The following is a 57,671-nucleotide window of genomic DNA, read 5'->3' as shown; positions in this document are numbered from 1 at the left end:
AATTGCGTGTGCGTAACCGACTGCAGCATTTTAAAAATGCCAAAGCTAAAAACCCAGGTATGGTGGTTGGTGTATTGGGCTGTATGGCCGAACGCCTGAAATCTAAATTTTTAGAAGAAGAAAAACTGGTTGATGTTGTGGTTGGCCCGGATGCTTACCGTGATTTGCCGAATTTGATAGAGCAGGTTGACAGCGGACAAAAAGCGGTTAACGTTTTGCTTTCGCGCGAGGAAACTTATGCGGATATTAATCCCGTAAGGTTAAACACCAACGGCATTAACGCCTTTGTTTCAATTATGCGTGGCTGCGATAACATGTGCTCATTTTGCGTAGTGCCGTTTACACGCGGCCGCGAGCGTAGCCGTGATGCGCACTCGATCATAAAAGAATGCCAGGACTTGTTTGATCAGGGCTACCGCGAAGTGACCTTACTAGGCCAGAATGTTGATTCTTACAAGTGGACAAACGAGGAAACGACGGAACATGTTAATTTTGCCCGCCTGTTAGAATTGACCGCTTTGGTTAGCCCCGATCTGCGTGTGCGTTTCTCCACATCGCATCCAAAAGATATTACTGACGAGGTGCTGCACACCATTGCCAAATACGAAAACATTTGTAACTACATCCATTTGCCGGTACAATCGGGCAACAGCCGGATATTGGATATGATGAACCGTACCTATACCCGTGAGTGGTATATAGACAGGATAGATGCCATCCGCCGTATAATTCCCGGTTGCGCAATATCTACCGATGTGATAACAGGCTTCTGCACCGAAACCGACGAGGAACACCAGGATACCGTAAGCATGATGGATTATGTACAATATGATTATGCCTACATGTTCATGTACTCGGAGCGCCCGGGAACGCTGGCAGCAAAACGCTATGCGGATGATATTCCCGAAGAGGTAAAGAAAGCGCGTTTACAAGAGATAGTGGCCAAACAACAGCAATACTCACTTGTTCGCCTGCAAACGCAATTGGGCAAGGTGCAAAAGGTGTTGATTGAGGGAACATCCAAAAAATCGGAAAACGATTTCTGCGGTAGGAACGACCAGAACGCAATGGTGGTGTTCCCGAAAAGCGATAAATATAAGCCGGGACAATATGCGTATGTAATGGCTGAAAGCTGTACAACAGCTACTATTATTGGGAAATTAGTTGATGCCCCCCCAACCCCCTGAAGGGGGAGCTATGGCGGGTAAGTAATAATAAAATTATAAGCTATTATTCCCCCTTTAGGGGGTTAGGGGGCTATGGAGATACAAGAAATAAAACAACGCTTTGGCATTATCGGCAATTCGCCATTATTGAACAGGGCCATAAATATTGCCAACCAGGTTGCGCCGACAGATATTTCGGTGCTGATAACCGGGGAGAGTGGCAGTGGTAAAGAGGTTTTTTCGCACATCATTCACCAAATGAGCCCGCGCAAGCACGGGCCGTTCATAGCGGTAAACTGCGGTGCCATCCCGGAAGGTACAATTGATTCAGAACTGTTCGGTCACGAAAAGGGAGCTTATACCGGCGCCGTAGGCGAGCGTAAAGGTTACTTTGAAACCGTTAACGGCGGCACGATATTTTTGGATGAGATAGCCGAAATGCCTTTAGGTACGCAGGCTCGTTTGTTAAGGGTTTTGGAGTCGGGACAATACATTAAGGTTGGTTCATCAAAAGTGGAAAAAACCAATGTGCGCGTTATTGCGGCAACCAATGTTGATGTTTATGATGCCGTGCGCAATGGTAAATTCCGCGAAGACCTTTATTACAGGTTAAATACTGTTCCCTTACGTATCCCACCTTTGCGCGACAGGAAAGAAGATATTTACCTCATCTTTAGAAAATTCACTTCAGATTTTACAGCCAAATACCGCAGTCCGCCTATACAACTGGACGAGGCCGCGCAGCAGGTTTTAATAAACTATACCTGGCCGGGTAACGTGCGGCAGCTTAAAAATATAGCCGAGCAATTAGCTGTGTTGGAGCGCGACCGTACCATTACGGCGCAATCGCTTGCTACTTATATCCCGCTTGAACAAGGTGGCGGTAACAACCGGAATCTTCCCATGAAAATTGAGAACAACGGTAAAGAAGACCTGTCGGAAAGAGATATTCTGTACAAGGTATTGTTTGATATGAAGCGCGATATGGTAGAATTAAAAAAACTGGTAGCCGATATTATTGAGCACGGTGGTGTACCGCACAGCGGCAACCAGCAGGTAATAAACCAGCTGTACCGCGATATTGAACTGCCAAACAACAGCGATCAACAATTTACCATACAGCAACCCGTTCATAGTAACGATGGTAACTTTAACATAACCCACGCGGCCGAAGAGGTTGAAGAATCATTGTCGTTGATAGAAAAGGAATCGGACCTGATACGCAAGGCGCTAAAAAAGCATAAAGGTAAGCGTAAGTTGGCCGCGCATGAGTTAGGCATATCAGAACGGACCTTATATCGTAAAATTAAAGAGCTTAATTTATAAAAGGATAAATGAATAAGAGATTATTGTTACTTGTTTTTCCGTTAATGTTTGCCATGCAGGCATGCCAGATAAGGCTGAGCGGTGCATCCATCCCCCCTGAGATGAAAACCATTAATGTAAAGTTTTTTGAGAACGATGCGCAATTGGTTGTAAGTACCTTAAGCCAATCGTTTACAGAAGCGCTAAAAGACAGGATACGCACACAAACCAAGTTAAGTATTGTAAGGGGAGAGGCTCATGCCATTATGGAAGGCACCATTACCGGGTACACCATAGCCCCGGTAGCCATACAGGCATCGGCAGATGGTAAGGCACCTGTTGCAGGGCAAACCCGCTTAACTATTACAGTTAGCGTTACATACACGGCAACATATCCTAATGCCGATAAGAAGAACGACTTTAGCAATGCGTCTTTCTCGAGGTTTAAAGACTTTACAGGCGATATATCATCGCAAGAGCAAAGTTTAATACAAGACATTAATAAGCAGCTTACCGAAGATATATTTAATAAGGCTTTTGCAAATTGGTAATCAAATCCTTACTTTCAACCACGTGGATAATTTATTAGATAACGATTATAAGGATATCTTTTTCAGCTTACTGGCTGCGCCCGATAAGGCAGGCACAGTACCTGTTGATAAGCTGGAAGAGCTTGTAAAGGTATATCCACAGGTTAGTATATTGCGTGCTATGCTTGCCCGTGCCTATAAAGATACCTACCGCCCGGGCTTTGATAGTAAATTGAAAAGCGCGTCGGTGTACACGCCAGACAGGCCTGTACTTTATAAAGTGATCAATTACCCCGATAAGTTACAGGTAGTTGATGAAAGCCAGGTATTTTTGAAAGGCTCTGTAAAGAAACAGGAGCCGGTACAACAGAAAGAAATAACCGCTTTACCGCAAGAGTCGGAAATTGCTGTATTAGAGGAAGAAGATGATAATAACCCTTATCATTATGAAAATGATGTACAGGAAGCAGAAACGAAAACCTTTGATGAGTTAGACGAAGGTGCAATTTTGGAAGAAGAAGGTTATAGTGTTGAAGAAGAGGATGACGAGGAGTTTGATGAAGATAAATACCTCGCGGCCATGGAAACACAAATACCAAAGTCGCATCACGAGGGAGCTTATCTGCCTGAAGCTGATGAAGAAGGGAACGACGATGAGAATGATTACAATTCGGCTGTTGAAGAAGAAACCGCCACAGGCTTTAATGAACGTGAATTAATTGCTGCGGCCGGCAGGGGCGAAGAAGCTGAATCGGAAATTGACGATGAAATATTTGATGAGATAACCGGGATAGAAGATATAGCGATCAGTTCATCACCTTTTAAGCTCATTGTTGAAGATGGCATCATCCAGCGTGATGCTGATGACACTATTGAGGATGATGAAGAAGATACAGGGTTGGTGCTGCACGAAGCTGTAATTGATGAAGATGAAGAAATTGATGAGCCCGAAGCCCGGCAACATACTCCATATTACGAAGAGCCTCGCCAGGCTTTAAGCAACGATGCCGCGGAAGAAGAAAAACTGATATTAAGCAATATTGCGGGGGCTGATTATTTTGCCTTTAATGACAAATTTCCGGCAGCGGAAGATGGCATGCACGAAACCGTTGCACAGGAAGAGCAAACTGTTCCGGCACCCGTAGCTGTGCAAAACCAGGCCGATATTGCAGATGACGATGGCCGCGTATCAAAATATAACGATGATAAGCTGCCGTATAGCTTTATGTGGTGGTTAGATAAAACCCGCCGCGAATATGCAGGAACGTATCAGCCTTATGCAGCGTATAAACAAACCGGGCGACAAATGCAGCCGGGTGATACCATGGAGCTCCAGCAGCAGTATTACGAAAATATTTTTCATCTTACCACCATCGAAAACCTTGATAAGGCACGTGCCGAGTTTGATAACGGTAAGCACGAAGACCAGATCATTGAGCGCTTTATAAAAGAAGAGCCGCAAATAAAACCACCAAGTAACGATAAGCTGGATAACGAAAATAAGGCTAAAAAGAGTGCCGAAGATCAGGACGACATGGTTTCTGAAACACTGGCGCGTATTTATATTGACCAAATGCTATATCATAAGGCCATAACTACCTACAAAAAATTATTGTTGAAATTTCCGGAAAAAAGCAGTTACTTTGTGGCCCAGATTGAATTACTGGAAAAAAAGATCAACTAAAAAAGTAAAAAATGTATTTTTTAATCATTATCGCCATTATTGTTTGTGTGCTGTTGGGCCTTATCGTTTTAATACAAAACCCTAAAGGCGGTGGCTTATCATCTAATTTTTCAAGCTCATCGCAATTATTGGGTGTACAAAAAACAGGTGATATCCTGGAAAAAGGTACATGGATACTAGCTATCGCCTTAATGGTATTATCATTAACTATCAATGTTATTGGTAAAAGCGGTGTAGCTGCTTCAACCAACCCCGATCAGGATAAGATCATTAAAGAAGCTTCGAAACCAACTGCTCCTGCTGCTACACCATTTAATGGTTTAAAATCAACACCGCCACCTGCTGCGACGGGCAATACAAAGTGATTTCATACCAATAAGATATTTAAAGGGCTTACATGTTAAGCCCTTTTTTGTTTTTTATACTGACATGATGACACGGCAGTATGAACATAATGTTAAGCCTCATTATAACTTAATGCAATTTTGACAAACAACCGTCATCCTGCATTAAAAATGAATGCTTGGCACTATAAGTGTTGAATGCACAGCACAGATAAATTATAAACAAATCAGTACAAATAAATTAGTATAACTATGTCGTTAAACATTAAACCTATTGGAGACAGGGTAGTTGTTCAAGCTGCTGCTGCCGAAGAAAAAACCGCATCTGGTATTTTTATCCCGGATACTGCCAAAGAGAAACCACAACGCGGAACTATAGTTGCTGTTGGCGAAGGTAAAAAAGATGAGCCTTTAACCGTAAAAGTTGGTGATGAGGTATTATACGGTAAATATGCCGGTACCGAAATTACTTACGAAGGCAAAGAGTATTTAATTATGCGCGAATCTGACGTTTACGCGGTTCTGTAATTTGTTGTAAAGTTGGAAGGTTTTAATATTGAAAATGTTTTTCAATATTTAATAACCTCCCACATTCAACTAAAGGCATTAAAACAAATAAGAGGTGTTGTAATATTTTAACCTTACAACATTTCAACTTTAAAACATTCAAACACAAAAAACATGTCAAAACAAGTTAAATACAATGTTGAAGCACGCGACGCCCTGAAACGTGGCGTTGATATTTTAGCAAACGCAGTTAAGGTAACTTTAGGCCCCAAAGGCCGTAACGTGATCATCGATAAAAAATTCGGTTCACCTGCCATAACTAAGGATGGTGTTACAGTTGCTAAAGAGATAGAGTTAAAAGACGCTTTGGAAAACATGGGCGCTCAAATGGTGAAAGAAGTAGCATCAAAAACTGCTGATATTGCCGGTGATGGTACTACTACCGCTACTGTATTAGCACAAGCTATTGTAACTGCAGGCATTAAAAACGTAGCTGCTGGTGCAAACCCAATGGATCTGAAACGCGGTATTGACAAAGCTGTTGAAGCTGTTGTTAAAAATCTGCAGGCACAATCGCAGGCGGTTGGCGAAGACAATAACAAAATTAAACAAGTAGCATCTATCTCTGCTAATAACGATGAGGTTATCGGTTCGTTAATTGCCGAGGCTATGGCTAAGGTTGGTAAAGACGGTGTAATTACCGTTGAAGAAGCAAAAGGTACTGAAACTGAAGTGAAGACTGTAGAAGGTATGCAGTTTGATCGTGGTTACTTATCACCATACTTTGTTACCAATGCTGATAAGATGGAAGTGGAGTTAGAAAATCCTTACATCCTGATCTACGACAAGAAAATTTCTTCGATGAAGGAATTGTTGCCGATACTTGAAAAACAAGTACAAACAGGCAAACCTTTGTTAATTATCGCCGAAGACTTAGATGGCGAAGCATTGGCTACCTTGGTTGTAAACAAAATACGCGGCTCACTGAAAGTTGCTGCAGTTAAAGCACCAGGCTTTGGCGATCGTCGTAAAGCGATGTTAGAAGATATCGCTATCCTTACCGGTGGTACTGTAATATCTGAAGAAAGAGGTTACAAATTAGAAAATGCTGATTTGACTTACTTAGGTACTGCTGAGAAGATCGTTATCGATAAAGACAACACAACTGTTATTAATGGTTCAGGCGAATCTGAATCGATCAAAAACCGTGTTGGTCAGATCAAATCACAGATCGAATCAACTACATCAGATTACGATAAAGAAAAATTACAAGAGCGTTTAGCCAAACTATCAGGCGGTGTTGCTGTACTTTACGTAGGTGCTGCATCAGAAGTTGAAATGAAAGAGAAAAAAGATCGTGTTGACGATGCTTTACATGCAACCCGCGCGGCAGTTGAAGAAGGTATTGTAGCAGGTGGTGGTGTTGCTTTCATCCGTGCAGTTGAGTCGTTAAAAGACTTAAAAGGCGATAACGAAGATGAAAACACAGGTATCCAGATCATCCGTCGCGCTATCGAAGAGCCGCTACGTCAAATTTGCGAGAACGCGGGTATCGAAGGTTCTATCGTTGTACAAAAAGTGAAAGAAGGCACTGCCGACTTTGGTTACAACGCACGTACCGATAAATACGAAAATTTAATTGGTGCAGGTGTTATCGATCCAACTAAAGTAGGCCGTGTTGCTTTACAAAATGCGGCATCAATTGCAGCAATGTTATTGACTACCGAAGTTGTATTAGCCGACGAGCCATCGGAAGAACCGGCACATAGCCACGCTCCAATGGGCGGCGGCATGGGCGGAATGATGTAATTCATCCCGGTAACCGAAATCATACATTTTGTAAAACCCTGTCTGTTATAACAGACAGGGTTTTCTTTTTTGCCCGCAATTGGGGTTTGCATTATTGTAATTTATCGGATACATAATTACCATATCGTTAATAACATAAATAATACATGGGCATATTAAACGTATTTGGCGATTATACGTCTATCAAGTAACAAAAAGGCACAAGCTTTGATATACTGAAGACATGAAAGCGATAAGTGAAAAAACAAAAGATATTACCAGCAGCCTGATGGTTTGGGTGGTGGTAGAAGGCCCACAATTATTTGTAACTCTGTTTAGATAGGGATACATTTGCCTGTATGAATTTGAAAGATTTTTACAGCAATATATCACTATGGGGCCTGCAATATGGAACGCGGTTAATAACCGGCATATTTGTATTGCTCATTGGGCTTTGGATAATCAGGCTTTTAAAAAAGCTGGTACAGGCCAGGATGTCCAAACGGGAGATCCACTCTTCTTTACAACCTTTCTTTCTTAGCTTAACAATTACCGGTTTAAATATCCTGCTGTTTTATATGGTGCTCGATATTGTAGGGATACCGATGACCATCTTCGCTACTGTTTTAGGCACGGCAGGGGTGGCCGTAGGTTTGGCCCTTTCGGGGACATTTCAAAACTTTGCCGGCGGAGTATTGATCTTACTATTAAAACCATTTGCATTGGATGATAATATTGTAGCGCAAGGTGTTGACGGCGTTGTAACATCCATACAAATATTTTATACCGTGGTACTTACCGGCGATAATAAAACGGTGATCATCCCCAATGGTAAATTGTTTAACGAGGTGATCATCAACGTTACCCGCGAGGGTAAACGCCGGGTTGATTTTGAAATTAAGTTGGGCTATGCCGTAAATGTTGATGAAGTAACCGCCATTATAAGGGACGCTATTAAAAAGGTAGATACCATTTTGCCCAAATACGAACCTATTATTGGCGTAAGCGCGATGGAGATAGATGGCGTGAAATTTATTGTTAAAGTATGGAGTAATACCAATGTGTATTCGGCTACCAATTACAAGCTGCAAGAACATATTCTGCGCGATCTAAAAGCTGCAGGGGTTAAATTACCTGGTGTGGTTTAGTGATATCAGGTTCTCATTTCGTATATTTGTTTATGTAGCAAAGCACAGGTGCATAGCATAAGGCGGTAGTTAAATTAATTTGAAAACACCTGCTTTTACCTGTTTTTATTGCAAACATAAACTGATCTTATTAAATGCAAAAAGAGCAAATATCCGTATTCGATATTTTCAAGATAGGTATTGGCCCCTCAAGTTCGCACACGCTTGGGCCATGGCGGGCAGCACAGCAATTTGTGCAGGTTTTGCAGGATAATGATTCCCTTAAAGATGTTCAGCAAGTTAAGATATTACTGTATGGCTCCCTGGCCAAAACAGGAATAGGGCACGGTACCGATATCGCTATTCTACTTGGTCTTAGCGGCGATGACCCGGTTACATTCGATATCAGCCAGATAGGTCCGAAGATAGACGGGATAAAAACCGATCAGCAACTTGTGTTGGGTGGATTATTGCCAACCCGGTTTGTTAAAGATGAAGATCTTATTTTCCTATATAATGAGAGTTTGCCATTCCACCCCAACGCGGTAACTTTTCAGGCATTTTTAAATACCGGGAGAGCGGTATCCGAAACTTATTACTCAACAGGTGGCGGTTTTGTGGTAAAAGAAGATGAACAACCGGGTTCATCAAAAAAAGAAGTGGACCTGCCCTTCCCGATAGATAAAGCCGGCGACCTGCTCCACTGGTGCCGTAAAACAGGCCTCAAAATATGCGATGTGGTAATGGAGAACGAGTTGGCCTGGCGCTCCGAGCAGGAAACCCGCGACGGCGTGCTCAATATATTTCGTGTAATAAATGAGTGTATTTATACAGGCTGCCATACCAAAGGTAATTTACCGGGTGGCTTAAATGTTGCCCGCCGGGCGGCAACGCTCAATAAAAAATTGCTGGGTAATGCGGTGTATCATAGTTATGAAAGTTGGATAAAGGCCATCAGTAATGGGGGCAGCGGCTTTAAATATACATTGGATTGGGTAAGCTGTTTTGCTTTGGCAGTTAACGAACAGAATGCATCGTTTGGCAGGGTTGTTACCGCACCAACAAACGGTGCGGCAGGGGTAGTGCCTGCGGTACTGCAATACTTTATTGTTTTTTGTGATGGGCACAACGATGATAGTACTATTAAATTTATGCTCACCGCATCAGAGATAGGCAGCATCTTTAAAAAGGGAGCCACATTATCGGCTGCTATGGGCGGTTGCCAGGCCGAGATAGGTGTATCATCAGCCATGGCTGCAGCGGCGCTTACAGAGGCTTTAGGAGGCTCACAGCGACAGGTATTAATGGCAGCAGAGATTGCCATGGAACACCACCTAGGTTTAACCTGCGACCCGATAGGCGGCCTGGTACAGGTGCCTTGTATTGAGCGTAATACCATGGGCGCCATTAAAGCCATTACGGCATCGCAACTGGCCCTGCAAACCAACCCTGATAATGCTAAGGTGAGTTTAGATGCTGTTGTAAATACCATGTGGCAAACCGCGTTGGACATGAACTCCAAATACAAAGAAACATCGGATGGTGGATTGGCCATCAATATCCCGCTGAGCCTACCAGAGTGTTAGTAGTTATTTTAGTTGTGGTGTTACCATGAATTGAAGTGTGCTTACCCATAAGCCGTACATTTTAGCCGAAGGATGTAAGCCATCATAAGCTATCAGCGATTGGTCTGTAGCGGCCAAGCGTGATATATCAGTAATATTAAGGTAATTTACACCGGCTTTAGTGCTCTCATCTTTATTAATGGCATTATACTGGTCTATCTCTGTTGCTATTTGTGTTTTGTTATAACCTGTAGCAAATGGGGTAACGCTGTAATCGGGAATGGAGAGTACAAATACCCGCATCTTGTTACCATTGGCAAAACCTATAGCTGTATTTAAAAGCTGGACAAATTGGGTGCGGTAGTCAGCCTGGCTCATGCCCTGGTACTGGTTATTTACACCAATGAGCAAGGTAACAATATCGTATTTTTGAGTAAGATTGGCTTGCTGTATGGCATTAATGAGGTTGGCAGTTGTCCACCCGGTTACCGCTATTATTTTAAGATCAGCTACGCTATAGCCCTTTTGGCCGAGTTGGGCTTTTAGTTGGTACGGGAACGATTCGCTCAGATTAACTGATTGCCCGATGGTATAGGAATCGCCCAAAGCAAGGTATTGATACTTGCCTTTAACAACCACGGTATCAACAGGGGATGCGGGCTCAAAAGTTGGCGCATTACGAGAGCAACCGGCTAAACTTAAAAGGCTAAATAGTGCTAAGAGGAGCGTTTTCATAGATATCCATTTCAAATAATACGGATATATGATGCTTTAAGTTTTTTTGGACCTCATTAATATTAAGTGCATGCCCTAATTCCAGTTGCATTGATGATACTGCTTTGTCGTCTATCCCGCAAGGAACAATGTTTTTAAAGTAATCCAGATCGGTATTTACATTAAAGGCCAGTCCATGCATAGTTACCCAACGGCTGCAACGAACGCCCATAGCGCAAATTTTTCGAGCCCTGGCAGGGTCAGCGGCATCCAGCCAAACACCTGTGTAACCTTCATAACGTTCGCCCTTTAAGCCATAATCGGCCATGGTGAGGATGATTGCTTCTTCCAGCGTGCGCAGGTACAAATGGATATCGGTAAAGAAGTTGTCAAGGTCGAGGATAGGGTAGGATACGATTTGCCCCGGCCCATGATAGGTAATATCGCCGCCACGGTTAATAGGGTAGTAGGTGGCGTGTTTATCTTTAAGGCCTTGTTCATCTAACAGCAAATGTGCAGCCTTGCCACTTTTACCAAGGGTATACACATGCGGGTGCTCGCAAAATACCAGGTAATTGGGTGTAAGTATTTCAATCGGTGCATCAGGGTGCTCCAGGTTATGGTTTCGTATATCTGTCTTTATTTTTACCGTTGCGGCTAATAAAGCTTCCTGCGCGTCCCATGCCTCCTTGTAATCGATAAGGCCCCAATCCAGGTATTGTACTTGTTTGTTTTTCATTATTTCGCTTTCACGTATCCTAACATATAATCGTTAAAGTGCATATAATGCACATCATAGCTTTGGTTAAAGCTGCCTTTTGTAATGCTGGTTTTTATGGTGCCGGCATCGTTCCCCGTAAAGGGTTCCAACAAAATATGATCCCGGAAGGAAACCTCTTTAACGCCGTTGCATTTGTAAACAGCCTCTTTAGCGCACCAGCAGGCATACAAATGTTCCACTTTGCGCTCCGGGTTAACAAAGGCCAGCTCTTGTTTACTCAAAAACCTTTGGGCAATGCGTACCACCTTAGGGCTTATCAGTTCGATATCAATGCCTACGGGTTTGCTTTTGCTTAGCATTACCGCTGCATAATCAAACGAATGGCTCAGCGAAATATGGTAGGGCATATTAACAAGGTATGGTTTGCCGTGTTCATCAACCTGGCAATCTATATATTGGTCAGTATTCAGCATGGTGCGTAACAAAACCCTTGTCCCCAGCCAATGTAAATGCCTTTTATTATGTTTTAACGATTCCACGTAGGCCTTTTCCGTATCGTTAAGCTGTAGTTGATTATACAGGTCGTCTGCTTCCTCTTCTAACTTCCAGAGGGCAAATTCGGTGTCATCATCAACACGCATACTAAAGGCAATGGCCATAAACTTTAATTCAAAATTAAGGTGCAAAATTATATCAAATAATTCTAATTTAGGCTACTTGATATAAGTATATGATTTTATCCGACAAACGTATTTTAGAAGAGATAGATAAGGGCCAGATCATCATTGAACCCTTTCGCCGCGAATGCCTGGGTACCAACTCATACGATGTGCATTTAGGTAAATATTTGGCTTGCTACAAAAGCCGCGTATTGGATGCAAAGTTGCACAATGAGATAGAGCATTTTGAGATACCTAAAGACGGATACGTTTTGCAACCCAACCTGCTATACTTAGGCGTAACCATTGAGTATACCGAAACACATAGCCATGTGCCTTTTTTAGAAGGTAAATCGAGCACGGGGCGCTTGGGTATTGATATCCATGCCACAGCGGGTAAAGGCGATGTTGGCTTTTGCAATACCTGGACGCTGGAAATATCGGCCCAGCAACCGGTACGTATTTATGCCGGGATGCCAATTGGCCAACTCATTTACTTTGTAGTTGAAGGTGAGATAGAAACCATGTACAACACCAAAGGCAACGCTAAATACAACAACAAAACCACCCGCCCTGTTGAGAGCATGATGTGGAAGAACAAGTTTTAAAGCATAAAAAAAGGCAGGTTTGTTAAACCTGCCTCAATATTATTGAATTTATATTTGGTTAAATCTTAGCGGCAACAACCATTTCAGACATCGTTGGGCTTGGTACGCCGCCGTGTTTTTCTAAAGTTACTGCAAACATCACTGCGTTACTTACCGGTTTCATTTCCTTCATGCCGGCAGTATCAGCTTTAGCTGCATCAAATACACCCAGGTTAACCGGTTTGCCATCAACAATGGCCCATAGCTGGTATTGGTGATCTTTATCGTTAGCGGCAAGCTTCATGTCTTCAAGGTTTATCATTACCTTCTTTTTCTTAGGCATCCATGCTATTGTTAACTGTGCTCCGGGAGCTTTAGGCAAACCTTGTAATTTCAACACCTTTGCTTCAGGGTCGCGCAATACCGTTACTTCGTTCTCAATATAATTAACCTGGTTGGCAAAGCTTGTATTTTTAATCCGCAATGATGCGATGGTCTCCTGCGATTGCTGCAATTGGTTATTTAGCGAGTATATACCAAATAAACTGGCTATCAGTGCCAGCATGCTTGCCGCAAAGGCATACTTGTAAAAATTGTTAGACCTGCCCGTAAAGGTGATAACGTTATCTCTTACGTCTTCGTTATCATCATGTGTTCTTCCCTTTGTTGGGAAATTATTATCGTTTGCAAAGTTGGTTACCAAACTATTCAGTACCCGTTCGCGCAGATGATCGGGTGGTTGTACCGCGTTTTGTAAAGCGTATGCTTCTAATGATCTTTCTATCTCTGCCAGTTCAGCTTTGATCTCCGGATATTTTTCAGCCATCTCCTCCACCTGTAACTTTTCGGCCTGGCTTATATCGCCAAGAACGTAAAGCTCCAGTATCCCTGTTTCTATATATGCTTTAAAATTTTCCACTTCAATTAAAATATTTACGTAACTGCATTATGGCCATTCGTAAACGGGTTTTAACAGTGCCCAAAGGCATTCCTAATTCTTCGGCCGCCTCAACGTGAGTGTAGCCTTTAAAATAAACAAGGTCCAGAATTACTTTTTGCTCGGGTTTTAGTTTTTCAACTAACTCTTTAATACCCATTAGCTCAGGTTTATAAACGGTGTTTACTTGCTCGTCTATAAAAGTTACGTTATTTTCAAGTTCTTGGTTTTTGTTTTGATTCTTAAAATCTTTCGATCTTATTTTATCAATAGCCATATTGCGGGCAATATTTACCATCCAGGTAAATAAACGGCCTTTTTCACTGCTATAACTTTGAAAAGAGTTCCAAATTTTGATAAATGTTTCCTGCAAAACATCCTCGGCTGTAGCCGTATCAATTACAATTCTGGATATTACACCCATAAGGGAAGACGAGTACATATCATACAAAGCCTCAATCGCTATCTTCTCGCGATTGCCCAGCGCTTGTACCAGCTCTTCTTCAGTTAAGGATATTTTACGTTTTTTGGTCAACGGGGTTGAATGTATAAAGATTTACTTACAAATCAAATAAATGTTTTTCGGCATGGTAAGATGATCTTACCAATGGTCCGCTTTCTACATATCTGAAACCCATATCTAAACCTATCTGTTTGTATTTTGCAAACTGATCTGGTGTTATCCAGTCAACAACAGGATGATGGTTTTTTGTTGGTTGTAAATATTGGCCTAAGGTTAAAATATGTACACCTGCGGCTAATAAGTCTTCCATAGCCTGCAAAACATCTTCTTCATGCTCACCCAAACCCAACATAATACCCGATTTTGTTCTGAGTCCGGTTGCTGATATGCGGCTTAGGCATTCTAAACTCCTGTCGTATTTTGCCTGTATGCGCACCTCTTTAGTTAAGCGTCTCACTGTTTCCAGGTTGTGTGATACCACCTCTGGTCTTACGGCTGTTACGCGGTCAAGGTTTTCCCAGATGCCTCTAAAATCTGGTATCAGGGTCTCTAAAGTGGTAGTAGGGCTTTCACGGCGAATAGCATTTATGGTTTCCGCCCAAATGGTCGATCCTCCATCTTTCAGGTCGTCACGGTCAACCGAGGTAATTACACAATGTTTAACCTGCATCAGCTTAACCGAATTAGCAACGCGGTTAGGCTCGTCCATATCAACTGCAAGGGGTCTGCCTGTAGCAACAGCGCAAAACGAGCATGAGCGGGTACAAATATTACCCAATATCATAAAGGTAGCGGTACCTGCTCCCCAGCATTCGCCCATATTAGGACAATTCCCGCTTTCGCAGATGGTGTGCAGCTTATGGTCGTCCACTAATCCGCGAACATGCGCATACTCTTTCCCTACAGGGAGTTTTACGCGAAGCCAATCTGGCTTGCGTTGTGTTTGGTTTGCAGAAACAACCGGTAATTCGATCATACAACAAAAATAGATAAATAAGATTTAAAAAACACGCCCGTTATTAGTTATTGGTTATTGAGTTGTTAGATTTGCGTCAAATTAAGTAGTTGCTATTGTGTTATTTATTATTAAATTGTTGGATGGTTTCGCTACCTGAAACAGTTTAGTCAAATCATAATTCAATGACAATGTAACTTTATAACTCAACAACAAACAACTCAATAACTCAAAAAAACATGGCAACTGTTGAAACTATTTATATTGGCGAATTGCGTACAAATAATACACACCTTCAGTCGGGCACTCAAATTATAACTGATGCGCCTACAGATAACCAGGGCAAGGGCGAAGCTTTTTCGCCAACCGACCTTTTGGCTACCTCATTAGGTACCTGTATGCTTACTACAATGGCTATCAGAACGGCTAAAGATAATATTGACCTTGATGGCGCTAAATGTTTTGTTACCAAAGTAATGGCAGCCAACCCACGCCGCGTATCTGAAATTGTTGTCGAGTTTAAGTTTGCCAAAAACTATACCGAAGAACAAAAGAAACAACTTGAAGAAATTGCCTATACCTGCCCGGTTTACTACAGTCTGAGCGAAAGCTTAGTTAAGACTGTTGATTTTGGATGGTAAGCTTTTGAATGTGCAGATGTGCGAATGAGTAAATATGCAAATGAAAAGTATTTCTATCATTTGCACATCTACAATTTGCACATTAAAGAACAGTTACCGCTTCTTCAACAGATATTTGTCCGTGCGATTGATCTAAGATGCATTCGCCGTCTTTGATCAAAAGCATTTGTGGTGATTCGTGGTGTACCTGGAAATCAGATGCTATTTTGTTAGATAACTCACGGTATTTTATCAGGTCTAAAAAGTACATCGAAATATCAGGTGGCAGTTCATCGCCATCCATTTCAAACCTTCTTTTAGCCATCATGCTGATAGAACAGCGGGTACTATGTTTAAAAATAATACTATAACCGGGCTGTTTTTTAATCCCATCAATCTGTTCAGCCGTTTCTAATAGAGTCCAGTTAATCATGCCAAAAATAATATGTATGCCTAATTTTACCCGCAAAAATAAGGCAATAATTACGCCACAGAAGCATAATGGTAAAAATTTGACAAGGAGGTGTTTATTTGTGGTTTGAACCGTACGCGGCGCACAATTGCGACCTGCACGATGAAACCGTGCTACCTAATGCGATTGCCAGGATGGTGATGTAGATTAACTTTTTCATGCTACAATATTTTGCAATATAACGCTTTTAAACGAAATTAATTATCTAGGGTTGCAGCTAAATTTGCCATCTTAATGGCGGTAACTGCGGCTTCAACTCCTTTATTACCATGTTTGCCGCCTGCACGGTCTTCGGCCTGCTGTTGGTTATCGGTAGTTAATACACCAAATATAACAGGTTTGCTGTATTTTATAGCAACATTACTTATACCGTTAGCTACCGCGTTACAAATAAAATCGAAATGGCGGGTCTCGCCCTGGATAACACAACCCAGGCAAATAATAGCATCAAGCTTTAAATTTTTAAGCAATAGGTCGGCACCCGAGGTTAATTCAAAGCTGCCCGGTACGGCGTAGGTGAAAATATGCTCGGGCAATGTGCCGTGGTCTATCAGGCTTTGGTAAGCGCCGCCATACAGGGCATTGGTAATAACCGCGTTCCACTCGGCCACTACTATCCCAAATTTATAATTAACAGCCGATGGTACCTCGGTATGAGAAAAATCGGACAGGTTTTTTAACTGGGTAGACATTGCTATTTTTGATTTATTGAATGATCGATTTATTGAATAAAGAATTAAAATAATCAATCATTCAATAAATCAGTCATTCAATCATTGTCTTATTGTTTCGCCTCGTCGCGGGCTATGTAACTATCTATAACCTGGGCCTCTGCACTTTGCGGATACTCGCTTTTAATCTTTTTGTAAGTATCAATAGCCGATTTCAGATCATTTTCAGCTTCGTAAACCAAACCTAACTTTTTAAGGTAAAAAGGAGTGTGGAAGGTATTCTTAGCCTTGTCTGCAGCTTTTTGAAAATAGGTTTCAGCTTTGCTGTAATCTTTAAGCTCAACATAAGCATCACCTGTTTGGCCCAATGCTTCCGATGCGATAACGTTATCATCGCCTCTAAAGCTGGTTAGGTTGGCAATGGCTTTTGTGTACTCGCCTTTGTTAAGGTAAGCAGTACCTAAATAAAAATAAGCAAGGTTGGCAGCTTTGGTATTGCCATACTCACTAATGATCTTTTCAAATCCCGGGTAACCGGCATCGCCTTTAATGGCCTTGTCCCAATCTTTTTTAGCCCATGCATCCTGCGCTACAAACATTTGGTTGGCAGCTTCGGTTTCGCGTGGTGCCAGGTAAAACTTTTGATAACTAAAATATCCTAAAACAAGCAATATAATTGCTGCTGCTATAAAAATGAGGCTTTTTTGGTTGTCTAAAACAAATTTGCCGGTTTGGCCAAAATCTTTGTTATTGGTATCAATTGGTGTACTTACGTTCGTATTTGACATTTCTTGTCTAAAATTAAGAGTGCAAAAATACAACTTTAGATTTTTTTAGCAATATCTTTTTTATGTTAAATATTTGACTCGTTTTTTAACCCTTAAAATGGCCTTTAATATTAACTTTGATGCATACTTATCATGCATTTAAAACAACTGTCTTTACTCAATTTTAAAAATTACAACGAGGCCGAATTAAGCTTTCAGCCCGGCGTAAATGTTTTTGTGGGCAGTAATGGCGCGGGCAAGACCAATTTGCTGGATGCCATGCATTACCTGTCGCTCTGCAAAAGCTATTTTAACCCTATTGATAGCCAGCAGATAAAGCAGGGTGCCGATTTTTTTATGATAAACGGAGTTTTTGAAAAAGACGAGCACAAAGAAGTAATAGCATGTGGCCTGAAACGCAATCAAAAAAAACAGTTTAAGCGTAATAAAAAAGAATACCAGCGCCTTGCAGATCATATCGGGCTTTTTCCATCGGTTATGATATCACCTTACGATATCAGCATTATTATTGAAGGAAGCGAAGAGCGGCGTAAGTTTATTGATAACGTAATATCGCAAACAGATAATCAATACCTGGATGAGTTGATCACCTATAATAAAACATTGATAAACCGTAATGCCTTATTAAAGCTGATAGCCGATACCGGTAAGTACGACCCTGCTTTGTTAGAGGTGTATGATGAGCAACTGATATCATCGGGAAACCGGATATTCCAAAAGCGTAAAGCGTTTATGGAAACCTTTACTGATATTTTTAACCGGCATTACCAATTTATTAGTGATGATGCGGAGCAGGTAGCCCTGGTTTACGAGTCGCAATTACTTGCAGATGATTTTGCAGCATTACTTAAAAGATCGGTTGAGCGCGACAGGGTGCTGGAGCGTACCACCGCCGGCATACATAAAGATGACCTGCAGTTTACCATACATGGCATGCCCATGAAAAAATTTGGATCGCAGGGGCAGCAAAAGTCTTTTTTGATTGCCTTAAAGCTGGCACAATATAGTTTTTTACAACAGCAAAAAGGGTATAAGCCTTTACTATTGCTTGATGATATTTTTGATAAACTGGATGAGCACCGTACGGTGAAGCTGATGCAGATGGTATCTAACAATGATTTTGGGCAGGTTTTTATAACCGATACCAGCGCTGCCCGTATAAACCAGATATTTAATACCCTGGGCGTACAGATAAAGATGTTTAAGGTTGATAAAGGAGAGGTAACAAATGAGCAGAACTAACGATAAATCGATGAAAGAGGCCATTGAGCAGATGCTCAATGTGTATAAGATAAAGCGTAAGTTTGATGAAACATCGGTTGTTGCGCATTGGAGCGAACTGATGGGCAAATCGGTAGCTAACCGAACTAAAGAGATCTATATCTATAATAAAAAGCTGTTCCTTAAAATAGAATCGTCGGTAATAAAGAATGAGATACAATTAATGCATTCACAAATTATTCAAAAAATTAACGAGAGATCGGGAATAGAATTGATAGAAGAAATTATCTTCCTCTAGTTGTACGATAAGCCTGAATATCTGTTAGGATAGACGAGAAAATGATCAAAAACACACCCGGAACTAAAAATATAAATTGTATTTCGGGGTGAAAATGATAGAAACTGTAGCAATATAATGAAAGCAAAACTATCCCTACCACATATAAAAAATACTTCGCTGCTTTCATGTCCCTGTTTAAATTAAAAAGATTTTTAACTAAAAAACCTGTAAATACAAATTTACAAACTTCTTAGTTAAAAATCAACAAGTTAAGTTAAAATTTTTCGAAAGCCGAGAAGTAGAAGTTGCCTTCTATCTGCGCATTCTCGTCAGAATCTGATCCGTGAACCGCGTTCGCGTCAATTGATTTCGCAAAAAGGTTTCTTATTGTACCCGGTTCAGCTTTTGCAGGGTCAGTAGCGCCAATCAGTTTCCTGAAATCTTCAACCGCATTATCTTTTTCTAAAATAGCCGCAACAATAGGGCCTGATGACATAAACTCAACTAAAGCCTTGTAAAAAGGGCGCTCGCTGTGTACAGCGTAAAACTGGCCTGCTTTTTCGCTGCTTAACCAGGTGTATTTTAAAGCGGTAATTTTAAAACCGCTTTTTGTTATTTTATCTAAAATAGCTCCAATGTGGCCTGCGGCAACAGCATCAGGCTTAATCATTGTAAATGTTTTATTTGTTTCCATTGTTATTTTTTAAAACTGGCGCAAAATTATGCTTTTAATGCCGGATATTAAAGTAAAACCACGTAAATACATGGTTTTGTATTTCATTAATTTATTTAGCTTTGCGTTTCGTTTTTCAAAAGTTAATGTTAGATATAGCCTCGCTTTCAGCGTTATTAGCCAGCCCTAAAAAAATTGTAATTACCACTCACCACAAACCCGATGGCGATGCTATGGGTTCGGCGTTAGGGTTGTACAATTACCTCATACAAAAAGGGCATCACGCAAAGGTGATAACGCCAACTGATTACCCACAAACTTTTAATTGGATGCCGGGCAACGAAGAGGTTATTATTTATACAGAGCAAACCGAAGCCTCCAACCAACTGATAAATGCTGCCGAAATTATTTTTTGTACCGATTTTAATAACCTGAGCCGCATTAACGAAATGGGCGAGGTAGTTAGGCAAACCGGAGCAGTAAAAGTAATGATAGATCATCACCTGGAGCCTGAAGATTTTGATGATTACAGGGTATGGAATATTAACGCCTGTGCTGCCGCTCAGTTAGTTTACGAATTTATTGTGAACGAAATGCAGGAAAAGCAGTTTTTGAGTAAAGATGTAGCCACCTGTTTGTACACAGGAATCATGACGGATTCAGGCTCGTTCCGCCTGCCGTTAACAACATCAACCGTACACCGCATAGTTGCCGATCTGATAGATGCCGGTGCCGAAAACTCGAAAATACACCAACTGGTTTTTGATAGCTCATCCGAAACACGTTTACGCTTTTTAGGGTACTGCCTCAGCAACAAGCTGGAGATGCTGTACGAATACCATACGGCGCTCATTACAGTTACTGCCGAAGAGCTCGAACGCTTTGATATCATCACCGGGGATACGGAAGGTGTAGTTAATTTCGCATTGTCAATTACAGGAATTAAATTAGCGGCCTTTATAGTTGAAAGGCCTGATAAAGTGAAGCTTTCATTACGGTCGCGCGGGGAGTTTCCGGCTAACGAAATATGTAAAAAGTATTTTAATGGCGGTGGGCACCGTAACGCGGCAGGTGGGGCAGTTAGTGATACATTAGAAAACGTAGTAAATCAATTTAAAACCATATTACCAGAATACAAAAAACTATTAATACAGTAAAAATGAAAAAAAAGTTAATGCTTTTAGCAGTAGCAGCCATTACTATTGCAGGCTGCAAAAATTTTAAACAAGGCGACGGCGGAACGTTGTACAGCATTGTTGAAGATAAAACCGGACCGCTTATTAAAGAAGGCGACATCATCAGCTTAAATGGTGTGATCAAAAACGAAGGCGATTCTGTGTTATCAAGCACTTATGATGCCGGTCACCCTGCTTCTTTCGCGGTGCCAAAATTCCAATTCAAAGGCGATTTGATGTGGGCTCTTCAGCAATTAAGCGAGGGTGATAGCGCCGTATTCAAAATAAACGTTGATACCGTTGCTAAAAAATCAGGTCAGCCAAAACCTCCGGGCTTTAAAGGTAAATATTATATTTACAGCCTGCGTATTGTTAAAGTTTTCTCGAAACAGAAAAACGAAGCTGATTCAGTTTTCCAAAAAAGAGTATCTGCATACTTTAAAGACCTGAGCGATAAAGCTAAGAACGAAGAGCCTGCAAATATTAAAAAGTACATTGCCGATAAAAAATTGGCTGTTACTACAACCCCATCAGGTTTAAACTATGTAATTACAACACCAGGCAACGGCCCTAAGCCTGCCGTTGGCGATACTGCTATTGTAAACTATACCGGTACTTTCTTAAACGGTAAAGTATTTGATACCAGCATTGAAGCTGAAGCTAAAAAAGCGAATAAATTTCAACCGGGCCGCCCTTATGCTCCGGCACACATTACTGTAGGTGTACACAGCGTAATACCGGGTTGGGATGAAGGTTTGCAATTAATGCCTAAAGGCTCAAAAGCAACATTTGTTATTCCATCTATATTAGGTTATGGCGAGCAAGGTATGCAAGGTGCTATATCACCATTTACCCCGTTGGTATTCGAAATTGAAATGATCGATGTTAAACACGCTGATCCTAACGCACCTAAACCTGCAGCGGCACAGCAAAGCTTAACACCTGAGCAAATGCAGCAGTTAAAAGCACAGATGCAACAGGCGCAAAAAGCTAAAAAATAAATAGTAAACGCTTTATTATAACGCCTCCCTTTTACAGGGGAGGCGTTTTATTTGATAAATCATGATTAATTACAGATCATTCTTAGTGCTTGTGTTAAGCCTGGTGCTTTTAAACAAAGCCAATGCGCAGGTAACGTTTGAGCATACGCCAAAAGGCGCGTCATATCATATATTTACCGCTAACCCGGGTGATAAGATCAAACTGAGCAATGTTATTACCTTTAATGTTATTCAAAAAACTGAAAAGGATTCCGTACTGTACAGTTCATACCAATCAGGCCGCCCGGTTAAATTACAGGTACAGGCATCGCAAAACATTGCCGATCTGATGGAGATATTCCCGCTGCTGGCATCAAAAGACAGCGCAATTGTAAAAGTTCCTTCCGATTCTGTTTTTGTTGGCCACGAAGAACAGCGCCCACCGTTTTTGCCAAAAGGCAGCAGCATAGTTTTTTTGCTGAAAGTTGAGCGTGTACAAACTATTGATGAAGCTATTGCCGAACGAAACACAGCCATGGAAGCCATGAAATCGGCAGAAGCGCTGGCCCTTACAAAGTATGTTACCGAAAGCAAACAGGCTTATAAAACTACAACATCGGGTTTAAAATATTTTATCACCAAACCCTCAATAAAACGCAAACCGTTAAAAGGCGATACAGCTTATGTTAATTACGTTGGCCACACCCTTAACGGTAAGGTATTCGACTCGAGCATTGAAGCGGTTGCCAAGTCAGCAGGTTTACAACAACCCGGCCGTACTTACGAACCTATTAAGGTTGCAGTAGGCGAGGGCCAGGTAATAAAAGGTTGGGATGAGGCCTTGTTATTGTTAAACGAAGGCTCAAAAGCAAGCCTGGTAATACCATCAGCTTTGGCTTATGGCGAGCGTGGCGCGGGCGAAGATATTCCCGCATTTACGCCACTGGTTTTTGAGCTCGAACTGGTAAAGGTAAAAGCCGTACCACACGTCGTCCCAAAAACAACAGCTAAAAAAACCACCGCTAAAAAAGCAACGGCAAAAACAACCACGGTAAAAACAACCGCGGCGCCAAAGAAAAAATAACAAAACGATGCCTTCTGTACAAACAGGAGGCATTTTTTATTAGTTTTGCGCCATGGTATTTACCGATACGCATACACATCTATACTACGAAACAGATATAAACAAACAAGCCGCATTAATGCAGCGTTGTTTGGATAAAGGTGTTGATCGTTTGTTTTTACCCAATGTGGATGTGGCATCTTTGCAATTGATCTCATCCCTGGTAAGTGCATATCCTCAAAATTGCTTTACTATGCTTGGCCTGCACCCCTGTGATGTTAAGGCCGGTTGGGAAACTGAACTTAGCCAGATCATGCAGGCTTATAGCGGCCATAAAGTATATGCCATTGGCGAGATAGGTATTGATATGTATTGGGATAAAACCCTGCTGGCCGAGCAGCAGCAGGCCTTTAAAAAACAAATAGCCTGGGCAAAGCAGCTTGATCTGCCCATTGTTATTCACTGCCGCGATGCCTTTGATGAGGTTTATGCTATTTTAACTGAAGAAAAAGATGAAAAGCTGCGCGGAATTTTCCATTGTTTTACCGGAACATTAGAACAGGCTCAAAAAGTAATAGCCCTGGGCTTTTATTTGGGTATTGGCGGCGTTGTTACCTATAAAAATTCGGGCTTAGATAAAATTGTTGAGCAAATTGATCTTAAACACATCGTTTTAGAAACAGATTCTCCTTATCTTACACCCGTGCCACACCGCGGTAAGCCTAATGAGAGCTCGTACCTTATTTATATTGCTCAAAAAATTGCTGATGTGCACCAGGTAGACATTGATACTGTTGCAGCGGTTACAACCGAAAATTCGAAACGGATTTTTGGTGCTTAAATGTATTGTTTGATTATTTTTATCCGAAAACTTAAATATATCCATGACTAAGATACTGATCATTTATACCGGCGGAACCATAGGTATGATGACCGATCCGAAAACTAAAGCGCTCAAGCCTATCAACTTTGAGCAGATCATGGATAACGTGCCCGAGTTGGAGCGCCTTAACTGCCAGATCGAGGTTCGGTCTTTCGATCAGATCATCGATTCATCAAACATGAACCCCGAGGTATGGGCTGATCTGGCAGGTATTATTGAAAGCTATTATGATAGGGTAGACGGTTTTGTGGTATTGCACGGTTCAGATACGATGGCATTCACTGCATCAGCCTTGAGCTTTATGTTGGAGAATTTGGCCAAGCCTGTTATCTTCACTGGCTCGCAATTACCTATAAGCGCCATCCGCACCGATGCGAAGGAAAACCTGATGACGGCCATTGAAATCACCTCGTCAATGAAAGATGGCCGTGCCCTGGTACCTGAGGTTGGTATTTACTTTGATTATAAGCTATTCCGCGGTAACCGCGCTTTTAAATATAATTCAGCCAAGTTTGAGGCCTTCCGCTCGCCTAATTACCCTGTTTTGGTCGAGTCGGGTGTGCATCTTAAGTTTAGTGAAAACTACATCAGGAAGCCTGTAGATGCGCCGTTTAAGGTGCATAAAAATCTGGCTAATGATATTGCCGTGTTAAAGCTTTACCCCGGCATAAGCCCAATTGTAGTTAGTGCGATTCTCGAATCGGACATCAGGGCTGTAGTAATGGAAACTTTTGGTGCAGGCAATACCACTACCGATGCCTGGTTTATTGATATGCTGAAAAAGGCGATCGATAACGGTAAGGTAATACTCGATATTTCTCAATGTAAGGTAGGCACTGTTGAGCTTGGCCGTTATGAGACGAGTAAGCAACTCAAGGATATGGGCGTTGCTAATGGTTATGATATGACCTACGAAGCCGCCATCACCAAAACCATGTACCTGTTAGGGCAGGAGCAAGATCCTATTAAAATAGCCCGCCTGTTAGAGCAGGATCTAAGAGGTGAACTAACCTGGTATTGATAAGCCTTTAGTCTGAAGGAAATAGTCCTGACTGGTCAGGCTTTAAACTGACTCAAGTATTCCGACTCAACATTAATACCCCTGATCCGGCTGTGGGAGATTCGGGTTACCGTCCTTGTTTTTATCTTTCTTAAATTCAAGCTTCCCAAACCTGTAGCTGAACGTTATACCAAACGAACGGAAAGGCACCTGTCTTACACTATGTTGGTAGCTATAGTTTGGCTGCGTTTGTAATATGGTCGATGTTTGATCAACATATTCGTTAAAGGGGACTGTAGCGGTGAGGCCCAAACTTGCTTTCTTATTCCAAAATTGTTTTCTCACAGCAAAGTTATAGGCAATAAATGATGAGTTTGTTCCCTGTAAACCCACCCTTGGGGTACTGTAATTAACAAATGCTTCGGCAGCAAGGTTGTTTTTAAATTGGTAACCGGCATTTAAATTTAAACGAGTTTCATAACCCATTACAAAGGCAGGCACATTAGGTAAATTAACCATCACGCGTCTTTGCGATGTGATGATATTGGGCCGTATGGTAAATTTATCGGTCACCTGGATTGATGATGACAGGTTAATGCCAATGGTAACCTCAGATCCTACGTTGGCACGTGTTTGTATATAAACGTTCTTATAGTACTTTCCACCGGTTTCAAGTAATGAATCGACACGGAAGCTGTATTGCTTTACATCAAAGCCATTATGCCTGTAAAAGGTTGTAATGTTAATATTGCTCCCCTGTTCAAATGACCGGTTATAGCCGATCTCAAAATTGTTGCCTATTTCGGGATGCAGGTTGGGGTTGCCATATTGAATATTGTATGGGTCGTTATAATTAATAAAAGGGTTTATATCGCCAAAGTCGGGCCGCTCAATACGTTTGCTATAGCCAAATTTTATGCTCTGCGTTTTATTGATTTTGTGCGAAACAGCTACCGATGGCGACAAAAAATTATAATCCGGAATATTCGTCCCGGGAAAATCAACCGTTGTGGTGGTATACTCATCCCTCAAGCCAAGCTTAACATCCAGAAAGTTGAACAATGGAAATGTAGTTGATACATAATACGCGTATACGTTACGGCCATAAGTAAAGTTGGTTGATTGCAGCGGGTCGAATACAAAGTCTTTAATTGCCGGGTTGAAAGTATTTACGTTTGATATGGAGTTTGTTTGATAGATGTTTAGTTTAGCTCCGGTTTCAAACATTATATCTTCGGTAACAGGGTAGGCGTAATCGACAGATATTTCGCTCTCGTTCTCCCGGCCGGGGTTATCCCCTGTTGAACCCGATGCTGCCGTGGCCTGGTTAATATAATTTACTTTTTGATAGTAGTTGCCATTGTTGCGGTTATAACTAAAATTATATGCTATGGTTAATTCATGCCATTCTTTTTTAAAGCTTTTTTTGTACTCAACACTGGCGTCAAAAGCGTTCTCACCAAAGCGGCTGTTCGAGTTTCTTAACAGTTGTATATCCGAGTAGGGAGTAACACCCTTTAATTGACGGTCTTCCTGGCTGGTTATACCCTCATTATAGTTCGAAAAATTATGATAGCTCAAAGATGCTGTCAGGTTATCAACTTTACTTATCGCCCAATCCAGTTCTAAACCCGCCTGTCCACCCTGTCTTTCAGTATTCCCGTAACCGTTTTGGAATTGGTTTTGCGTAGTGTCCTTATATATATTGGTGCGCTCACGGTTACTTAACGTTTTCGACCGTAGTGTTTGATTGCCGCTAAAATAAGCACCTATACCAAAGTTAACCTTCCGGGCATTAAGGTTTACCGAAGTATTCTCCAAACGTGTTCCGGCCGATAAATTAACTGATCCATTATAACCTTGTACCTTATTATCTTTTAATATAATATTGATGATGCCACCTGTGCCGCTTGCCGGGCTTTTTGCACCTGGGCTTGTAATTACCTCAATACTTTTTATCTGGCTCGATGGGATGGATTGCAGTGCATCCGCAAGGCTGGCCCCAAATATGCTTGATGGTTTTCCATTAATGAGGAACTTTACACTTGGGTTACCCAATAACTCTACATTTCCATCAATATCAACAGTTACCATTGGTACCTTTTTCAAGATATCGGTAGCAAAGCCGCCCTGTGCGGTAAGGTCGTTACCCACATTATAAACAAGTTTATCAATTTTATTCTCAATGGTACTTGCCTGGGCGGTTATATTAACTGTACCCAATTGTTTTTGCATAGATAGTACTGCGATGTTGTTTAGCACAACCGTTGCCTTTGCTGCACTCAGAATAATATGATCAATAACATAATGCTGGTAGCCAATAAAATCAACCGCTACCTGGTACTCGCCATAGGGGAGGTTGGTAACGCTGAAATTGCCTTTAGTATCAGATGTTGAACCATTGATGGGTGTTTTGCTACCTTGTTTATAAACAGCAATGGTAGCGTATTCAATCGGGGCTTTATTTGTTGCATCGGTTATCTTGCCGCTTATTTTACCCTTTGCAGGGATATTGTTTGTTTGAGCTTTAACTAATAAACTAAAAAGGAGTACTGCAACAAGCAGAAATGTATATTTCATTTTTTATAATTAACTGCTGCAAAAATTGTAAGGGAATTTGAATTAAACCTGTATTTCAATATTTATTCCTGTAATAATATTATTACTTTGAAACCAGTTCGTTTTGGAGTAGCTAAAAACAAAAAAATCCCCCGGGAACTCCGGAGGACTTTTTGTTTATGGATATTGTATTTTACAAAAATCTTGCAGCCAGGTTTTTGCCAAAGCGATAGCTTAAAGTAAGTTCTTGTGTGGTATTATTAACACCTCCAACAGGGTATTTACCAACACTAAACTGGTAGCTATAACCAAACTGGATGTTCTTAGCAACATTAACTGTAAGTATACCTGCCACAGCGTTATCATTACGGTAATTAAAACCTACACCAACATCTTCTTTTACATATAGCGTTGCCGAGAAGTTGTATTCAAGTGGCAAAGCATTACCCTGGTAGGCTAATAGTACTGATGGTTTAATTTTAAAATCGGTACCCAGGTCTTTAACATAAGCGCCGGTTAAATAGTAGGCATTTGGCGAGGTATTGGTACCGCTGTTTAATGATAAGCGGGGTAGTGATAAACCAACATAATAGTTGCTGCCATATAACATTACGCCAAAGCCAAGGTTGGTTATGGTTTCGTTCACATCGCTGTTTTGAAATTTAGGGTCAGATGGGTCAAGGCTTGAATAAGTGATCTTATGGTTTCTAAAACCGGCGTTAATTGATGCTGATAAAAAATTACCGCCCGATAACTGTACCTTCTTAGCAAAAAAAGCATTGATCTCCGTTAAGTTTTCAGGTCCTATTTTATCCTGTAAAAGTACCAGGCCTACGTTGCCGCCAACACCTGCAAGTGGCACACTTCCGTTTAACAGAAATGATGATGGTGCGCCATCAATACCTACCCATTGCCTGCGGCCTATCAGGTTTACGCTGCCGGCATTATCTGTAGTTGAATAGGCATTGTTAACCGGGGTTAAATTATTCATGTATTGTGTAAAGGTAAAGGGCTGTTGGGCCAATGCCTTGTTGCTCCATAGTTGAGTGGTTAAGCCAACCAGTAATGCTATGTATAAATGTTTTTTCATCTTAATGCTTATTTGAATTTTAATTGCTTCGGTTATTTATAACCCATGTGGTTTTTGTACCACATGGGTTCATTAAAAATTGATTAATATTTTAACACAAAATAACCGGTTACATGATTCCTCTGATTTCCGACATTGTAATCAACGATGAAGAAATATGTACCTCCCGGAAGTTTGTTTCCGTTTTTGGCTTTTCCGGTAAATACATTGGTTTTGTTATCATAGTTATCAGTTTCAAAAACATTACCACCATTACGGTCGATAATTTTAACATGGTTCACAGGGTAGTCGGTTATACCTTCAATGTATAAGAAATCGTTAATGTTATCACCATCAGGAGATACCGCCTGGTGAACAAGCAGATCTGCACCGGCAGGGTCAATAACTTTTACATACACATTTACAGTATCCGCGGCAGCGTAATTTGCATCGCCGGCCTGGGTGAATGATACCTTGGTGGTACCAACATGCAATGGTAATAAGGTATTGTTAACCACACTTAGGAATGACGCGTCAACCACGCTTGCCTTAACAGCCAGGCCTGATGATGACGAAGCCGTTGGTGTATAGGCGTTAGTGCTGCCTCTGATAAGGAAAGGTATAGTGGCAACAGTTATGGTTTGTTTGCCTTTTGCAACAATTAACGTTTTAGTTAATACAATAGGCAAGTTGTTAGGCAATGTTAAAGAGTTAACATAGTTACCCGATGACGTGTTTAAGGTAGCTCTAATTGTTGCTGTACCTGCACCAACAATATGAATCAAACCGTTTGCAGTAACTGTAGCCACCGATGGGTTTAAACTGGTGTATACTATCGGATCGCCTGTGCTACGCGCTAACGGATCAAAGTCAGCATCGCCAACAGCCTTGTTTATCGGTGCTTGTTGTGCTACCGGTAATTGGTCATTACCTACCCAGGTTAATGTTTGTACCGGTGCAACTACTGTTAATGTAGCTGTACCATAAGTAAATGTGTACAGAGTTGATGCCGCACCTGCAGCAAATAAAGTATAGGTACCCACAGGTAAGGTTGAGTAGTTGCCATTAAAGGCCCGGCCTACAATATATACGGTAGGTTGGGTTGTAAACTTGGTACTGTCATCTAACGGTGCATTGCCCGATGCGCTCTTGAAGCCGAAGTAGTTTACAGGCAATACCGGTACGCCGGTAGTACCATATGCTATGGTTACATTTTTAGGTGTAATGGTCATAGGCGCTTGTGTTACAGTTAGCGTTGCAGTTGCGTTAGTTGCAGCAGCAGTATTACCATCGCCTGCTTGCGATGCAGTAATAACACTGGTACCAGGCCCAACTATGTGTACCAATGAGTTAGGTATACCATTGGATGTTACGGTTGTAGCAACTGTGGTTGTTGCACTACTGTAAGTAACCGGATAGCCTGATCCGAATGTTGAGAAAGCCGGTGCAAAGTCAGGATCGCCATAAGCTTTTATCATCACATTAGGGAATATTAAAGCTTGAGTAACAGTTAACGTTTGTAAAGCCGTTTGAACCGGAACATTCGACTCGCCAACCTGTGTTGCTGTAATAATAGCAGTATTGTTGGTTAAGTTAGATGTAGGAATATTAAAGTGTAACTTGTTGTTCACTATGCTTACCAAAGCCGGGTTACTGCTGGTATAAGTAATAGGTGTTGTAAGCAGGGTACTTGTAGCTGCCGGGTCCTGATCTGTTAACGTAAAGGCTATTGTACGGGTTGCAGCAAATGTTAGTGTTGGGGCAGTAACGGTTAATACCTGCGCTGCATTTAGCGGAGCGGTTGAGTTACCTACTGCAGCTTGTGATGCGGTTATAGTAGTTTGTCCAACACCTGTAAAGTGAATGTTGCCATTAACAATAGTAGCCACGCTCGGGTTACTGCTGGTGTAGGTAATAGGGGCAGTAGCTAACGTACTTGTAGCACCTGGTGCCACATCTGTAGTTGAATAAGCTTTTGAAGCTGTGGCCGCAAACGTAATTGCCGGGGCAACAACTGTTATGGTTTGACTAACATCCGGAACAATAACGTTACCCATAGAAGCGGTAATGGTAGTTGTACCCAAGCCAACGAAATGGATATTTCCGTTAACGATGGTGGCTACCGTCGGATCACTGCTGGTATAAGTTATTGGTTGCACTATGTTATTAGAATTGATAATAATATATGAACTTGTTGCACCTGGGTTAAGGTCGGTAGTGTTGAACCTTTGAACACCAAGTGGAGGGAAGCTGATACCGGCAGGTACAACTGTTAATACAGTTGATACGTCTGCAGGTAATAAGCCCGGAACGCCATTGATGCCGCCACCCTGGCTTGCGGTAATTACCGCAGTGTTAGGGTTTGGATAAGTTACCACACCATTAACTATACTTGGCGGAGTTAAGTGGATAAGGCCATTTACTATAGTGGCAACCGCAGGGTTACTGCTGGTAAAGGTTAATGCCGTACCCAGCGTTGATGATGCAACAGGTGTAATATCACCATTGTTACTGTATTGACGGGTACCTAAAGCTGTGAAGCTGATAGTTGGTGTATTGGCTACCGGTACCTGTGTTACGGTTAATGTACTTAGCGTAGGTAATGGCTGATAATTTGTATTTGTTACCTGATTACCGGTTATAACAGCTGTGCCTGCACCCACAACATGCAATAAACCACCCACAACAGTTGCTACTGTTGGGTCGCTGCTGGTATAGGTTACAGGGAATGTTGATGTTGAGATGGTACTGGTATAAGCCAATTGAACATCAACCGCGTTTATAAGTGTTGTACCAATTGCAGGTGCAACCGTTAACACTGCAGGTGTAACAGTTAATGTAGAAGTGGCAACAGCCGGAGCACCGGCACCCGGTACCGCCGCTTGTGTTGCGGTGATAACACAGTTGCCAATACCTACATAACGCAATTGGTTGTTCACAATAGTGGCAACGGTAGGGTCGCTACTGGTAAAGGTTATTGGTGCGCTTTGATTAACCGTACCGGTAACAGTGTTCAGCAATGGCAGATCGGTAGAGGTAAATGCTTTCGATCCCAAAGCTGTCATGGTAAGCGTTGGTGCGGTAACCGCCAATTGTAATGATACATCCGCAGGGGCTAAGTAGCCTGCTGCAAGTGCTGTTGTTTGTTGTGATGCGGTAATGGTTGTTGAGCCTAAGCCAACAAAGTGAATATTACCGTTCACTATAGTAGCAACGTTAGGGTCGCTGCTGGTATAAGTAATAGCAACGTTTGATAGTGTACTTGTTGCACCAGGTAAACGATCGAGTGTTGCAAATGGTAAAGTTGCAGGTAATTGTGTTGTTGTAAATGTAATTACCGGTGCGGTTACAGTTAAGGTTAACTGTACATCGGCAGGTAGTGTTGCCGTTGCCGGAGCTAATGCAGATGTAGCCGCGGTACCCTGTTGTGTAGCCCTGATAACAGTGCTGCCAATACCACCAACAAAATGGATATTGCCATTAACAATTGTGGCAATGGTTGGATCGCTGCTGGTATAAGTAATTGGCACAGTGGTAACAGTACTTGTAGCCCCCGGTGCTAAATCTACACTTTGTATTGCCTTGGTTGCAGGTAATTGAGTAGTAGTAAAGGTTATTACCGGTGCGGTAACCGTTAATACCTGGGTTTGATCCGGAGGTAATGTAGCTGTACCTGAAACACCACCACCTTGTGATGCGGTAATTGTTGATGTACCTAAACCTACATAATGTATGTTACCGCCAACAATTGTAGCAACAGCTGTATTACTACTGGTGTAAGTAATTGGTGTTGTGGTAACAGTGCTTGTTGCGCCTGGTGCAAAATCAGCAGATGATAATGGTTTTGAACCTAATGCTGCAAAAGTGATGGCAGGTCCGCCGGTTACAGTTAATACTTGAGATACATCGGCAGGTATTGTAGCTGTACCCGTAGTACCGCCACCTTGCGATGCGGTAATAATGCTTGTACCTGCTTTAAGCATGCGTATTTGCCCTGCTGATGTTATTACGGCAACTGTTGGTGTTGCGCTGGTATAAGTAATAGGCAAAGTTACACTGCTGGTAGCACCTGGTGCAATATCAATATTGCTGTATGCAACCGAACCTAAGGCAGGGAATGTAATAGTCGGGGCGGTTACCGTTAATACCTGCGATACATCTGCCGGAAGGCTGTTTGTACCCGTTGCCCCGCCACCTTGCGATGCTTTAATGGTAGTTGTACCTGCAGCAACAAAATGAATAAAGTTGTCAAATCCGTTAACACCTATCGAGAAGCCGGTACCTGTACCGCCTAGCGCACTGCTTGCCACGGTTAAAACATCGCCTGCATTGTAGGCTCCGCCTGTTCCGTTACTGGTAACTCTTACTGATGCGACTGAGCCGTTAGCAACAACTATAGTTGCAGCTCCGTTAAGCCCACTGCCGCCTAATAAGGTAACATTATTATAGGTGCCATTGGTATAACCCGAGCCGATATTAAAGGTTGAGTTTAAAGTAAGTGTACTTACAATTGTGGCAACAGCTGTATTGCTGCTGGTATAAACTATTGGAGTAGTAGTAACAGGGCTGCTTGCGCCAGGAAGTATATCTACATTTGAGTATGCTTTAGTTCCTAATGCAGGGAAGTTAATTGCAGGGGTAGTTAGTGTTAATGATGCTGTAACGTCAGCAGGGAGAGTAGCAGTAGCTGCTGCCACAGTACCAACTGCGCTACCTTGCTGTGTAGCTTCAATAGTTGTTGTGCCCGCACCAACCGGGTGTATTACCGGGCCAGCGGTAGCGGTAAAGCTAAAGCCTGTACCAACACCGCCTAAACTTGCAGGTGTTGCCGATATGACATCGCCGCTTACATAGCCTGTACCACCGGTAACCAATGTTAATGATGATACGCCACCGCCAATAATAACGATGTTTGCTTTTGCGCCGGTACCTGTACCGCCGGTTAAGCTCACATTATTGTAAGTACCCGAAATATAGTTTACACCAGGCGTAATTGTACCCGTAGAAAAAATACTACCAGGGATAATTGTGGCTACAGCTGTATTGCTGCTGGTGTAAGCTATGGCAGGGCTTGCAATAGTGCTGGTAGCACCAGGGGCAAAATCACTGCTTAAGGTTGTTTTAGTTCCGAATAATCCCGTAAAGGTAATTACCGGAGATGCAACGGTTAATGCACTTACCGCATCGGCAGGTAATGAGCTGGTAGATGTAACCGTTATAGAAAACCCAGTGCCTGTATTGCCTATATTAGCGGCAGCAGTAGTTAAAATATCATTAACTGTGTAACCATTTCCACCGGATGTGATAGCTACCGATGCGATTTTACCACCACTTACTATAATAGTTGCTACTGCCCCGGTTCCTGTTCCGGCTGTTAAAGGTACTCCTGTGTAGGTGCCATTTGTATAATTAGTGCCCGCTGCGGTATTAAACCCAGCCACACTTCCATTAGTACCTGTAGCGCCGCCACCTTGCGATGCGGTAATATTTGTAGTGCCTGCCGCAATGTAGTGTATATTTCCATTCACTATTGTTGCTACTGCAGGGTTGCTGCTGGTATAAGTTATAGCAGCGTTACCATAAGTACTTATAGCATTAGGTGTAAAATCAACATTGGTTAATATTTTTGTTCCTAAGGCAGGGAAACTAATGGTATTTGGCAATATGGTTAAAGTTTGTGAAACATCGGCAGCAATTGGGCCAATAGCCGTAACTGTTATGTTAAAGCCCGCACCTGTACCACCAATGCTTGTAGCAGCGCAGGTAAGCACATCTGTTGCTTTGTAACCTGTACCGGCATTTGTTAATGACACAGTGTTGATCTTACCACCTGATACTAATATGTTAGCAGTAGCTCCTGTTCCCGAGCCGCCTGATAGCGCAACGGATGTATATAAACCATTGGTGTAGCCTGTGCCGTTAGCTAAAATAAAGCTAATGATGCCACTGCTTAAGCCCGTAGCACCACCGCCCTGGGTAGCTTTTATAGTTGTAGTGCCTGAGCCTGTAACGGTTACAGCACCTCCAACAACACTTGGCGAAATTGCGAAGCCTAAGCCTGTATTTCCAAGGAAGCTATTTGAAACACTTAGGTTATCACCAACTACATAGCCTGTACCGCCGCTTGTAATAACAGCACCTGTAACAGCATTACCAATTACAGTTAATGTTGCTAATGCACCGGTTCCGCTGCCCCCTGTTAACGGAACTAAAGGATAAACCCCGTTTTGATAGCCCGAACCATTAAATGAAATATTTGAAAGTTGTAATATGCTGTTTGTTAAAACAGTTGCTACTGCAGCAGTACTGCTTGTGTAGCTTATAGGTGTATTAAGTGTACTTGTTGCACCTGCGGCAAAATCTGCGACAGGTAATTTTTGTGAACCCAACGCAGGGAAAGTTAGCGTTGGTGCAACTACAGTTAATGATTGTGTTACATCAGCAGGTAAGCTAACAGTACCTGTAGCGCCGCCACCTTGCGACGCGGTAATGTTTGTTGTACCCACGCCTACGTAATGAAGATATGAGCCAATACCTGAAACGGTTACACCAAAACCTGTACCTGTTCCACCTATGCTGGTATTAGGACAGGTTAAAACATCACCCACGCTATAACCTGAGCCCGCGCTGTTTAAGTTAACAGACTGAACGCCATATACAAACGTTACTGATGTTACCCCAGCCGTTGTTTGGGTGCGTGAGCTAATAGGGCCAACTATAATGGTACCCGTAGCGCCTGTGCCGGTACCACCGGTAAGCGGTACGTTAGTATAAGTTCCCGGGGTATAATCAGAGCCCCGGGTAAATGTACCTGCCGAAGCGCCTGCATTATTTATGGTAGCAACAGCAGTGTTGCTGCTGGTATAGTTAATAACAGTATTGGTTAATGAACTTGTAGCACCCGGGTTAACATCTGTAGTTGAGAATGTTCTTGATCCAAGCGCGTTGAAAGTAATGGTAGGTGAGATAACTGTTAACGTTTGTGGTACAGGGGCCGGTAAAGCATAACCCGTTAAGTTAACACCCGCCGGTGGTACCACCGAAGCTGTGATAACAGTTGTATTATTACCGGGAGCCGTACCTACAAAATGTATAAAACCATTAACAATTGTAGCAACAGCAGTGTTGCTGCTGGTGTAAGTTATTGGCAAGCCCGCGCTAATACCGCTAACAATAACAGAGAATCCGTTTCCGGTTCCGCCTATTAAAGTATTAGAGGCTGTTAAAACATTGTTAACTGTGTAACCTATACCAGGATTAACCAATACTACTGAAGTAACAATTGTTCCAACAACGGTAATATTTGCTGTGGCACCTGTACCTGTTCCACCGGTTAATGGCACCGAAAAATAAGTACCCGGTGTATACCCGGAGCCTGCTACTAAAGTAGTAGAAGTGATGCTGTTAGTACTTACGTAAGTTGTTGTGGCACCGGGGTTAATATCTGTGCTGGTAAATTGCTTTGTGCCTAACGGCGGGAAAGTAATAACAGGGCCTGTAACAGTTAATACCTGCGATACATCAGGCGCTAAAGTAAGCGTGCCATTTACACCACCACCTTGCGAGGCTGTAATTGTTGTGGTGTTATTTGGTGCAGCCGGTACGTTTTTATTATAACGTACAACACTGTTAAAGCCGGTAACTAAAAACGAGAAGTTGTTACCACCACCTATTGAGCCGGGTACAGCCAATGTTAAAATATCGCCGTTATTATAAACTGTAGTTGTGTTAATAGTTACAGATGTTACAATGCCGCCCGCCACTACCAAAGTAGAAGCTACAGCACCGGTACCTGAGCCACCAACTAATGCGATGTTATTATACGTGCCATTGGTATAACCCGTACCACCGGTTAATGTACCGGTTACATTGTTAACCACTGTAGCAACAGCAGGGTTACTGCTGGTATAGTAAATAAATGCTGCTGTATTGGTACTTGTAGCACCAGGAGCAAAATCCGAAGCAACATATGCTTTTGTTCCGATTGTAGGGAAGGTGATTGTAGCAGGGGTAACTGTCAATACGTTTTGTACATCAGCCGCCAGGCCAGGTGCTCCGCCCGTACCACCACCTTGCGATGCGGTAATAATGGTAAAGTTGTTAGGAGGGGCAACTGCACCGGTGAGGGTTAAAACACCTGCCGATGTTATAGTAGCAACAGCCGGGTTACTGCTTGTAAAAGTAACAGCAGGGGAGGCAACAGTAGAAGTTGCTGTAAGCGTTGTAGTACCATTTGCATATGGCCTTGGCGCCAAGGCTGCAAAAGTAATTACAGGGTTAGTAGGTGCATTTACCGCAAACACAGCGGTTACATCTGCTGCCGGAGGGTATCCCGCGGCAATTGCCGCGGCAGACTGTGATGCACGTAATGTTACGTTGCCTGTACCTCCAAGTAAGTGCACATTACCATTTATTATTGTGGCTAAACCCGCAGGGGTAGCAGCATCAATGGTAACAGTTACGGGCACAGTTGGAATTGTTGCTGTAGTTGCAACAGCAAAATCAGACGCATTGGTCAGTTTAGTACCTGGATTTGTTATAGCAATGGTAGGTGCAGTAAGCGTTAATGTTTGTGATACCGGTGCCGGGATAGCTCCTGCTATGTAGGCACTGCCGCCCTGGCTTGCGGTAACTATTACTGTGTTGTTTGGCGCCACAGGCACTGCCGCGATTGGTAAAAGGCGCAGGTTGCCGTTAACTATGGTAGCAAGTGCTGTATTACCACCTGTTATAGCAAATGTAATTGGCGTTGCCGATGTACTGGTAGTAGTTGCTACTAATGGGATATCAATAGTAGTGTATGCTTTTGAACCTAATGCAGTAAAAGTGAGTACCGGGCTTGTTGGTGCTGTAGCTACAGTTGCGGCAAGTGTGGTATTATTGGTTACCGCTGTTGATGCAGTTCCGCCGGTACCTACAGGATAGGTGTATGAAGCGCCTATGGTAACCGTACCCGCTGTAATAGGGCCAGATACCAGGTGTATTTTATTATTAACAATAGTAGCCAATGCAGGGTTGCTGCTGGTATAGGTAATGGTTGATGCCCATCCGCCTTGTGTGGCAGCGGGGTCAAAATCTAACGTAGTGCCAAAGACTTTACCACCTAAAGCAGTACTAAATGTTGGTGCGGCAGGTGCGGTTATAACAAAATTAGCGCTGGCCGGCGCGGCATCAGTAAATTTACCACTGCCTGGTTGCGTTGCTATAATAGTAACTGTACCTGTACCCGTCATGTGCAGGCGGTTGTTTACAATAGTAGCCACATTAGGGTTGGCTGGCGTTATTGTATATATAATAGGGAACTGAGCCGTATTGGTATTGGTACTGGTACCACCCAAAACCAGGTCGGCAGATTGCAATGCTGTACCGGCTGATCCTGTCCAGGTAATAACCGGTGCAGCACCCAAGGTAAGCGTTACTGTTGCCGTTTTTGTAGTTGTAGTGTAAGCAACACCCGGATAAACCGATCCTTGTTGAGCCGCAGTAATAGTAACTGTACCTAAACCAACGCAATGCAGTTTACCAGCAACAATGGTTGCTATTGTTGCATCGCTGGTGGTGTAGGTAATAGGCCATGTTCCAACAGCTGCGTTACTTGTAGCAGCAAGTGTAATATCTGTTGGTGTAAAAGCAACATTGCCTAAGTTGGCAAAAGTGATGGTTGGGTTTACGGTAAGCGGCAGGCTAACGCTGGTAGCGGGCAGCCAGTTTACATTATCGCCTGGTTGTGTGGCGGTAATAACGGCACTGCCTATACCTATATAGTGTATTTTACCGGCAACTATGGTAGCTACCGCTGTATTACTACTGGTATAAGTTATGGGCAAGGCCGAACTTGCTGTTGCCGTTAAAGTAATATCGGCAAAGCCTGCGGTTTGCGCGGCAGTAAACGCAGGGAAGGTAATGGTTTGCGCAACGGGTGCGCCGTATACCTTCCCGGTAACTAATTTGTAGGCTTTGGCATTCACCGCATTGGTTTGCGATAAGGCCATAACAATCATGAAAATGAAGAAGTAGAGTTTTTTCATCTTTTGGGTCTCATTTAGTTTAATTGGTGGTAGTAATAGTAATCTCAATACGCGGTGTAAAGCCGCTTTTTTATTTTTATTAATAGTTTAATCTGCGCCTGGTTATGTTGCAATTGTAAAATGCGTAATCTTCCCAGTTAATTAACCATTTCTTAATAAGAAATGATAATTAAATGTTAAGCGTACACTTTTTGTGCTTTTTTGTTCCTGCTATTTATAGAAGGTTAATAATTGTAGCTACGAACTTATAATAAAAACTTTGATGTGCCATCCTGTAGTGTCATGCTTTTTGTATAGCTAATTGCCGTTAAATGCTTGAAAACAAACAATAATTGGGGTTTTATTAATATATCATTAAACATACCCTGCTCTTTTTTAAATGTTAATAGCATACCACTTAAAAAATTATATTTCTCCTATATTTTCGCTTTGAGCAACATTTGTGCATTTTTCATTTTTTAATGTGATAGTTTGCAGCGGTTTAATTTGGATGTACTATGGTGCACCTCAATATCCATATAACCAATAAAAATATTGTACATGAACGATCTGAAAGCGGCTTTATACCAACATTGTTTTACTTACCTGCAAAGCCGGATAGATTCGATAAGCTATACCATTCAGGATGCGCAGGAAGCGGCGAACGGCGAAACCAAAAGCAGCGCGGGCGATAAATATGAAACAGGCCGGGCCATGGCCCAGCAGGAAACCGACCGCAATACAGGTTTGCTGAACGAGGCTAATAAGCAAATGGCCACACTTAACCGCATCCCGGCATCAGGTACTTCGGCTGTTGCCGGGCTGGGCAGTATTGTTATTACCGGCAATGGTTTATTTTACCTTGCTGTTAGTGCGGGTTCGGTTGTAATTAATAATGAAACCTATTTTGTTGTATCGTCCGCATCGCCGATAGGTGTAAAACTTACCGGCAGTAAAGCCGGTGACAGGTTTGTTTTGAACGGGAAACAGTATGATATAAAACAAGTGCTATAATATTCCCCAGATATATACTATTATTACATTACCAAAGCCTGAATTTATAATGAGAACTTTATCAACCCTACTGTTATGTTTAACAACAATGGTTTTCAATGCCATGTGTTCAGATAATAAATATGATATCCATAGCCCGAATGCGCATTTAACTGTTGTTCTGGAGGTTACTCCGCAAAGCATATGCTACGCTATTACCCGCGATGGGCAAAAAGCACTCCAATCTTCAAAACTTGGCATCGTGCGGGAAGACGGCGATTTCTCAAAAGATTTGATCTTGCTTTCAGCGTCTCCGGTATCATTAATAACCGACTTTTATCAGCTATCAACCATAAAACGTCATAACAACACTTACAAAGCTAGCAAGCGTATTTTCCATTTCAAAAACCCGGATGGTAAACTGATGGATATCATTTTCCAGGTATCAAATGATGGGGTGGCCTTCCGTTATTATTTTCCCGGTACATCAACCGATGTGAAAAAAATCACGGCCGAACTTACATCATACCATTTTAGTACAGATACCAAATGCTGGCTGCAGCCTATGGCCGAGGCCAAAACAGGTTGGGCAAAAGCAAACCCATCTTACGAGGAGTATTATCAAAAAGAGATCATTGCAGGTACATCATCGCCAATAAAAGCTGGCTGGATATATCCTGCACTTTTTAAAACAGGTAATAACTGGGTACTGCTAACCGAAACTTTCCCAACAGCTGGTAATTATTGCGGTACCCATCTCAAAGCAGAATCGCCGGATGGCGAATACCAAACCGCACTTGCCGATCCCCGCGAGGTTTATACCGGCGGCGTATCAGGGCCGGAGTCCAAATTACCATGGTACACTCCCTGGCGCATTATCACAATAGGCTCATTAAAAACCATTACCGAATCAACCCTTGGTACAGATGTAGCAGCAAAGGCTATAAAAATAGATGCTAATATGATAAAGCCGGGAAAAGCTTCATGGAGTTGGGTGTTGCTTAAGGATAGTAAAACCACATATCCTGTACAAAAGCAATTTATTGATTATGCTGCCGATATGCACTGGCAGTATTGTTTGATTGATGCCCTTTGGGATACACAAATAGGTTATGATAAGATAAAGGAACTTGCCGACTACGCTAAAACTAAAAATGTAGGTTTATTACTGTGGTATAACTCGGCCGGTAGCTGGAATGAAACACCCCAAACCCCCAAAGACAAAATGCTAACCCATGAGAGCCGGGTTAAAGAATTTGGGATTTTAAAAGGCATGGGCATTAAAGGTGTAAAAATTGATTTTTTTGGTGGCGATGGGCAATCTATGATGCAATACTATTTAGGTATTTTAAATGATGCTAAAGATTATGGCTTGTTGGTTAACTTCCATGGCACTACCTTGCCTCGCGGGTTGGAACGTACATACCCCAACCTGGTAACTATGGAAGCTATTAAAGGGATGGAGTTTGCCACTTTTGAGCAGGCTAACATGGATGAACAACCTACACATTGCACTACTATTCCGTTTACCCGTAATGTATTCGATCCGATGGATTATACGCCAATGGCTTTATACAAGGTGCCTAAAATGATACGCCGCACCACCAGTGCTTTTGAATTGGCATTGCCTGTTATTTTTCAATCGGGTATACAGCACCTGGCCGAAACACCTGAAGGCATGAGCCATGTACCATCGTATGTGCAAGGCTTTTTAAAACAGTTGCCCAACTATTGGGATGACATCCGTTTTATTGATGGTTATCCCGGTAAACTTGCCGTACTGGCTCGCCGCTCGGGTAATAAATGGTATATTGCGGGTATTAATGGTGAAGCCGTTGATAAAATGCTCGATCTGGACCTGTCCTTCCTACAAGGATATCCGGAAGGAAAACTAATTACTGATGGGGTAGAACCACTTACCTTCGCGCAAGCAATGCTAAAAGCGGATAAACATACTCAGGTAAAAGTTAAGCCAAACGGAGGGTTTGTTTTGGTGTTCGAAAAATAAAAAGATGCCTTGTAATGTTATTAATATATAAGCGACTAAGCTCATTATGAAAACACTAAAATTATCAGTTATATTATTATTACTGCTTTCGCTGAATACCTGCAGCCAAACGCCGGGCAAAGTTAAACCAGGCAGTTCAGAAGATGTTAAGACATTCCCGGCAGCCAAACCTAACAGTTATTGGAAAACTGTGCTTTCGCCCGATGCTTATTACATCATGGTAGAAAAAGGTACCGAGCCACCCTTTAAAAATCCGTATTGGGATAACCACAAAAAAGGCACCTACGTGAGCGCCGCTACGGGCAAGCCATTGTTTAGTTCGGATACTAAGTTTGACTCGGGAACAGGTTGGCCAAGTTTTTACCAGCCAATTAACCAAAAGGATATCATGATAGTGAAAGATTATTCGTTTGGCGAAGTGCGCGAGGAAGTTGTAGAGCGTAGCACAGGCTTACATTTAGGCCACGTGTTTGATGATGGCCCGGCCCCAACCGGTAAACGTTATTGCATGGATTCGTGGGCGTTTAAATTTGTGCCTGCTAAAGTAATATCAAACAGTCCCGAAACTAACTTCTGTTTCGGGACTGTTTTTTTGTTTTACGATTTCTTCTCAGGCACTTTGCCGCCCTCTTTCCGCGCTTCGGATAAGCCAATGGCTATAGCCTGCTTTTTGGAAGTTGCCTTTTTGCCACTGCCGCTTTTGAGCGTTCCCTTTTTCATTTCGTGCATGGTTTCCTCCACTTTTTCCTGTGCTTTTTCTCCGTACTTTGCCATGATATTTAATAGGTTAATGTGTTAATATTTTAACAAATACATCCCCGGGAGGGTTTGCGAAATATTAAACTGACTTAACATAAGCATTTAGTGTTGCCAGATTTTTTACCGCATCGCCAATGGTATTATTAAAATAGGCATAAACGGTTTTCCCATCATCCAGCCATTCGCGGATATACCCTGCATACTCATATAAAAAGCCGTCGGTATATGTGCCGCGGTAACCGCCATCCGGTCCGTGGAAACGTACATAAACAAAATCCATATCCAATGTTTCCATTGGTGCGGCAGATGGTGGAAGATCGTGAATCACCATACTCATATTCAATTGCTGCAGCAATTGATAAGTCCTATCCAAGTACCATGACCTGTGTCTGAACTCTACAGCTATTTTCCACTCCACGCTATTATCGCTTTCGCGGATGCAGCTTAAAAGACGCTCCAATTGCGCTATACTATCAACCCTTACCCCCGGAGGGAATTGAACCAGTAAACAACCCTTTTTATCACCTGCTTCGTTTATTACCTTCATAAACCGCCATACATCCTTCGCGTCAAATATCAAGCCTTTTTCGTGTGTAACACCCTGCCACAGTTTGTAGGTAAACCGGAAATCATCAGGCACTAAATCAACCCATTTACTAACCGTAGCAGCCATTGGTATTTTATAGAACGAGCTATTGATCTCGATACTATTGAACAACGAGGCATAGTATGACAACCTCGGTTTATCTCTGAACTCCGGCGGGTACGCCGCCTTGTTAGCTACCGGTAAAGCCAGGCCGCTTGTACCCGCGTAAAATTTACATTCCTTCTCCATTTACATCAACAACATTACGTTACCGTTAAGGTTTATTTTAATGTTGGATAGTACACTGCCACAGTTTATCAATTATCTCGTATAATTGTATACATGAGCAACTGGATAAAAAACTATACCGGGATGATATGGCTGATAGGCGGTATTATTATTGGCTGTATTGCAGGTATGCTCCTCGGCAAAAAGGCCGAACTGTTAAAACCCATTGGCGATATTTTTTTAAACCTGCTTTTTGTGGCTGTTATCCCATTGGTATTTTTCGCTATTTCATCGGCGATAGCCAGTGTTGGAACCGGCCAAAAACTGAGCCGTATTATGGGCATCATGTCAGTAGTGTTTTTAGGAACGGTGCTGATGGCCGCATTATTTACCATTGCGGCGATATGGCTGTTCCCGGTGCACCAGGTGGCTACTACGGTTACAAGCACTACCTCTGCAGCACACGAAAGTTTTTCAGGCGACTCCATAACTCAAATGTTTACTACAGGCGAGTTCTTCCAGCTACTCTCGCGTAAGAATATGCTCGCCATGATCATCTTCGCCATATTAACAGGTTTTGGAATTTTGCAGGCCGGCGAAAACGGGCACGCTTTCGCTCAATTTTTAAAATCGGGCAACGAGGTCTTTAAAAGTGTATTTGTTATCATCATGAAAATGGGGCCGCTTGGTTTAGGCGCGTACTTTGCTTACCAGGTGGCCGTATTCGGGCCATCGCTGTTTGGTACTTACGGGCATATAATGGCTGTTGGCTATGGCGTGAGCTTGTTTTATTATGCTGTATTTTACAGTTTATACGCATTTTTAGCGGGAGGCTTTAACGGTATAAAACGTTACTGGCAAAATAACATTATTCCATCGGCTACCGCGGTAGGTACCTGCAGCAGTATTGCTACCATACCCGCTAACCTGGAAGCTTCAAAGGGAATGGGTATATCCGCGGTTATCGCAAACATTACCATTCCCCTTGGCGGGACATTGCATAAAGATGGTTCAAGCATCTCATCCATATTAAAAATGGCCGTGGTATTTGCCATGTTTGGCAAAAGCTTTAACAGCCCCGAAGTTATACTGCTCGCCCTTGGGATGACAGTGCTTGTAAGCATTGTTGAAGGTGGCATCCCCAATGGCGGTTACGTAGGCGAATTACTTTTTATATCCGCTTACGGTTTTCCACCCGAGGCATTGCCACCTGCTATTATCATTGGTACGTTGATAGACCCGGTTGCTACCTTGCTAAACGCCACCGGCGACACAGCCGCCGCGATGCTGATCAATCGTTTTGCCGGGTTGCGCGAACAAAGTGAACTCACTTAGTAGCTACCAAAACCCATCTTAATGATCTGAATGGTTTCGAAAGCCATTTTTTGGTTGTACTCGTCTGTCAATGCTTTAATGTTTATCAGGTCTACCACTGTACCAATAAAGCAGAAACCTGCGGTGAAAAAGTAAACGATACCCATACCAACCTGGCCCAGCATCATACGGTGCACACCAGCAAAGCCAAAGAAACCTAAAAGGCACATCAGCAATACATCCTGTGAGTTCCGCCTTTTTGCGGAGTACAGGCTATAAAAGTTATGTAATTGTTTTTCATCAAGGCCTGTGGTGCATTGTTGTAAAAAAACCATTTCTTCGGCAGTGATGCCCGGAAATGTCATATAAGGATTAGTGTACATGGTTGTTGTTGTTTAATTGTGATGTAAAACTATAGCAACCCCGTATACCACCCTACCCATTTTTGGTAAACACGGTCAAAATCTCGGCAAACAAGGGCATTTATACGGTCAAAATATTTACGGTTATATGATAGCTATTATAAATAGGGCAAATTTATCTTAGGTATCTTTGAGGAGATAATAATCAGCTAAATGAGTGTTGAATTAGAATGCCCGGTTGACCTGGTACCTGTTAACGAAAATAAGATCCGCCTTATCGCTTTATTGGTATGGATACTCGCCATTACTTTTTGGTTTACCAACAGCAAAGTGATTATTATTGTATTACTGGCCGATTTCTTTTTACGCGCATTTAATCTTCAGAAATATAGCCCACTGGCATTTATAGCGGGTATTATTGTAAAACAACTCGACATCAAAAACAAACCTACCGACCAGGCACCAAAGCGCTTTGCCGCACGCATGGGTTTTACTGTTATATTGTTATTGCTGGTGTTTGTTTATTTTGACATCAGCATTGTAGTAAACATCATAACGTTAATGCTCATTTCCTTCTCGTTTTTAGAATCATTTTTGGGTGTTTGCGTGGGATGCTATGTTTATACCCTCGGTTTAAATTTACAGAGGTTATTTACAAAATAGCTTATATTTACTATTTATAACTGCTATAATTTTAAGCCATGCCAGATCCATCACCGGTAAACAGCCAGATAACCGATAAGATAACCCAAACAAACATAAAAGTGGAGGGCGAATCACCTGCCCAGGCTATGGGTAACCTGTACCAGCAACTGCAAGACCAAAGTGAACCACAAGAAAACGTGCCTGAAACCGGCGAGTAAAAAACTACTCGTTTTTTACAGCTTTAGATTCTGTGATGTTATAAACAGGCTTTGCATTATCAGCACAAAGCACATTATTAAAACTTACACCATCGCAGTTTTTAACATTGATTTTGGCGCCTTGAGGTAGCCTGATATCTTTCAATAAAACATTGAGTGTGTAGTGCTGCTCATCCGGGAAACCGTTAATATCAATAAGGGTTTCACCTGATTTTGCGTTGCTCATATCTAAATTAGAAAGTTCTATATCTTTAAACCAGGCCAACTCGGGCGCGGCCGCACCATCGTTATTGTAGTTAACATTAGTTACCATCGTGATCTTTAAAATCGAGCAATCGCGCATCACAATATTTTTCACATAGCCGCCACGGTCTTTAGTTGTTTTTACCTGGAACCCATTCTTCAGGTTGCCGATCTTACAATCCTGTATAAAAACATCACTTACCCCGCCCGACATTTCGCTGCCGATAGCCAGTGCCGCCCCACGTGTAAACGTGCAATCAGTAATGCGTACCCGTTCCGTAGGTTTATTTACAATATTTCCTTCCGGATTTTTGCCCGATTTTATGGCAATGCAGTCATCATCGGTAGCAATTGTACAGTTAAATATATACGAATCTGTTGATGAATCAGGATCTATTCCATCAGCATTGGCACCATAGCTTGTAATGTTAAGGTCGTGCAGTGTAACATTGGCCGAATAAATGTAATGGATATTCCAGCATGGCGATTGTTCGATATTTAAGCCCTGTACATCTATATTATTGCCGTTCATAATACATATCAGTCTTCCGCGGCCGCGTTTGCCACGGGCCTTCAGCATAATATCGCGAAACTTAAGTCCGCCGCCACTTATGGTACCTTTACCCTGGATACTTAAATTTTCAACATTGTATTTGCCTGAACGGTCGAGCGTGCCTGCGGTAATGAAGCTGGCATAGGTTTTTAGTTCCCAGCCTTCAAAGCGGTTAAGCTGCAGAGGCAGGTAATCCAGTGTATCGGTACTGCCTTTTAGTGTACCGCCTTCGGCAATATATAATGTCATGTTACTTTTTAAATATATTGCTCCGCTTAAAAATGTACCGTTTGGTATATATACCGTTCCGCCGGGGGTACAGGCGTTAATGGCTTTTTGTATGGCAGTTGTATTTTTGGTTTCGCCATCGCCTTTGGCACCAAAATCTAATATGTTAAAGGTTTTTCCTTCGGGCTTGGTTTTGCAAACAACTTTATTGCCTGTTTTAGATAATTTACCGGCCTTATCTTCAGCCTTCACAGTGAAGGTATATGTTTTTCCTGCAGGCAGGTTTTGTACTGTATAATTGGTTTTTGCTGATTTTCCAACCAATACACCGTCTTTAAAAATTTGATAACCAATTATGTTTTCGTAGTTATCCGGCTTATCCCAAAGTAAGGTTACGCTATTGGCAGTAATGCTGGCTTCGGGTATTACCAGGTTGCGTGATATAGGTATTTGCTGCGCTATAACAAAACAGAAAGGATAAAATAGCATTAAGCAGGCAACGCCGGCCTTTGCAACTGACCTGATTGGGGTTAACATGTGGTGTTTGGTTTACAGTTGGCTAAAATAGTTTTTAAATTAAAACTAACCATCCTGTACCGGGGTGAATGAGATATATAGCAGATTTATCCGGCCCGATGTAATTAAGAATTGGAAGGGGTATTATTCGGGCTTAACCCAATGTGTTTTAAAATAAGAGAAAAGGTCGTCAAACTCATTTACCAGCTTAAAAAATCCTTGCTCATCAATACTGTAATAGGTTTTCCGGTTATGGTGCTTTTCTTTAACTATGCCCGAAAAAACCATCGATTTTAAATGCCTTTCTCTTGTTACGGGGTTCAGGCCAAGGTTCACAAAAACATCGGGGCTAACCCAGGGGCCATTCAATAAAATTGCCCTGATGATAGATACCCTTATCGGGATGGCAATAGCCCTCGCGAAGTTGGATAGTTCATTGTCGGTTTCGGTGATCTTTATTTCGTTAAAATCCATAGATAGATGTTTCATTAAAAAGGCACTTCAATGTATTTGAAGTGCCTTTTAATTGTTTGCAATAGCTTATTATTTTACTACGCCAGGAGTAGTGTAAGGCAAGTTTTGCGGATCATAAACAGCCCAGCCTGCAGACCAGTCTGTTGTACCGAAAGCGCCTTTATAAGCAACTTTATCAAAAAATGTATCTGCAGTAAACTTAGTGTTAGTAAAAGCAGCACCTGTTAAAGCTACCGAACCTGCTTTTAAAGTAAAGTTTGGTGTACCAAATAAAGGATTAGCAGCACCATTAACTAAAGCGTTTTTAAAATCAGTACCGTATCTCAATGCATCTGTTAACAAGTCTGATACCGATTTTGTAGCGTCAAAAGTATTTGCTGCGCGCATAGTAGTTTCAAAAGTGGCTTTGCTTTGGCCTTTTACTTCGTTGCCTTTTGCATTACAGTTGTAAATAATATTATCAGAAAAAGCAAGGCTACCGTTTGTGTAATTTGTAGTAGTAGCGCCTGCGGTAACAACGGTACCTTCGTCAATATAAATACCTTCAAAATAATTGGTAAACAATGAATTAAATATGCTGATAGAAGAGTTGCGGCGTATTTGAGCAGCATGCTGGAAGTTAGCGTTTAAATTAGATAAGCTACCACCAGAAGCTGTTACTGTTAATATAGGGCCAACAATGGTCATGTTAGAGAAAACAGCTTTGGTTTGTGGTAAGTTGTTTGAACCAGTTGCATCATTATCAGACTCGAAACCATTTGATCCCGAAAAATCGGCAACCACCTGTGCACGTTGCGCTAAACCAAACTGAACTTTACCTGAATAACCAAAATCGGTATCAAAGTCATCATCTGTAGTACCAATAGCTAATAAGTGTTTAGCGTTAACTGTACCACCAAACCATTCGTAAGCGTCATCGCCTGAGCGGTAAACTTCGATATAATCTAAAGTAGTACCTGAACCAACACCACCCATGGTTAAGCCATTGATCTCGTTATCCGGTGAAAAAGGGATACCCGCGTACTCAATACGTACATAAGATAATGTACCTGAGTTATCAGCAGCATCAGTACCACCATATTGGATGTATTTAGCAACATCACCACCACCGGTTGGCACTAAACCACCTTCGATGTTTGGAACTGTACTTGGATTAACCGGAGCTTTACCCAAAAGGATAATACCACCCCAGTCGCCGGCTGAACGGCCACCTGCAGCTACGTTAGATGTAAATACAATTGGGTTGGTTGCAGTACCAACAGCCATAATTTTTGCACCCCTTGTAACTACTAATGTACCTTTTGTAGGTTTATCACCTTTAATAATTGTACCGGCATTAATGGTTAAAGTTGCACCGTTGGTTACGTAAACAAAACCTTTTAATAAATAGATCTTGTCTGATGTCCAGGTAGTGTTGGCAGAGATATCGCCGCTGATCTCTACAGTGTTTGATGGCACGGTTGTACTATCATCCGGGTTGTTGTTTTTAGTACATGCCGCGAAAAATAATGTCGCTAAGAATAGTACAATTAATGAATGCTTTTTCATGTTGAATTGTCGTTTTTTAAAAGAAATTGGTTTGAACTTTTTATTGATTGATTTTTATGTATACTAAATATTAAAATGTATAAGAATAGGATAGCGTAAAGCTTGTACCTGTTTTGTACCTGTTGATGATGGCACCGCCTGTATCTAAATGGTAGGTGCTTATATCATCTTTATAATAAAAGGAAGTGTTTTGGTTCAGCAGATCGCTGGCATTTAATTTAAACTCACCTTTGTTTTTCTGTACACGTAACCCCAGCTGTACATCCAATACATCTCTGGAAGCTTCGTAAATAGACGGATACTGTGTCCCCTGGGCCGAGAATATACGTGGGCCAACACGGTTATACAGGGCATTGATAGTCAGTTTATTATTATATGCGGTTTGTAGTAATCCGGCGTTAATTACATAAGGTGCCTGCCCCACCATAGGCCTTGAGCCTCCGGGTAAGTTATTTAAGTTTGGATCACTAACCGTTGAGTTTATTAATGCAAGGTTGGTGTAAACTGTTGTGTTCTTTAAACCACCCGAAATAAAATCGAGTGTTTTACGCAATTCAAACTCTACACCATAGGTATTAGCTTCGGCAGTATTAAAGTAAACAATGTCGGTAGTTGATAACTTATCATCGTTTGTTCGCTCAATGGCATTTTTAAAGTTTTTATAAAATCCTGATACAGACATGATCTGCCCCGAACCCGGGTAAAACTCATAACGAACATCTACATTGTGTATCTGCGTGCTTTGCAGGTTATGGTTACCACGAACATTTGCTAAAAGCTCATAATCGTAATATGATCCTTCTGATAGCTCCCTTAATTCGGGCCTGGCAACTGTACGCGAGTACGATAACCTGAAATTAGCTTTTGGAGTTACAGCATACGTGAAATTTGCTGAAGGCAGAAAATTAAGATCATCAAGTAAAGCATCGTTAATAAATATATCTTTATCAACCAGTCGCAAGTTGAATTTTTCTACACGAAGGCCCCATACCAACCTGGCCTTCTCTCCAAACTTGTTATCAAGCATGGCATAACCCGAGTTTGTATAAACCTTGGCTGTGTAAGGATCGGCAGGTAATGTTTGATCTGCCAAAGTATAAAAACCCTGGTTAATGGTATTTCGGCTAAATATGCGGTTTAGCGGTAAGTAAGATATCTGTAAAGCTGCCGGGTCTGTTGAAGTCCCTAAAACAGGGCCTAAAAACCTTGGTGAATATTCGCGATCACGATATTGTGATAATACCCCTGCCTTAAAAGTTGATTTTTGTTTAAAAAAGTTAACCGGAGTGCTGTAGTCAATCTGTGCTGTGTATATATTCTCGTTTAGATCTGCAAATAGTCTTGCGTTCTGCTTTCCCAGCGAAAATATATCTGCAGAGTAGCCGTTAGGGTCGTTCAGCTTTAATGCATAATTTGCTTTACGCTGATCGGGCTGCGTATTGGTGATATTGCTGTAACTACCAACCCAGGTTAACTTTGAGTTACCGCCAAAACCATGGTCGCCTTGCAGGGTACCTTTGTAAAGCGATTTTTCTGTGAGATCAAAAGCGGTAAACCGGTTATAATTTCCGGTACTTTCGTTAAAGCCTGTACGGTATAAGTACTGATCATCAAAAGTACGGTTGTAAATATTTTTTAAAGTAATGCGGTTTTTGCCATAGCTATATGCAAAGTTAGCTAAGCCGCCAACGCTGGTTGAAAACTTGTATTTAGAATCGGTAAACTGGTAAGCGTTAAAGTCGATCTTGGCATCTGTTATAGTTTGCTGTGAGTTACGGTAAGTTAGGGCGAATATTGCGCCTAAGCGGTTTCCGTTTTTACCAATATCCTTTACCCGGCCCAATGATACCTGGTAACTTTGATTAGGCAATGAAGTAAAATTATACACATTAAAATTAGGGTTTAATGAGCTTAAGGCTGAGGTACCCTGCTCTCTGTTCACAGCACCGCTTTGGATTCTGTTTAGGGAGGGGAAGTTTGAAGGTAACTTGCGTGAGCCATCGTCAAAACCAAAATAGTCAGATAAGTTTCTGTAACCGCTTTTAAAATCTTTAAAAGTGGTATTTGTATTGTAGCCTAAGCCAACATTTACACTAATAAAGTTTTGGTCCGGAATATCCTTTGTAACGATCTGTACGGTACCGCCTGCAAAATCACCCGGCAAATTAGGCGTAGCTGTTTTATTGATGATGATATTATCGATCAGGTTGGCCGGAACGATATCAAATGAAAATGCTTTGCGGTTGGGCTCCGTGCTTGGCAATGATGTGCCATCCAACATTGCATTATTGTAACGATCGCTCAAACCGCGTACAACAACAAATTTGTTATCCTGGATGGTTGCACCGCTAACCCTGCGCAAAACTTCGGACGCGCTTTTATCAGGTGAGCGTTTTATCGTTTCCGATGTAATACCATCAGATACAGCAGCATTGTTTTTTTGTTGCGCGTAAAGCGAGTTAACCGATTCTTGCCCGAAGGTTGATTTAATAACAACTTCTTTCAGGCTTTTAGATGATGCATCTTCTAAAATTACATCGAGTGTGGTGGTTTTAGCAGCGCTAACCTGTATGCCTGATATCTGCTTATTTTGATATCCTACATATTTAACTAAAAGGGTATAGGTACCTGCCGGTAACGATAAATTATATTCGCCGTTAACATTTGTAGCGGCACCCTTGTTATTTTCCTGAACAAGTACAGTAGCACCTATCAGCGCTTCGCCTGTTTTTTTGTCGCTGATCTTACCCGAAATCTTTCCGGTTGTTTGCCCAAAAACTAACGACTGCATGCTTAAAATGAAAGCGGTGGTTAGTATTAAAAAAGTATTTTTTTTCACTATATTGATTTTGGTACAAAAGTATTTGAAGCCAAAACCGCAAACGATTTTTCGCCATTATCATACCATGATATGTTTCTTAAGCGAGTGTTAGTAATGGTTTACCGGGTAAACCATCTGCTAAAAAAGTGGCGTTTTAAGGCAAATAACTATTGTATTTATTACCAAAACCTTAAGTATGATATACTTTGTTAAGCGTTGGCGAAACTTCTGCTGTAGCGTTTTTGAAATTCTCATTTACCAGCTTTAGCGCTCGGATACAGTTATGTTTTTCCTGCCAGGTAAGGTGCTCTCCCATGCTTTCTGTAAACATTTCCATTTGGCTGGTAACTGTTTGTGCCAGCTCTGCTGCCTTTGTGGTAAGGCTTATCATTTTGCTCCGCCTGTCTTTAAAATTCACATCGCTAAAAACATAACCTTTTTGGATCAAAGCCTCAATAATGCTCGTCATGTACGATTTTTCTACTTGCAGGTTTGTGCATAACTCCTTTTGTGTACAGCGGCCTCCAATGCGGTTAAGCAACATAATAACCTGTAAGTGCTGGTATACATCAATGTCTTTAAAACACTTTAATAAGAATTGATGATATGATTTGTGAGCCAGCATAACCTGCAGGCTCAGATCTTCTCCGAAATTCATGATAACTGAAATGTCGGCTCAACTAAAATTGATACCGGTAAGGTGAATAGAAAAACTATTTATCAGAATGGCTGGTACAGCCCGGAAAAGGATCAGATAAGGAATACCTTATGGCTAAGGTATTTAGGTATAATTAAGCTTACGCTGTTTTTTGATAGCGTAAATGCTGTATGGTTTGAGCGTGAAAGTGAATTTTTAAAAACCAGGCTAAAAAAGAAAAGCAGGCTGATAATAGCTGCGTTTTTTACTTTAAGCGGCAATGGGGGGGCAGAAAGATGCTTGTTTTTTATTAAGGTCCAGCTATGATCGGGCTGGTAATGGTCAAGGTGCTGGTGCGGTTTTTCGTGTTGCGTGTAAGAAGCATGATGCGGGCATTTTTGCTGCTTAACGCGGAAGATGCTTGAAGCAGGCATAGCAATAATAATAAATACTGCTATAAAGGATAAAAACTTTGCTATCTGCTTTAACATTGATACTTCGGGTAATTAAATGATTCACCACCAACTCAAAATTAATCCATAAATCGGATGTGTGTGATTTTGTGTTATTTGATAATATGCATTTAACGTATTGTTAATCTTGACATGAGCTTTATTCTGAATATCTATACCTTTTTTTAAAAAAAATTATGTAGTTAAGTATCTACATTTTATATTTGTAGTCAAATAGCTACGCAATGAATTTAAGACGAGATGTATTTCAGGCAATAGCCGACCCGACAAGAAGGGCAATATTATTATTGGTGGCATCGCAGGCCATGACAGCAGGAGCCATAGCGGCAAACTTTGATACGGCCAGGCCCACGGTTTCAAAACACCTGCAAATACTCACCGAGTGCGAGTTGCTCGAACAAAAACAGAATGGCAGAGAAATTTACTATCACAGTAATGCAAAAAAAATGAAAGAAGTAGCTGATTTTATTGAACCGTTCCGCCAAATGTGGGATGACAGGTTTAATAAACTGGAGAATGTTATGAAAGCTTACCAGGCCAAAAAACCGGAATGATATGGAACAGAAAACAAAAATACATGCCGAAGATGGCAAACAAGAGTTAATAATAACCCGCGAGTTTAATTTGCCTGTAGAGCTGCTTTTTAAAGCCCACAGCGAAGCAGATATCATTGAGCAATGGATGGGCACCAAAGTGCTGAAGCTTGACTACAAGAAGCACGGCAGCTATCAGTTTGAAACAAGCGATGCTAAGGGCAACGTTGTTGTTAAAATAAATGGGGCCATCCATGAGTTTAGCCCCGGCAGGAAAATAACCCGCACTTTTGAAATGGAAAACACTCCTTTTGGTGTTCAGCTTGAAATATTGGAATTTGAACCACTTACCGCTGATACCAGTAAATTGAATATGCACGTAATATATGAATCGGCCGTGCAGCGCGACAGGGTGTTGCAGCTACCTTTTGCGCAGGGTATTAACATGGCGCATACGCGCCTGCAAAACATTGTAAGTAAACTTAAATAAAAGCAATCATGACAAGAAGCAAAAAAATAATTTACTGGGTAGCTACCCTGTGGCTTGCATTAGGCATGGTATCAACTGGTGCTGTTCAATTATTTAAAGCTAAAACAGGAGCCGGGGGCGTAGATAGCGTTACACACCTTGGTTACCCGGTTTATTTCCTGACGATATTGGGTATCTGGAAAATACTGGGTACTGTAGCAATACTTATTCCTAAATTTACTTTGGTTAAGGAGTGGGCTTATGCAGGCTTTTTCTTTAACATGTCTGGAGCGGTATTGTCGCATATGATGGCGGGTAATGTTAATGCGGTGTTTCCGGCCTTGTTACTGCTGGTGCTCACTATAGTATCATGGTACTCAAGGCCTGCAGACAGAAAAATTATTGACCTCAACTAAATAATATGAAAAAGGAATTATCGCCGGCGCAGCGTGAAGAGCTGCTTAGTATACTGAAAACCCGTTTTGAGAAGAATATGCACCGGCATACAGGGCTTGAATGGGCTAAGGTACAAGCCAAGCTGGAAACTAACGGCACAAAGCTATTGGCAGTAAATGAGATGGAAAATACCGGTGGTGAGCCGGATGTTTTGGCTTATGATAAAGCAACGGACGAATACCTGTTTTACGATTGCTCCGCAGAAAGCCCCAAAGGCCGCAGAAGCCTGTGTTACGACCGCGAAGCACATAACGCGAGAAAAGAATTTAAGCCCGAAAACACGGTTGTTGATGTAGCAGAGGCAATGGGTATTGAGCTTTTAGCTGAAGAACATTACCGCGATTTGCAAAAAACAGGGAACTTTGATACCAAAACATCAAGCTGGATAAAAACACCTGCCGACATCAGAAAATTGGGCGGAGCTATCTTTTGCGACCGCCGCTATAATACTGTATTTGTGTATCACAACGGGGCCGAATCGTACTACGCGGCAAGGGGGTTTCGTGGTTTGTTGCGGGTTTGATAGAATATAAATAATGAAGAAATTTAAGTCGGAAATTACCGGTCATTTGGATGTTATTATTGCTAGCAATGAGGATGAATTCGAAGGGAAGATAGAAAGATGGCAAGATGTATTAATTCATGGTGATCCTGAAGGGCTAAGGTCTTTGGCTAAACTTTTAGTTAAGATAGCCAATCTGGATCAAGATAAGATAACAGATATTCCAGTAGGCGCAAGAGAACATTTTCATTTACGACCAGATATAGAATTAGGTAAAAGCTCGGTACAGGTAGTGGTAGGCCGATTAGATGCAAAAGGTACTGGTCGTTTTTATGACAAATACGAGCAAAAGAGTAAATGACCATATCCTAAATGAATAATCAAATGAATCCGAAAGTTGATTTTTATTTTGACAAAGAACAAAAGTGGCAGCATGAGATCGCAAAATTAAGAACTATCGCGCTCGGCTGCGGATTGACTGAAGAACTGAAATGGGGCTGCCCTTGTTATACCCATCAAAACAGCAACATCGTTTTGATACATGTGTTTAAAGAATACTGCGCCTTCCTGTTTTTTAAAGGAGCATTGCTAAACGATGCTAACGGCATCCTTATTCAACAAACTGAAAATGTACAGGCCGCGCGCCAGGCCCGCTTTACAGCATTATCCCAGATAGCCGATGCTGAAAGCACCCTGAAAGCCTATATTTTTGAAGCCATAGCGGTTGAGGAAGCAGGCTTAAAGGTGGAATTGAAAAAGACAAAAGAGTTTACCGTAGCCGAAGAATTTCAAATTAAACTGGATGAATTACCGGTATTGAAAACGGCTTTCGAGGCATTGACACCAGGGCGGCAGCGCGCCTATTTATTGTACTTTTCGCAAGCCAAACAAGCTAAAACCCGCGAAGCAAGGATTGAAAAATGCATCCCGCAAATTTTAAGCGGTAAGGGTTTGGATGATTAATGAGTTTGCAAGCTCTGCTTTAGCTGATCAATATGCTTTCGCTAAAGCGTTGTGAAACTGTTGTTTGGTCTTGCTCATTGATTTTGATAACCAGCGATTGATCAAACGCAATCCTTTCCAATACCTGTATCGGCGTGCCTATGCCTATGCCCAATTTTACAAGATATTGTAAAAAGGAACTGCTGGTATCGCGTACTGCTGCCACTTTACAGCTTGCACCTGTTTTAACATCTGCCAGGCTCACGGTAAACGTTTTTGGCAGCTTACCATTAGCTTTAGGTATCGGGTCGCCGTGCGGGTCATACTCCGGGAAACCCAGAAACTTATCCAGCCTGTCGGCCAATGATGCATTACTTACATGCTCCAGTTCTTCGGCAATATCATGTATTTCATCCCAATGAAAGCCCAGTTTTTCTAATAAAAAAACCTCCCATAAGCGATGTTTACGTACAATCAGTATCGAGTCTTTTAAACCTTGCTGGGTTAAACGTACCCCTTTTTTCTTATCATATTCTATCAGTTCCTTATCGGTCATTTTCCTGATCATATCTACAACCGATGCCGCGTTATTACCCAAAGCCTCTGCTATTGCTGTGGGCGTTATTTTTTCATCTGATTTTTGAGAAAGGCGGAAAATAGCTTTCAGGTAATTCTCTTCTGATAGTGTATTCATCTGGTTTATTTGGCTAGTCACAAAAATACTAAAAATTATTTCTATAAATAAAATTAGGTATACCTAATTTTATTTATTTGCTTTGTATTTATAAATTAATTTGAATAGTATAATAAATGAAAACTCTGTACCTGTTTTTTATCGCGCTGATGCCTGCCGTAACTTTAGCCCAGGAAGGCTCTTTAAAGGGCAGGCTTACAACCGGAAGCGAACCGCTGGCTTATGTTACAATAGCCTTGTCGGGAACGGGTATTGGTACCACAACTAATGATAAGGGTTATTATGAGTTAAAAAAACTGTTGCCCGGAAATTATGAAGTGAGCTTTTCTGCTATTGGCTACCTTCCCGAAAAGGCGAAAGTAATTATCCGTATCGGGCAGGTAACCTTACTTAACGGTAACCTGAAAGAGAATAATTCTAAATTGAACGAAGTAGTGGTTACCGGTGTATCCCGTGCTACCGAACTGCGCAGCAACCCTGTACCCATAGCTGTAATGACCAGGAAGGAAATGAACGAAAACGTTAATAATAACATTATTGATGCTATTGTAAAAGGCGTACCCGGAGTGAGCGCGGTAACCACAGGGCCCAATATATCAAAACCTTTCATCAGAGGCCTTGGCTATAACCGGGTGCTCACTTTATTTGATGGCATCAGGCAGGAAGGCCAGCAATGGGGCGATGAGCATGGTATTGAGGTTGACCAATACGGCATTGGCCGCGCCGAGGTGGTAAAAGGGCCGGCCAGTTTAACCTACGGATCAGATGCGCTGGCCGGTGTTATCAACCTGATCCCGGCCTTTCCGGCGGGCGGCGATAGCGTGTTACATGGCGATATAATAACTGATGTGCATTCAAACAATGGTATGATAGGTACTTCAGTTGGCTTGAGTTACCGGCAAAACGGATGGAAATACGTTTTGCGTGGTACCGCCAAAGCGGCTTATGATTATACT

General features: G+C 41.9%; 53 protein-coding genes (2 of these 53 only partly in view). 31 read left to right on the top strand and 22 right to left on the bottom strand.

Features of this window, described 5'->3' with window-relative positions:
* From miaB to KXQ82_RS15270, 9 genes are all read left to right on the top strand, one after another.
* Nucleotides 1-1,187: the 3' portion of a tRNA (N6-isopentenyl adenosine(37)-C2)-methylthiotransferase MiaB gene (gene miaB, locus KXQ82_RS15310; RefSeq protein ID WP_219489315.1), read on the top strand. It extends 250 nt beyond the left edge of the window; only the last 1,187 of its 1,437 coding nucleotides appear in the window; its start codon lies off the left edge, out of view; it ends in the stop codon at nt 1,185-1,187.
* A gap of 72 nt (nt 1,188-1,259) precedes the next feature.
* Nucleotides 1,260-2,492, top strand: a complete 1,233-nt coding sequence (locus KXQ82_RS15305; protein WP_219489314.1) for a sigma-54 interaction domain-containing protein — start codon at nt 1,260-1,262, stop codon at nt 2,490-2,492.
* 8 nt (nt 2,493-2,500) lie between these two features.
* Nucleotides 2,501-3,022, top strand: a complete 522-nt coding sequence (locus KXQ82_RS15300; RefSeq protein WP_219489313.1) for an LptE family protein — start codon at nt 2,501-2,503, stop codon at nt 3,020-3,022.
* Nucleotides 3,023-3,044: 22 nt separating this feature from the next.
* Nucleotides 3,045-4,685 (top strand): DUF8458 domain-containing protein, encoded by a 1,641-nt coding sequence (locus tag KXQ82_RS15295; RefSeq protein ID WP_219489312.1) that lies wholly within the window; start codon nt 3,045-3,047, stop codon nt 4,683-4,685.
* An 11-nt stretch (nt 4,686-4,696) separates the two neighbouring features.
* Entirely contained in the window at nt 4,697-5,050 is a 354-nt protein-coding gene (gene secG / locus KXQ82_RS15290; RefSeq protein WP_219489311.1) for a preprotein translocase subunit SecG, read from the top strand.
* A gap of 231 nt (nt 5,051-5,281) precedes the next feature.
* Nucleotides 5,282-5,557: a co-chaperone GroES gene (locus tag KXQ82_RS15285; protein ID WP_219489310.1), complete on the top strand. Its 276-nt coding sequence runs from the start codon at nt 5,282-5,284 to the stop codon at nt 5,555-5,557.
* Between the two features lie 153 nt (nt 5,558-5,710).
* Nucleotides 5,711-7,345 (top strand): chaperonin GroEL, encoded by a 1,635-nt coding sequence (groL, locus tag KXQ82_RS15280; RefSeq protein ID WP_219489309.1) that lies wholly within the window; start codon nt 5,711-5,713, stop codon nt 7,343-7,345.
* Nucleotides 7,346-7,683: 338 nt separating this feature from the next.
* A complete protein-coding gene (locus tag KXQ82_RS15275) occupies nt 7,684-8,472 on the top strand; it encodes a mechanosensitive ion channel family protein (RefSeq protein ID WP_219489308.1) in 789 nt (262 codons plus the stop codon).
* 134 nt (nt 8,473-8,606) lie between these two features.
* The gene (locus tag KXQ82_RS15270) at nt 8,607-10,037 is read left to right on the top strand and encodes an L-serine ammonia-lyase (protein WP_219489307.1); all 1,431 of its coding nucleotides are present in this window, start codon (nt 8,607-8,609) and stop codon (nt 10,035-10,037) included.
* Nucleotides 10,038-10,040: 3 nt separating this feature from the next.
* Here KXQ82_RS15270 and KXQ82_RS15265 read toward each other — a convergent pair whose 3' ends face one another.
* The 3 genes from KXQ82_RS15265 to KXQ82_RS15255 are packed head-to-tail and all read right to left on the bottom strand — an operon-like array spanning nt 10,041 to nt 12,110.
* Complete coding sequence (locus KXQ82_RS15265) at nt 10,041-10,751, bottom strand: SGNH/GDSL hydrolase family protein (RefSeq protein ID WP_219489306.1); 711 nt, start codon at nt 10,749-10,751, stop codon at nt 10,041-10,043.
* Nucleotides 10,723-11,469: a lipoyl(octanoyl) transferase LipB gene (lipB, locus tag KXQ82_RS15260; protein WP_219489305.1), complete on the bottom strand. Its 747-nt coding sequence runs from the start codon at nt 11,467-11,469 to the stop codon at nt 10,723-10,725. Before lipB ends, KXQ82_RS15265 begins: the two co-directional genes overlap by 29 nt.
* Nucleotides 11,469-12,110 (bottom strand): 4'-phosphopantetheinyl transferase family protein, encoded by a 642-nt coding sequence (locus tag KXQ82_RS15255; RefSeq protein WP_219489304.1) that lies wholly within the window; start codon nt 12,108-12,110, stop codon nt 11,469-11,471. The genes lipB and KXQ82_RS15255 overlap by 1 nt, the downstream gene beginning before the upstream one ends.
* A 71-nt stretch (nt 12,111-12,181) precedes the next feature.
* On the opposite strand from KXQ82_RS15255, the gene dcd reads away from it, so the two are divergent.
* Nucleotides 12,182-12,718, top strand: coding sequence for a dCTP deaminase (gene dcd / locus KXQ82_RS15250; protein WP_219489303.1), 537 nt, complete (start codon nt 12,182-12,184; stop codon nt 12,716-12,718).
* A 58-nt stretch (nt 12,719-12,776) separates the two neighbouring features.
* On the opposite strand, the gene KXQ82_RS15245 is transcribed toward dcd, so the two are convergent.
* Genes KXQ82_RS15245 through lipA form a run of 3 tightly spaced genes read right to left on the bottom strand, consistent with a single transcriptional unit; the run spans nt 12,777 to nt 15,073 of the window.
* Nucleotides 12,777-13,616: an anti-sigma factor gene (locus KXQ82_RS15245; RefSeq protein WP_219489302.1), complete on the bottom strand. Its 840-nt coding sequence runs from the start codon at nt 13,614-13,616 to the stop codon at nt 12,777-12,779.
* Nucleotide 13,617: 1 nt separating this feature from the next.
* Nucleotides 13,618-14,169 (bottom strand): RNA polymerase sigma factor, encoded by a 552-nt coding sequence (locus tag KXQ82_RS15240; RefSeq protein ID WP_219489301.1) that lies wholly within the window; start codon nt 14,167-14,169, stop codon nt 13,618-13,620.
* Nucleotides 14,170-14,194: 25 nt separating this feature from the next.
* Complete coding sequence (lipA, locus tag KXQ82_RS15235) at nt 14,195-15,073, bottom strand: lipoyl synthase (protein ID WP_219489300.1); 879 nt, start codon at nt 15,071-15,073, stop codon at nt 14,195-14,197.
* A gap of 218 nt (nt 15,074-15,291) precedes the next feature.
* On the opposite strand from lipA, the gene KXQ82_RS15230 reads away from it, so the two are divergent.
* The gene (locus KXQ82_RS15230) at nt 15,292-15,693 is read left to right on the top strand and encodes an OsmC family protein (RefSeq protein ID WP_219489299.1); all 402 of its coding nucleotides are present in this window, start codon (nt 15,292-15,294) and stop codon (nt 15,691-15,693) included.
* Nucleotides 15,694-15,775: 82 nt separating this feature from the next.
* Here the strand turns inward: KXQ82_RS15230 and ytxJ are convergent, their stop codons facing one another.
* The 3 genes from ytxJ to KXQ82_RS15215 form a co-directional block, all read right to left on the bottom strand.
* A complete protein-coding gene (gene ytxJ / locus KXQ82_RS15225; protein ID WP_219489298.1) occupies nt 15,776-16,105 on the bottom strand; it encodes a bacillithiol system redox-active protein YtxJ in 330 nt (109 codons plus the stop codon).
* Nucleotides 16,106-16,341: 236 nt separating this feature from the next.
* The gene (gene ribH / locus KXQ82_RS15220; RefSeq protein WP_219489297.1) at nt 16,342-16,836 is read right to left on the bottom strand and encodes a 6,7-dimethyl-8-ribityllumazine synthase; all 495 of its coding nucleotides are present in this window, start codon (nt 16,834-16,836) and stop codon (nt 16,342-16,344) included.
* An 89-nt stretch (nt 16,837-16,925) separates the two neighbouring features.
* Nucleotides 16,926-17,603 (bottom strand): tetratricopeptide repeat protein, encoded by a 678-nt coding sequence (locus KXQ82_RS15215; protein WP_219489296.1) that lies wholly within the window; start codon nt 17,601-17,603, stop codon nt 16,926-16,928.
* 132 nt (nt 17,604-17,735) lie between these two features.
* On the opposite strand from KXQ82_RS15215, the gene recF reads away from it, so the two are divergent.
* Both recF and KXQ82_RS15205 read left to right on the top strand, forming a co-directional pair.
* Nucleotides 17,736-18,845, top strand: coding sequence for a DNA replication/repair protein RecF (gene recF, locus KXQ82_RS15210; RefSeq protein WP_219489295.1), 1,110 nt, complete (start codon nt 17,736-17,738; stop codon nt 18,843-18,845).
* The gene (locus KXQ82_RS15205; RefSeq protein WP_219489294.1) at nt 18,832-19,122 is read left to right on the top strand and encodes a DciA family protein; all 291 of its coding nucleotides are present in this window, start codon (nt 18,832-18,834) and stop codon (nt 19,120-19,122) included. The genes recF and KXQ82_RS15205 overlap by 14 nt, the downstream gene beginning before the upstream one ends.
* 256 nt (nt 19,123-19,378) lie before the next feature.
* Here the strand turns inward: KXQ82_RS15205 and KXQ82_RS15200 are convergent, their stop codons facing one another.
* A complete protein-coding gene (locus tag KXQ82_RS15200) occupies nt 19,379-19,798 on the bottom strand; it encodes a nucleoside-diphosphate kinase (protein WP_219489293.1) in 420 nt (139 codons plus the stop codon).
* A gap of 125 nt (nt 19,799-19,923) precedes the next feature.
* Between KXQ82_RS15200 and KXQ82_RS15195 the strand changes: the two genes are divergently transcribed.
* From KXQ82_RS15195 to KXQ82_RS15175, 5 genes are all read left to right on the top strand, one after another.
* Entirely contained in the window at nt 19,924-20,934 is a 1,011-nt protein-coding gene (locus tag KXQ82_RS15195; RefSeq protein ID WP_219489292.1) for a DHH family phosphoesterase, read from the top strand.
* Nucleotides 20,935-20,936: 2 nt separating this feature from the next.
* A complete protein-coding gene (locus KXQ82_RS15190) occupies nt 20,937-21,953 on the top strand; it encodes an FKBP-type peptidyl-prolyl cis-trans isomerase (protein WP_219489291.1) in 1,017 nt (338 codons plus the stop codon).
* A gap of 61 nt (nt 21,954-22,014) precedes the next feature.
* On the top strand, nt 22,015-23,016 hold the full coding sequence (locus KXQ82_RS15185; RefSeq protein WP_255563676.1) for an FKBP-type peptidyl-prolyl cis-trans isomerase: 1,002 nt from the start codon (nt 22,015-22,017) through the stop codon (nt 23,014-23,016).
* Nucleotides 23,017-23,068: 52 nt separating this feature from the next.
* A complete protein-coding gene (locus tag KXQ82_RS15180; RefSeq protein WP_219489290.1) occupies nt 23,069-23,836 on the top strand; it encodes a TatD family hydrolase in 768 nt (255 codons plus the stop codon).
* 43 nt (nt 23,837-23,879) lie between these two features.
* Nucleotides 23,880-24,899, top strand: coding sequence for an asparaginase (locus tag KXQ82_RS15175; protein ID WP_219489289.1), 1,020 nt, complete (start codon nt 23,880-23,882; stop codon nt 24,897-24,899).
* 72 nt (nt 24,900-24,971) lie between these two features.
* Here the strand turns inward: KXQ82_RS15175 and KXQ82_RS15170 are convergent, their stop codons facing one another.
* The 3 genes from KXQ82_RS15170 to KXQ82_RS15160 form a co-directional block, all read right to left on the bottom strand.
* Nucleotides 24,972-27,458: a TonB-dependent receptor gene (locus KXQ82_RS15170; RefSeq protein WP_219489288.1), complete on the bottom strand. Its 2,487-nt coding sequence runs from the start codon at nt 27,456-27,458 to the stop codon at nt 24,972-24,974.
* Nucleotides 27,459-27,630: 172 nt separating this feature from the next.
* Nucleotides 27,631-28,527, bottom strand: a complete 897-nt coding sequence (locus tag KXQ82_RS15165) for a PorP/SprF family type IX secretion system membrane protein (protein ID WP_219489287.1) — start codon at nt 28,525-28,527, stop codon at nt 27,631-27,633.
* A gap of 83 nt (nt 28,528-28,610) precedes the next feature.
* Nucleotides 28,611-38,534, bottom strand: coding sequence for a beta strand repeat-containing protein (locus KXQ82_RS15160; protein ID WP_219489286.1), 9,924 nt, complete (start codon nt 38,532-38,534; stop codon nt 28,611-28,613).
* Between the two features lie 540 nt (nt 38,535-39,074).
* On the opposite strand from KXQ82_RS15160, the gene KXQ82_RS15155 reads away from it, so the two are divergent.
* The 3 genes from KXQ82_RS15155 to msrB all read left to right on the top strand — a co-directional run bounded on the left by KXQ82_RS15155 (nt 39,075) and on the right by msrB (nt 42,313).
* Nucleotides 39,075-39,527, top strand: a complete 453-nt coding sequence (locus KXQ82_RS15155; RefSeq protein WP_219489285.1) for a 3-oxoacyl-ACP synthase — start codon at nt 39,075-39,077, stop codon at nt 39,525-39,527.
* Between the two features lie 88 nt (nt 39,528-39,615).
* Entirely contained in the window at nt 39,616-41,514 is a 1,899-nt protein-coding gene (locus tag KXQ82_RS15150; protein WP_219489284.1) for a glycoside hydrolase family 97 protein, read from the top strand.
* Nucleotides 41,515-41,560: 46 nt separating this feature from the next.
* On the top strand, nt 41,561-42,313 hold the full coding sequence (msrB, locus tag KXQ82_RS20015; RefSeq protein ID WP_439650952.1) for a peptide-methionine (R)-S-oxide reductase MsrB: 753 nt from the start codon (nt 41,561-41,563) through the stop codon (nt 42,311-42,313).
* 39 nt (nt 42,314-42,352) lie between these two features.
* On the opposite strand, the gene KXQ82_RS15135 is transcribed toward msrB, so the two are convergent.
* Complete coding sequence (locus tag KXQ82_RS15135) at nt 42,353-43,108, bottom strand: DUF72 domain-containing protein (protein WP_219489283.1); 756 nt, start codon at nt 43,106-43,108, stop codon at nt 42,353-42,355.
* A gap of 93 nt (nt 43,109-43,201) precedes the next feature.
* On the opposite strand from KXQ82_RS15135, the gene KXQ82_RS15130 reads away from it, so the two are divergent.
* Nucleotides 43,202-44,422: a dicarboxylate/amino acid:cation symporter gene (locus tag KXQ82_RS15130; protein ID WP_219489282.1), complete on the top strand. Its 1,221-nt coding sequence runs from the start codon at nt 43,202-43,204 to the stop codon at nt 44,420-44,422.
* Here KXQ82_RS15130 and KXQ82_RS15125 read toward each other — a convergent pair.
* Nucleotides 44,419-44,784: a TM2 domain-containing protein gene (locus KXQ82_RS15125; RefSeq protein WP_219489281.1), complete on the bottom strand. Its 366-nt coding sequence runs from the start codon at nt 44,782-44,784 to the stop codon at nt 44,419-44,421. The two genes, KXQ82_RS15130 and KXQ82_RS15125, sit on opposite strands and share 4 nt — an antisense overlap.
* Before the next feature lie 192 nt (nt 44,785-44,976).
* Between KXQ82_RS15125 and KXQ82_RS15120 the strand changes: the two genes are divergently transcribed.
* The gene (locus KXQ82_RS15120) at nt 44,977-45,426 is read left to right on the top strand and encodes a DUF4395 domain-containing protein (protein ID WP_219489280.1); all 450 of its coding nucleotides are present in this window, start codon (nt 44,977-44,979) and stop codon (nt 45,424-45,426) included.
* Between the two features lie 38 nt (nt 45,427-45,464).
* Entirely contained in the window at nt 45,465-45,626 is a 162-nt protein-coding gene (locus KXQ82_RS15115) for a RebB family R body protein (RefSeq protein ID WP_219489279.1), read from the top strand.
* 4 nt (nt 45,627-45,630) lie between these two features.
* On the opposite strand, the gene KXQ82_RS15110 is transcribed toward KXQ82_RS15115, so the two are convergent.
* The 6 genes from KXQ82_RS15110 to KXQ82_RS15085 all read right to left on the bottom strand — a co-directional run bounded on the left by KXQ82_RS15110 (nt 45,631) and on the right by KXQ82_RS15085 (nt 53,137).
* On the bottom strand, nt 45,631-47,187 hold the full coding sequence (locus KXQ82_RS15110) for a glycosyl hydrolase family 28 protein (RefSeq protein WP_219489278.1): 1,557 nt from the start codon (nt 47,185-47,187) through the stop codon (nt 45,631-45,633).
* Between the two features lie 123 nt (nt 47,188-47,310).
* Entirely contained in the window at nt 47,311-47,655 is a 345-nt protein-coding gene (locus KXQ82_RS15105; RefSeq protein ID WP_219489277.1) for an ArsR/SmtB family transcription factor, read from the bottom strand.
* Nucleotides 47,656-47,709: 54 nt separating this feature from the next.
* Nucleotides 47,710-49,188: a beta-helix domain-containing protein gene (locus tag KXQ82_RS15100; protein WP_219489276.1), complete on the bottom strand. Its 1,479-nt coding sequence runs from the start codon at nt 49,186-49,188 to the stop codon at nt 47,710-47,712.
* Between the two features lie 70 nt (nt 49,189-49,258).
* Nucleotides 49,259-52,027 carry a TonB-dependent receptor gene (locus KXQ82_RS15095; RefSeq protein WP_369412468.1) on the bottom strand — a complete coding sequence of 923 codons (2,769 nt, stop codon included), beginning with the start codon at nt 52,025-52,027 and terminating at the stop codon, nt 49,259-49,261.
* Between the two features lie 172 nt (nt 52,028-52,199).
* The gene (locus KXQ82_RS15090; protein WP_219489275.1) at nt 52,200-52,667 is read right to left on the bottom strand and encodes a MarR family winged helix-turn-helix transcriptional regulator; all 468 of its coding nucleotides are present in this window, start codon (nt 52,665-52,667) and stop codon (nt 52,200-52,202) included.
* A 92-nt stretch (nt 52,668-52,759) separates the two neighbouring features.
* On the bottom strand, nt 52,760-53,137 hold the full coding sequence (locus KXQ82_RS15085; RefSeq protein ID WP_219489273.1) for a hypothetical protein: 378 nt from the start codon (nt 53,135-53,137) through the stop codon (nt 52,760-52,762).
* Nucleotides 53,138-53,343: 206 nt separating this feature from the next.
* Here KXQ82_RS15085 and KXQ82_RS15080 point away from each other — a divergent pair, with 206 nt between their 5' ends.
* Genes KXQ82_RS15080 through KXQ82_RS15055 form a run of 6 tightly spaced genes read left to right on the top strand, consistent with a single transcriptional unit; the run spans nt 53,344 to nt 56,042 of the window.
* A complete protein-coding gene (locus KXQ82_RS15080) occupies nt 53,344-53,673 on the top strand; it encodes an ArsR/SmtB family transcription factor (protein WP_219489271.1) in 330 nt (109 codons plus the stop codon).
* A gap of 1 nt (nt 53,674) precedes the next feature.
* Nucleotides 53,675-54,142, top strand: coding sequence for an SRPBCC family protein (locus tag KXQ82_RS15075; protein WP_219489269.1), 468 nt, complete (start codon nt 53,675-53,677; stop codon nt 54,140-54,142).
* Nucleotides 54,143-54,150: 8 nt separating this feature from the next.
* Nucleotides 54,151-54,537: a DoxX family protein gene (locus KXQ82_RS15070; protein ID WP_219489268.1), complete on the top strand. Its 387-nt coding sequence runs from the start codon at nt 54,151-54,153 to the stop codon at nt 54,535-54,537.
* A gap of 5 nt (nt 54,538-54,542) precedes the next feature.
* Entirely contained in the window at nt 54,543-55,100 is a 558-nt protein-coding gene (locus KXQ82_RS15065; protein ID WP_219489266.1) for a DUF4256 domain-containing protein, read from the top strand.
* Nucleotides 55,101-55,113: 13 nt separating this feature from the next.
* Nucleotides 55,114-55,440 (top strand): Imm32 family immunity protein, encoded by a 327-nt coding sequence (locus KXQ82_RS15060; RefSeq protein WP_219489264.1) that lies wholly within the window; start codon nt 55,114-55,116, stop codon nt 55,438-55,440.
* Between the two features lie 23 nt (nt 55,441-55,463).
* Nucleotides 55,464-56,042: a YdeI/OmpD-associated family protein gene (locus KXQ82_RS15055; protein ID WP_219489262.1), complete on the top strand. Its 579-nt coding sequence runs from the start codon at nt 55,464-55,466 to the stop codon at nt 56,040-56,042.
* Nucleotides 56,043-56,061: 19 nt separating this feature from the next.
* Here KXQ82_RS15055 and KXQ82_RS15050 read toward each other — a convergent pair whose 3' ends face one another.
* The gene (locus KXQ82_RS15050; RefSeq protein WP_219489260.1) at nt 56,062-56,715 is read right to left on the bottom strand and encodes a metal-dependent transcriptional regulator; all 654 of its coding nucleotides are present in this window, start codon (nt 56,713-56,715) and stop codon (nt 56,062-56,064) included.
* 116 nt (nt 56,716-56,831) lie between these two features.
* Here KXQ82_RS15050 and KXQ82_RS15045 point away from each other — a divergent pair, with 116 nt between their 5' ends.
* Nucleotides 56,832-57,671 carry the start of a TonB-dependent receptor gene (locus KXQ82_RS15045; protein ID WP_219489259.1) on the top strand. 1,623 nt of this gene lie beyond the right edge of the window, so the window shows 840 of its 2,463 coding nt (coding positions 1-840); the start codon lies at nt 56,832-56,834; its stop codon lies beyond the right edge, outside the window.

Source organism: Mucilaginibacter rivuli (assembly GCF_019391655.1).
Classification (GTDB): domain Bacteria; phylum Bacteroidota; class Bacteroidia; order Sphingobacteriales; family Sphingobacteriaceae; genus Mucilaginibacter; species Mucilaginibacter rivuli.
Note: the sequence above shows the minus strand (reverse complement) of the source record. Positions and strands in the feature narration are given on the sequence as shown.

Excerpts from the sequence above, each read along its gene's own strand:
- ytxJ (WP_219489298.1), bottom strand. The coding sequence starts at position 16,105 with ATGATTAACTGGACTCTATTAGAAACGGCTGAACAGATTGATGGGATT.
- KXQ82_RS15075 (WP_219489269.1), top strand. The coding sequence starts at position 53,675 with ATGGAACAGAAAACAAAAATACATGCCGAAGATGGCAAACAAGAGTTA.
- dcd (WP_219489303.1), top strand. The coding sequence starts at position 12,182 with ATGATTTTATCCGACAAACGTATTTTAGAAGAGATAGATAAGGGCCAG.
- KXQ82_RS15175 (WP_219489289.1), top strand. The coding sequence starts at position 23,880 with ATGACTAAGATACTGATCATTTATACCGGCGGAACCATAGGTATGATG.
- KXQ82_RS15135 (WP_219489283.1), bottom strand. The coding sequence starts at position 43,108 with ATGGAGAAGGAATGTAAATTTTACGCGGGTACAAGCGGCCTGGCTTTA.
- KXQ82_RS15070 (WP_219489268.1), top strand. The coding sequence starts at position 54,151 with ATGACAAGAAGCAAAAAAATAATTTACTGGGTAGCTACCCTGTGGCTT.
- KXQ82_RS15050 (WP_219489260.1), bottom strand. The coding sequence starts at position 56,715 with ATGAATACACTATCAGAAGAGAATTACCTGAAAGCTATTTTCCGCCTT.
- KXQ82_RS15160 (WP_219489286.1), bottom strand. The coding sequence starts at position 38,534 with ATGAAAAAACTCTACTTCTTCATTTTCATGATTGTTATGGCCTTATCG.
- KXQ82_RS15170 (WP_219489288.1), bottom strand. The coding sequence starts at position 27,458 with ATGAAATATACATTTCTGCTTGTTGCAGTACTCCTTTTTAGTTTATTA.
- KXQ82_RS15190 (WP_219489291.1), top strand. The coding sequence starts at position 20,937 with ATGAAAAAAAAGTTAATGCTTTTAGCAGTAGCAGCCATTACTATTGCA.
- KXQ82_RS15115 (WP_219489279.1), top strand. The coding sequence starts at position 45,465 with ATGCCAGATCCATCACCGGTAAACAGCCAGATAACCGATAAGATAACC.
- KXQ82_RS15110 (WP_219489278.1), bottom strand. The coding sequence starts at position 47,187 with ATGTTAACCCCAATCAGGTCAGTTGCAAAGGCCGGCGTTGCCTGCTTA.
- KXQ82_RS15080 (WP_219489271.1), top strand. The coding sequence starts at position 53,344 with ATGAATTTAAGACGAGATGTATTTCAGGCAATAGCCGACCCGACAAGA.
- KXQ82_RS15100 (WP_219489276.1), bottom strand. The coding sequence starts at position 49,188 with ATGAAAAAGCATTCATTAATTGTACTATTCTTAGCGACATTATTTTTC.
- recF (WP_219489295.1), top strand. The coding sequence starts at position 17,736 with ATGCATTTAAAACAACTGTCTTTACTCAATTTTAAAAATTACAACGAG.
- KXQ82_RS15060 (WP_219489264.1), top strand. The coding sequence starts at position 55,114 with ATGAAGAAATTTAAGTCGGAAATTACCGGTCATTTGGATGTTATTATT.
- secG (WP_219489311.1), top strand. The coding sequence starts at position 4,697 with ATGTATTTTTTAATCATTATCGCCATTATTGTTTGTGTGCTGTTGGGC.
- KXQ82_RS15065 (WP_219489266.1), top strand. The coding sequence starts at position 54,543 with ATGAAAAAGGAATTATCGCCGGCGCAGCGTGAAGAGCTGCTTAGTATA.
- KXQ82_RS15120 (WP_219489280.1), top strand. The coding sequence starts at position 44,977 with ATGAGTGTTGAATTAGAATGCCCGGTTGACCTGGTACCTGTTAACGAA.
- KXQ82_RS15125 (WP_219489281.1), bottom strand. The coding sequence starts at position 44,784 with ATGTACACTAATCCTTATATGACATTTCCGGGCATCACTGCCGAAGAA.
- KXQ82_RS15085 (WP_219489273.1), bottom strand. The coding sequence starts at position 53,137 with ATGTTAAAGCAGATAGCAAAGTTTTTATCCTTTATAGCAGTATTTATT.
- KXQ82_RS15200 (WP_219489293.1), bottom strand. The coding sequence starts at position 19,798 with ATGGAAACAAATAAAACATTTACAATGATTAAGCCTGATGCTGTTGCC.
- KXQ82_RS15265 (WP_219489306.1), bottom strand. The coding sequence starts at position 10,751 with ATGAAAACGCTCCTCTTAGCACTATTTAGCCTTTTAAGTTTAGCCGGT.
- KXQ82_RS15230 (WP_219489299.1), top strand. The coding sequence starts at position 15,292 with ATGGCAACTGTTGAAACTATTTATATTGGCGAATTGCGTACAAATAAT.
- KXQ82_RS15105 (WP_219489277.1), bottom strand. The coding sequence starts at position 47,655 with ATGAAACATCTATCTATGGATTTTAACGAAATAAAGATCACCGAAACC.
- KXQ82_RS15215 (WP_219489296.1), bottom strand. The coding sequence starts at position 17,603 with ATGTCAAATACGAACGTAAGTACACCAATTGATACCAATAACAAAGAT.
- KXQ82_RS15165 (WP_219489287.1), bottom strand. The coding sequence starts at position 28,527 with ATGAAAAAACATTTATACATAGCATTACTGGTTGGCTTAACCACTCAA.
- lipB (WP_219489305.1), bottom strand. The coding sequence starts at position 11,469 with ATGAAAAACAAACAAGTACAATACCTGGATTGGGGCCTTATCGATTAC.
- ribH (WP_219489297.1), bottom strand. The coding sequence starts at position 16,836 with ATGTCTACCCAGTTAAAAAACCTGTCCGATTTTTCTCATACCGAGGTA.
- KXQ82_RS15180 (WP_219489290.1), top strand. The coding sequence starts at position 23,069 with ATGGTATTTACCGATACGCATACACATCTATACTACGAAACAGATATA.
- KXQ82_RS15130 (WP_219489282.1), top strand. The coding sequence starts at position 43,202 with ATGAGCAACTGGATAAAAAACTATACCGGGATGATATGGCTGATAGGC.
- KXQ82_RS15195 (WP_219489292.1), top strand. The coding sequence starts at position 19,924 with ATGTTAGATATAGCCTCGCTTTCAGCGTTATTAGCCAGCCCTAAAAAA.
- KXQ82_RS15305 (WP_219489314.1), top strand. The coding sequence starts at position 1,260 with ATGGAGATACAAGAAATAAAACAACGCTTTGGCATTATCGGCAATTCG.
- KXQ82_RS15155 (WP_219489285.1), top strand. The coding sequence starts at position 39,075 with ATGAACGATCTGAAAGCGGCTTTATACCAACATTGTTTTACTTACCTG.
- KXQ82_RS15150 (WP_219489284.1), top strand. The coding sequence starts at position 39,616 with ATGGTTTTCAATGCCATGTGTTCAGATAATAAATATGATATCCATAGC.
- KXQ82_RS15270 (WP_219489307.1), top strand. The coding sequence starts at position 8,607 with ATGCAAAAAGAGCAAATATCCGTATTCGATATTTTCAAGATAGGTATT.
- KXQ82_RS15205 (WP_219489294.1), top strand. The coding sequence starts at position 18,832 with ATGAGCAGAACTAACGATAAATCGATGAAAGAGGCCATTGAGCAGATG.
- KXQ82_RS15275 (WP_219489308.1), top strand. The coding sequence starts at position 7,684 with ATGAATTTGAAAGATTTTTACAGCAATATATCACTATGGGGCCTGCAA.
- groL (WP_219489309.1), top strand. The coding sequence starts at position 5,711 with ATGTCAAAACAAGTTAAATACAATGTTGAAGCACGCGACGCCCTGAAA.
- lipA (WP_219489300.1), bottom strand. The coding sequence starts at position 15,073 with ATGATCGAATTACCGGTTGTTTCTGCAAACCAAACACAACGCAAGCCA.
- KXQ82_RS15300 (WP_219489313.1), top strand. The coding sequence starts at position 2,501 with ATGAATAAGAGATTATTGTTACTTGTTTTTCCGTTAATGTTTGCCATG.
- KXQ82_RS15055 (WP_219489262.1), top strand. The coding sequence starts at position 55,464 with ATGAATCCGAAAGTTGATTTTTATTTTGACAAAGAACAAAAGTGGCAG.
- msrB (WP_439650952.1), top strand. The coding sequence starts at position 41,561 with ATGAAAACACTAAAATTATCAGTTATATTATTATTACTGCTTTCGCTG.
- KXQ82_RS15285 (WP_219489310.1), top strand. The coding sequence starts at position 5,282 with ATGTCGTTAAACATTAAACCTATTGGAGACAGGGTAGTTGTTCAAGCT.
- KXQ82_RS15185 (WP_255563676.1), top strand. The coding sequence starts at position 22,015 with ATGATTAATTACAGATCATTCTTAGTGCTTGTGTTAAGCCTGGTGCTT.
- KXQ82_RS15090 (WP_219489275.1), bottom strand. The coding sequence starts at position 52,667 with ATGAATTTCGGAGAAGATCTGAGCCTGCAGGTTATGCTGGCTCACAAA.
- KXQ82_RS15255 (WP_219489304.1), bottom strand. The coding sequence starts at position 12,110 with ATGGCCATTGCCTTTAGTATGCGTGTTGATGATGACACCGAATTTGCC.